Genomic DNA, 57,671 nt, shown 5'->3' with positions numbered 1-57,671 from the left:
GGAGTCGGCGCTGTTCAAGGCGATCATGGCCCGGTGACAAGCGGGACCTGTGGCAACAGTGAAATCTGTAGGAGCAACTGTCTTTGTGGGAGCTGGCGAAGCCTGCGATCGAGTGCGCAGCACTCGCCAGTCCTGAGTCGCCAGTGCTGACCTCATCGCAGGCTTCGCCAGCTCCCACAGTCATGCAGTCATGCAGTCATCACAAGTACATTTCACAGCGCCAGGATCGGCGACGAATAGAGAAACAGCAGTACCGCCACGAGACGCCAGACCATGCTTGATCCCCTGATCGAGAAGAGTCAAAAAATTAGCGTCAAATTCAATCACATGGCGATGTGCTATTACCAGCATTTTCAGCGTTTTCAGTGCTGCGACTTGTGGTCCAGCGCAGCATGGAAGTGGGCACTCTGTTGCAGGTATTTCTGGGTATAGCTCTGGGTGGAGGATTTACGTTCGCTGATTTCAACCTGAGCGTGAGCAGGCAGGGCAACCGAAGCAGAAATGGCAGAAGCGGCGATGACTGGAAAGAGATTGAAGTTCATGGCGCTGACCTCGAAGTCTGTGGTTTGGAGTGGCCGTTGCCGGCCGTGGTCCAAACTTACGCCGCCAGGGCGATGCACAGAAATTCATTGCAGCAGTAGCCATTATCACGGCCATCGATAGTCAGTCGATGAACTTCAGGTCCGATGGCGCCGCCTGGGGCAGCTTCTGCACCGTCTCGCCGAGCATGCCGCTACGCGGATCACGGCGGATCACCACGATTTCGTTGCTCTTCTGGTTGGCCACCAACAGGAACTTGCCAGACGGATCGAGGGTGAATTCCCGCGGGTGATCCCCCTCGACACTGCGCTGCTGCACCTTCATCAGCTTGCCGTTGTCATCGTCCACGGCGAACACCAGGATCTCGTTGGCGGTCCCCCGGTTGCTGACATACAGGAAGCGGCCATCGGCCGACAGGTGCAAGGCCCCGGCCGCCTTGGCCGCTGCATCGTTCTGCTCGGTCAGCGGCAGGCGCTGGCGTTCGGTCAACTTGCCGTCCTCGTGTCCGAAGACAACCACCTGCGCGCTCATTTCCAGGGTCAGGTAGGCCTGCTTGCCATCGCTGCTGAACAGCAAATGACGCGGCCCGCTGCCCGGTGGCAGGTCGATCGACGGGGGCTGCGCCGGGCTCAGCGGATGCTTGGGGCTGGCACCGTCGTAGCGGTAGATGAACACCTTGTCGGCGCCCAGGTCGCTGGCGAAAACATAGTGCCCGTCGGGCGATGACACCACCGAATGCACATGGGGCCCGGCCTGGCGCTGCGGGTTGGCGCCACTGGCCTTGTGCCGGTCCTGTTGCACCGATGCCTGCAACTTGCCGGTCTTGTCGACCGGCAACACGCTCAGGCTGCCGCCCGGGTCCGGCTGCACGCCGTAGTTGGCGACGAACAGGTAGCGCTGGTCGTGGCTGAGGCTGGCATGGGTCGGCTCGTCGCCAGAGGTGCCGACCTGGTTGAGCGGCTTGAGCGTACCGTCCTTGGCGCTGACGGCGAAGCTGCTGGCCTGGCCCTTGCCCGCACCGTTCTCGTTGACCGCGAACAACTGGCGCTGGTCCACCGACAGGGTCAGCCAGGACGGGTTGTCGCTCTTGAGCACCTGCAACGGCGTGGCCCCGATCTGCCCGCTGTCGCTGTTGAACGCGTAACGATAAAGCCCTTCGCTGGCGCCATCGGTGTAGCTGCCCACCAGCAGTTGCGCACCGTGGGCGGAGGCAAACACACTCATGGCACTAGCGATCAGCAGGCTCGTCAGTTGGCGTTTCATCGTCATCCTCGTCCGCGGCGCGAAAGGCACTCATACAGACTAGTCGATGCTCGGTGCTGTCGGCAGCGATCAGCCAGTCCTCGCCCTCGGCGCGGGCGGCGGCGATCTGCTCGGGAGTGAAGGACCACTTCTTCAGGGTCCGGCCGTCCATGGACTCGATGTGCAGGCCGGTTTCGTCGAAGGTGAAGTCGAAGGCGTGCAGGCCGTCGACCAGGAGCATGTCGCAGGACTGCAGGGCTTGGGAAAGGGTTGTCATTGCGCGGGTATCGTCAAGGTAAAGCAAACATGATACCTGAAAGCATCGCGGGGCAAGCCCGCTCCTACAGGTATCACCGGACCTGTAGGAGCGGGCTTGCCCCGCGATCCAAACGACTTGATCGATCAGTGAGCGAAGATAGACCCACCCTCCTTGCCCACCATTTTCTCCGGCTTGATCAGGAACCGCGCCAGGGCCGGCAGCAGCCACAAGGCACCGAACATGTTCCACAGCAGCATGAAGGTCAGCATCAGGCCCATGTCGGCCTGGAACTTGATCGCCGAGAAGATCCAGGTGCACACGCCGATCGCCAGGCACAGACCGGTGAACAGCACCGCCTTGCCGGTAGACTTGAGCGTCTGGTAGTAGGCCTCCTGCAACGGCAGGCCGGCACGCAGGAAGCTTTCCAGGCGGCTGTAGATGTAGATGCCGTAATCCACGCCGATACCCACGCCCAGCGCCACCACCGGCAGGGTCGCCACCTTGACGCCGATGCCCATGAAGGCCATCAGGGCGTTGCCCAGCACCGAGGTCAGCACCAGCGGCAGGACGATGCACAGGGTCGCGGCAAAGGAGCGGAAGGTGATCATGCACATCACCGCCACGCAGATATACACCAGGATCAGGATGGTCAGTTCGGCCGACTTGATCACTTCGTTGGTGGCCGCCTCGATACCGGCGTTACCCGCTGCCAGGAGGAACTCCAGGCCTTCCTTGTTATGAGTGTCGGCGAATTCCTGCACCGCCTTGACCGCACGGTCGAGGGTCTCGGCCTTGTGGTCGTTGAGGAAGATCAGCACCGGCGCCAGCGAGCAGTCGGCGTTGTACAGGCCATCGGCTCGGGCAATCGAGCTGTTGAGCACGTCCGGGTTGCGCGACAGACTTTCCCACTTCAGGTTGCCTTCGTTCATGCCCTTGATCATCTGCTTGGACACAGTGACCAGGGAAATCGCCGACTGCACGCCCGGGGTGTTCTCCATCTTCCACATCAGCTCGTCGATCGGCGCCATGGTCGAGTGGATCGAGCAGCCCTCGGTCGGGGTCTTGACCATCACCACCAGCACGTCGGAACTGGTCGAGTAGTTGTTGATGATGAAGCTGTTGTCCTGGTTGTAGCGCGAGTCCGGACGCAGCTCCGGCGCGCCCTGGTCGAGGTCGCCGATCTTCAGGTTCTGGCTGTACCAGAGGCCGCCACCGAAGGCCAGCAAGGCCAGGACGATGGACACCGGTGCCACCTTGGCGCTGGCGAAGTTGGACAGCAGGCGCCAGAACGGATGTTCGCGGGTCGCGTCTTTCTTGCTGCGCTCGATGGCCTTCTTGCTGATGCCGACATAGGAAATCGCCACCGGCAGCAGGATCAGGTTGGTGAACACGATCACCGCCACACCGATGGAGGCGCCAATGGCCAGTTCACGGATCACACCGATGTCGATGATCAGCAGGGTGATGAAGCCCACGGCATCGGCGAGGATGGCGATCATCCCCGGCAGGAACAGCTGGCGGAAGGTACGCCGTGCCGCGGTCAGGGCATTGTCGGCGTCGCTCGATTGCAGGGCGATACCGTTGATCTTCTGCACGCCGTGGGAAATACCGATGGCGAAAATCAGGAACGGCACCAGCATCGAGTACGGGTCGAGCCCGAAGCCCACCGCGTGCATCAGTCCCAGTTGCCAGACCACCGCCACCAGGGTGGTGATCAGCACGGCGATGGTGCTGCGGATGCACCAGGTGAACCAGTAGAGCAGGATCCAGGTGATCACCAGGGCGATACCGAAGAACATCGCCACCATGATCAGGCCGTCGATCAGGTCACCGACCTTCTTGGCGAAACCGACGATATGCACCTTCACATTGGGGTTCTGGGCCTGGAATTTTTCGCGGATCTTCTCTTCCAGCTGGTGCGAGAACTGCTGGTAGTCGAGCTTGATCAGCTTGCCCTGGTCCTGCGGGTCCGGGTAGGACTCCAGCAGCGGCACGTCGATGATGCTCGACTTGAAGTTGTTGGCCACCAGGCGCCCGACCTGCCCCGACTTGAGCACGTTGTTGCGCAGCTGGTCGAGGCTGTCGGCGGAACCGTCGTAGGTGTTGGGGATCACCTCGCCACCGGCGAAGCCTTCTTCGGTCACCTCGGTCCAGCGCACGCTGGGGCTCCACAGCGACTTCAGGCCCGAGCGGTCGACGCCGGGAATGTAGAACACCTCGTCGTGGACCTGACGCAGGGTCTCCATGTAGTCCTTGCTGAAGATGTCGCCATCGGTGGCTTCCACCGAGATGCGCACGGTGTTGCCGAGGTTGGCCAGGTCATTGCGGTGTTCGAGCATCTTCTCGATGAAGGGGTGCTCGAGCGGGATCATTTTCTCGAAGCTGGTCGAAGGACGGATCTGCGTGGCCTGCCAGAACAGGAACACACTGACCAGCAGGCAGATGAGGATCACCACCGGGCGGTTGTTGAAGATCAGGCGTTCGAGCAGCGTCGCCTTGTCCTGATGGTGGTGCTGCTGATTCATGTTGAACTGCTCCTGCTGGCTCATGGCTGCACTCCTTCGGCGCCCTGGGCCGTCGCCAGGTGGATGCCGCCCTGGCCGACCAGGACCAGCCCCCCTTTGTCCTGCCCGCTGACACCCGTCAGGGCGATACGGTCGGATCGGTTGAAGACACTGAACGTCTGGCCGTCGTCGCTGCTGCGCAGGACGCTGCCGCCATTGCCGACCAGGACCAGGCTGCCATCATCGAGAAGCGTAGCGCTTGCCAGGCCGAATTCGAGGGCACCGCGGGCGGCTTTCAATTCGATCTGTTGCCAGTTATCGCCAAAATCCGCGGAACGGTAGAGATTGCCGCGCAGCCCGTAGGCCAGCAGCGTGCGTGGCTGGGCGGTGCCGATCACGCCGAACAGCGAGCCCTGGTAAGGGCCTTCGAGTTTCTCCCAGGTCTGGCCGTCGTCGCTGGAGCGGAACATGCTGCCCTGCTCGCCGACGATGAACAGGCCGGCGTCCTTGATGGCGGCAATGCCGTTGAGGTGGAACTGGTCTTCGTTGTCCAGGCGCTCGCCGACGTCAGTCCAGTGCTTGCCACCGTCGGTGGTTTCCAGCAGCGCGCCATAGGCGCCCACGGCAAAGCCCTGCTGCGCGTCCTTGAACCAGACATCGAGCAGCGGCGCTTCGCGCTTGAGGTCTTCGAACTGCTTGCTCCAGGTCACGCCGCCGTCGCTGCTGGCGAGGATCTGCGCGTCGTGGCCGACGGCCCAGCCCTGCTTGTCATCGACGAAATACACCGCCGTGAGCAATTGCCGGGTCGGCACCTTGGCCTGGGTCCAGGTCTGGCCCTGGTCATCGGAGAAGAGGATATGGCCGCGATCGCCGACGGCGACCAGGCGTTTGCCGGCGTGGGTCACGTCCAGCAGCAGACTGTGCTCGGCCTTGGCCGATTCGGTGGAATAGACCGGGGTCTCGGCGCTGGCCGCCTCGATCGTGTTGGCCCACAGCCCCATTGACAGCACCAGCAACCCGCTGGCGGCCAATGCCCATGGGCGAGCGCGCGCGGCGCCGCCGGTACCTGCCATGTAAGGCACGGTCATAGATCTGTCCCCCGGTTTTTTGTTATTTGGGTCAATCTATTTGCAGGTACTGCGAAAAACCGTGTTCCAGAGCCCCGCAAAAGCTTAGAGCCATCCTATCGGGGTTGGTTGAGGGCTGACAACGAACGGGACGTTATCTTTTGTTAAGCGGGAACTGATCGCGGGGCAAGCCCGCTCCCACAGCACCTGTGGGAGCGGGCTTGCCCCGCGATGAGGCCGTCAGTCATGGCGCTCTTCGATGATCACCCGATAGAGCCCATCCGAGTAGGTGCGGGTCTGCTCACCCTTGGCATCGGTGGCAGTCTGTCCGGCCTGTTGCCCGCTTTCGCTGGCCAGCGGGTAGGTGTAGTGGCGACTGGTCTCATTGCTGGTGCCAGGGGCGACGGTTTCTTCGATGACCCGGCCCAGGGCATCGTAGCAGGTCATTATTTCGACGTCGTTGCTGTCACGTTCGGACAGCACGTCGCCGGTCAGTAGCGAGTGCTCCTGGGGGATGGCCCTGCCCATGCAGTTCAAGTCAGTGCTCAAGGTGCGCAAGACGCGGTCGCCTTGTACCGCACGCTCTTCTACGAGCAGGTGGAAGCGGTTGAAGGTGCGGGTAATGGTGCGCCCCTCGTTGCTGCCGATCATCTGGCATTCGGTGCTGGTGTAGGTGTAGGACGTGGGCACCTGGTCAAGGTTGTCCAGGGCATCGTCGCGCCAGTCCAGGCCGGATCCGTAGCCGAGAAAATTGTGATCGTCGCTGCCATAGCTGTAGCGGGTTTCCACATTGGTCTGGCCGTTGCCGGGTACCAGCCGGTGGCTGCTGACCCGTGGCAGCGGAGCACGGCCGGGAACGGGGTGCAACTGTCCCTGACTGTGGTAGTCGATGTATTCGGTGACACCGGTGGGGGTGCGCACTTCGGTCAGGCACAGTAGCCCGGAATCGTTGACGTTCTGGTAGCTGAAGCACCAGTTGGCATGGTTGTCGGGGGGCAGGCTGAGGCGTTCGACGCGGTTTTCCGCGCCCACGAGCTGCAGGCAGTAGAGTGCCTGGGACGGGCTGTCAGGGTAGACGATGACCTCCACCCGGGTGCTGCTGCGGCTGACCTTAAGCAGTACCGAGCCATCGGCCTGGCGGATCTCGCTCAGGTGCCGGGTGTTGCGAAAACTCACGTAATGCAAGCTGATGCCATGCCCCTGGGACGAGAACATCTGCACCGGCAGGGCCAAACGTTCGCTATCGCCGCCGAGCTGGAGGACTTCCACCAGGCCGCTGCGGTGGGTGATGCGGTAGCACTCGCTGCCCAGGTCGACGAAGCGAAAGCTCGATGGCTTGCGTTCCTCGACCTCCAGCTCGGAGCCGGCGCCGGAGACCTTGAAGCTTTCGCCGCTGTGCAAGGTGAGGATGCCACTGACCGGGTCGAACTGCGACAGTTGCAGGTTCCAGCCATGGCCGTAACCGCTGTCGGCGTTGTTGAGTGGATTGAAGGCCAGTTGCAGGGGCAGGACCGGGCCGCATCGGTCGTTGCAGTCAAGTTCGGGCAGACTCATGACCAGGGTATACAAGCCGGTACGCGGGTCGACGCCGCTCTGCAGGTGGCTGAGGAAGTTGAAAGCGTTGGAGTGCACGGAAGTGGAGGTGGTCATGATGGAACTCCATGTCGGAACCCCATCCAAGTTAGCAGCAATGAATTCTTTGAATAACTAGCAATTCTGATAGGGCTTCGCACAGGCAACTGCGATAAGCCCTTGGGCGTCGGCGGGGAAATGATCGCGGGGCAAGCCCGCTCCCACAGGTGCTGTGGGAGCGGGCTTGCCCCGCGATGAGGCCATCAGGCCAGGCTCTTGCTCACCACTTCATACACATCGCTGGACAGCGCGCCGGAGGCAAGGATGCGCTCCAGCTCGCCCTTCATCAGCGCCTGGCGGGCGCCATCGTACTTGCGCCAGCGGGTCAGTGGCGCCAGCTGGCGCGAGGCGATCTGCGGGTTGAGGGCGTTGAGCTCGATCACCAGGTCCGCCAGGAAGCGATAGCCGGAGCCATCGGCCGCATGGAAGTTGACCAGGTTCTGCCCGGCGAAGGCACCGATCAGGGCACGCACCTTGTTCGGGTTCTTCAGGGTGAACGCCGGGTGCTGCATCAATGCCTTGACCCGGGCCAGGCCGCCCGGCAGGGTGCTGGCCGCCTGCACGCTGAACCACTGGTCCATGACCAGCGGGTTGTCCTTGAAGTGCTCGGCGAAGGTCGCCAGCGCCTTGGCCCGCTCGGCCTCGAACGGCGAGTTGACCAGCACGGCCAGCGCAGTCAGGCGCTCGGTCATGTTGTCGCAGGCGTCGAACTGCTCCAGGGTCGCTTCCAGCACCTGCGGCTTGCCGCTCTGCATCAGGTACGACAGGGCGATGTTCTGCAGGCTGCGGCGGGCGAAGTGCTCGGCTTCGGCCACGTAGGCGGTCTTGCGCGAGACCTCGCGGTTGGCCGTGTAACGGGCCAGCAGCGCCTCGAACAGCTGATCGGCGATCTGCTGGCGGGCGAACTCGCGGGCGGCGTGGATGGCGTCCACGTCGGCCACTTCGCTGATCTCGGTGAGGTAGGCCTCACCCGGCAGCGACAGCATCTCGGCGACCATGGCCGGGTCCAGCGCGTCATTGCCCAGCACGGTACCCAGGGCGGTGATCAGGCGCTGGTCGAGCACCAGTGCCTCGCCGCGCTGATGCTGGCCGATCAGTTCCTGCAGCACCTGCACCGACAGTTGCTGCCCCGCTTCCCAGCGGTTGAAACCATCGCTGTCATGCTGCATGAGGAACATCAGCTGGTCGCGATCGTAAGGGAAGCTCAGCTTGACCGGTGCACTGAAACCACGCAGCAGCGACGGCAGCGGTTTGCCGGCGATGTCGACGAAGGTGAAGGTCTGCTCGGCCTCGGTCACCGACAGCACCCGCGAGGTGCCGGCCGCGGCCGCTTCGCCTTGCAGGCGCAGGGCGATGTCGTTGCCCTGAGCGTCGAGCAGGCCCAGCTCCACCGGGATCACGAATGGCTTTTTCTCGACCTTGTCGGGGGTCGCCGGGTAGCTCTGGCGGAAGGTCAGGCTGTAGGTCTGCGCGGCGGCATCATAGTGCTCGCTGACCGCCAGGCGTGGGGTGCCGGCCTGGCTGTACCAGCGCTTGAACTGGCTCAGGTCGACGCCATTGGCATCTTCCATGGCCTTGATGAAGTCGTCGCAGGTCACCGCCTGGCCGTCGTGGCGCTCGAAGTACAGGTCGCTGCCCTTGCGGAAACCCTCGGCCCCCAGCAGGGTGCGAACCATGCGCACCACTTCCGAGCCCTTCTCGTAGACGGTCAGGGTGTAGAAGTTGGAAATCTCGATGAAGCTGTCCGGGCGCACGGCGTGGGCCATGGGGCCGGCATCTTCGGCGAACTGGTGGGTACGCAGGTAGGCCACGTCCTCGATGCGCTTGACCGTGCGCGAGTTCATGTCGGCGCTGAACTCCGAGTCGCGGAACACCGTGAAGCCTTCCTTGAGCGACAGCTGGAACCAGTCGCGGCAGGTCACGCGGTTGCCCGACCAGTTGTGGAAGTATTCGTGGGCGACCACCGCCTCGACCCGCTGGTGCGCGGCATCGGTGGCAGTTTCGGCGCGGGCCAGCACGCAACTGGAGTTGAAGATGTTCAGGCCCTTGTTTTCCATGGCGCCCATGTTGAAGTCGTTGACCGCGACGATCATGAAGATGTCCAGGTCGTACTCGCGACCGTAGACCTCTTCGTCCCAGCGCATGGACTTCTTCAGGCTGGTCATGGCGTGCTGGCACTTGTCGATGTTTTCCGGCTCGACATAGATGCGCAGGGTCACGTCACGGCCCGACTGGCGGGTGAAGGTGTCTTCGACGCACCACAGGTCACCGGCTACCAGGGCGAACAGGTAGGCCGGCTTCATGAACGGATCTTCCCAGGTCGCCCAGTGCCGACCGTCGTCCTGCGGACCGCTGCCGACCGGATTGCCGTTGGACAGCAGCACCGGGTAGCGATGCTGCTCGGCGATCACCGTGGTGGTGAACTTGCTCATCACATCCGGGCGATCGAGGTAATAGGTGATCTTGCGAAAACCCTCGGCCTCGCACTGGGTGCAGAACATGCTACCGGACTTGTACAGGCCTTCCAGGGCGGTATTGCTCTCCGGGTGGATGCGCACGCTGCTGTCGAGGGTGAAACGCTCGGCCTTGGGCTGCAGGGTCAGGTGGCTGTCGCTCAGCTGATAGTCGCCTGGCGCCAGGGCCTGGTCGTCGAGGGCGACGCTCAGAAGCTCGAGCTGCTGGCCGTCGAGCACCAGCGGCGGCAGGCCCGGGCCACGTGCAGGGTTGCGGCGCATGACCAGCTGGGCGTGGACCAGGCTGTGGTCCTCGAACAGTTCGAAGGTCAGGTGCGTCTCGTCGATCAGGTACTCGGGGGCCTGATAGTCCTTGAGGTAGATCACTTGCGGCTGTTCGGTACGCATGTGGCGGTCCTTTTACTGATGCACGGCGAGCTGGTACGCCGTGTACTTGCGAATATTGATCACGCCGGTGTCGAAGATCAGGTACTGGCCCTTGATCCCCAGCAGCGTGCCTTCGGCCACCGGGTTCTTGTCCAGGTTGAAGCTGACGATCTTGCTCGGGTAGGCCTGGACCGGGTAACGGATCTCCAGCACCTGGGCATCGCTCACCGGCTGCACGGCCTGCAGGCCGAAACGCGCCTGCAAGGCGGCGAGGCCCTCGGCGCAGCTGTCGAACAGTTGCTCGCGCACCGCGACCAGGTCGACCGCCTCGGCATCGCCCTTGAGCAGCGCGCGCCAGTTGGTGCGATCGGCCACCTGGCTGCGGAACAGGTCTTCGACCAGCCCGGATTGCTGGCGGGTGGCGACCCGCACGATCGGCAGGGCCTGGCTGGCCCCCTGGTCGAGCCAGCGGGTGGGCAACTGGCTGGCGCGGGTGATGCCGACCTTGATACCCGAGGAATTGGCCAGGTAGACCACATGGTCGGTCATGCAGAACTGCTCGCCCCAGGCAGGCTCACGGCAGGTGCCCTGGTCGTAGTGGCATTTTTCCGGAGCCATGATGCAGGCATCGCACTGGGCCAGCTTGGTCATGCACGGGTAGCAGTAACCCTGGCTGAAGCTGGTCTTGGTCTTGCGTCCGCAGTGGATGCAGTGGATGGCGCCGAGGTATTCCAAGCGCAGGGTCTTGCCGATCAGCGGATTGACCGGCACCTCCTGCTCGCCCAGGCGAAAAGCGTACTGCACCACCGGCGCGTCGAGGCGCGCCGACATTTTACTGATGGAGCCGCGGCCGAGTTCGATCAATGGATCGCATCCGACTTGAACAGGATGTTCGCGACCGGTGCCGACTTCGAGGCGCACTCCTGCGGCCCCATGTAGCCGGTGCGCTGGTCTTCTGGCAGGTTCTGCATTTCCCAGGCGATCACCGCCTGCAGCGACAGTTCCTTCTGCTCGGTGGTGAGCTTGCGCCCGTCCGCCCATTTACCCAGCTCCACCGCCAGTTTCAGGCTCTGGTAGATCTCCGGGGTGATGTTTTCGATCATTTGCGCAAAAGTGGACATAGCGTCTCCCAAAATCAAGCCGTCAGTTTACGCCGGGCCAGCGCCCCGCCCAAGAGCCCGCTGAGGCAACCGACCAACAACCCGCCGACGTGGGCGGCGTTGGCGATCTGGCCAAAGCCCAGCAAGCTGACCAGTCCGGACAGGCACAGCAGCAGCCAGACCAGCATCATCACCAGCACCCCGCGCGGCATGCGATACACCGGGTTCGGCGCCAGCCACTGGTACAGCCAGACATGCCCGAGCAGGCCGTAGAGCACGCCCGACAAGCCGCCGAACAGGCTCGGCCCGCCGAACAGGTACTGCGCGGCGTTGGACACCAGGCTGAACAGCAGGGTCAGGCCCAGCAGCGACCAGGCGCCCTGGCGCAGCTCGATGCGCCGGCCCAGTTCCCAGTACCACAGGGCGTTCATGGCCAGGTGGAGGATGCCGAAATGCACCAGCATCGGCGTGAACAGCCGCCACCATTGGCCATCGGCCAGGCTCGCGGCCAGCGGGGTGAAGTACAGGTACTCGCCCTGTACGCGAAAATCGAGGAAGGTCAGCCAGCTCAGGGTGGCAAAGTTGTCGCCAAGGCCGGTCAGCCCGGCGACGATCAGGCACAACAGCAAGACCGCCGCAGTGGCCTTGCTGGCGCGCACTTGCTCACCCAGGCCCGGACGGGCCGGGACCGCGGGGGCCGCTTCGGCCGGCAACTGGAAGTCGGCATCGCCTTCGGGAAAGCGCTGGTACAGCTGGCGGACATCCTCGGCGAGGTTTTCCGCCACCCACAGTACCTGGTCACCGCCCTCCTCGCTGACCCGGTGCGGCACCTGCAGGCGCCGCAGCAGGCCGACAAAGCCGCTCAGGTCAGTGTTCAAGGGCATGCGCAAGACAACGACAGCGCTCATTGGCTGGCCTCCGGCCGTTCCACGTCGACCCAGACGAACTTGCGCGGGTCGATACGGGTTTCATCATCGAGTCGGTAAGCGACCAGCTTGCCGTACAGCACCGCGCTGTAGTCCAGGCAGGCCAGGTTGGAGCGGATCGGCGCCGGCTTGCCGCTGCGCCAGTAATGGCCGACGAACAGCATCGGTTCGTCCTCGCCGTAGCGCAGCAAGGCATTCTTCTGGCTGTGGCTGAGCGGCGTGCTGGCGACCTTTTCCGGCAAGGCGTCGGGCTGGAAGACGATGTCGCCGTAGGTCTGCGGGTCTTCTTCCCAGAACTTGGTGCGGAAGAAGGCCCGGGTCAGGCCGTCGCCACCGGTCAGGGTCAGGCCGTCGGGCAGGCGCATGTCGGTACCACGCAGCAGGCGGTTGCAGACGGTGGCGGCGAAACTGTCGGCAATCGCCGACGCCTGGACGAAATGCTCATCGATGCGGCCGTCGGGGTGCTGCAGGCGCAGCGGCTCGATCAGGCGCGGATCCCAGCAGGCATGCACCACGCGGAAACGCCCGGCGTCGATGAACAGCGGCAGTTCATAGAACCATTCGAGAAAGTCATGCCAGTCGTGGGGGTGCTGCTCGAACTGGGTCAGGGTTTCATAGATCAGCCGCCCGTGGCGCGGTGTGTGCTCGCGCACGAAATGCTTGCCGCTCTCGGGCAAGGCCGGGGTGTTCCAGCCCAGGGCGTTGTACTCGTGGTTGCCCATGATGCAGTGGGCCTGCCCGGCGTCGACCATGTCGTGGACGATATGCAGGGCCTCGCGGATCCGCGGGCCGCGGTCGATGATGTCGCCAAGGAACAGCGCCTGGCGCTGGGCATGGCGCCAGACACCGCCCTGGCGCTTGTAACCGAGGGCATCGAGCAGGCGTTCGAGGGTCAGTGCACAGCCATGCACGTCACCGATCAGGTCGTAACTGCGGGCCGGATCGAGCATCAGTCGCCTCCACCACCCAGACGGCTGCCCCAGCCGAGTTTGGTCCGGCAGACCTCATAGTAATTGTGGTCCAGCGGATGGATCAGGCGCAGCTTCTGCGGCTTTTTGTTCACCGTGATGGTGTCGCCGGGGGCGCAGGTGAAGTGGTTCTGGCCGTCACAGGAAATCTGCGGGTAGATCTGCAGGTCCTTGGACACCACGATCTTCAGCTCGCTGTTGCCGTCGACCACGATCGGCCGCCCGGACAGGGTATGCGGGTACATGGGCACGATGACGATGGCATCGAGCTTGGGGTGCATGATCGGCCCGCCCGCCGACAGCGCATAGGCGGTCGAGCCGGTCGGGGTGGCGACGATCAGGCCGTCGGCCTTCTGGCTGCAGACGAACTGGCCATCGATGTAGATCTCGAATTCGATCATCCGCGTCGACTTGCCCGGGTGCAGCACCACGTCGTTGAGCGCATCGCCCTGGCCGATGGCTTCGGCGTGGCGGCGCACTTCGGCCTGGAGCAGGAAGCGGTTTTCCACCAGGTAATGGCCATCGAGCACCTCGGCGACCTTCACCTCAAGTTCGTCCGGGCGGATGTCGGTGAGAAAGCCCAGGCTGCCACGGTTGATGCCCAGCACCGGAATGTTGTGCCGGGCCAGGGCGCGGGCGGCGCCCAGCAGGCTGCCGTCGCCACCGACGACGATGACCAGGTCGCAGACCTCGCCCAGCAGCTTGCGCGACGAAGTCTGCAGGCCGTGGCCGGGCAGCACTTCGGCGATGGTGTCCTCGAGGATCACGTGCAGATGCCGTTCCAGCAGGAATTTTTTCAGTCGGCGTATGGTATCGAGCACCTGGGAACTGCCGAGGCGGCCGATAATACCGATATTGCGAAATTGCTCCATGGGGCTCCTGCTAGGCGCTGCGGCGGGTAAAGAGGCGAGGCTCGCCAAAGAGTTCGATTATGGGCGAAAGCGCCGTGCAGCGGCAAACGCCGGAGAAAATCGCCAGGGCGCCGGTCTTAAGCGCTATGCTCGCTGGATGAACCCTTTTCCCGGCCTGACCGACCTGCCCCGCCAGTTGCGCCAGCCTCCGGTGCGCGACCTGGCCTGGGTCATCCTCGCCCCGCCGATGCTGCACCAGACGCCCTGGCCCCAGCGTCACCCGCTGGCGGCCAGCGACTGGGTGGCCGACCCCGGGCGCCTGCGCCAGTGGTTGCTGGCCCTGGACCGGGACAGCAGCCCGCTGCTGGACTGGCTGGCCCAGGCCACCACCCGGCGCCTGGGCCTGTACTACGAACGCCTATGGCAGTTCACCCTGCAGCATGCCCCCGGCGTGACTTTGCTGGCAGCCAACCTGCCAATCCGCAGCGCCGGGCACACCCTGGGCGAGCTGGATATCCTCCTGCGCGACGCGGACGGCGTGCACCACCAGGAACTGGCGATCAAGCTGTACCTGGGGCCGCCGGGGGGCGATGGCCAGGACCCGGCACACTGGCTGGGCCCGGGCTGCCATGACCGCCTGGACCGCAAGCTGGCGCACCTGCGCGATCACCAGTTGCCGATCTCGGCGCGGGCCGAAAGCCGCGAGGCGCTGGCGGCGCTGGAGATCGAGCAGTTCAGCGCCCAGTTGTGGCTGGCCGGCTACCTGTTCTACCCCTGGCCGGGGCATGCCGATTCGCCGCACGGTGCGCATCCGCAACATTTGCGTGGGCAGTGGCTGCATCGGTGCCACTGGCCGGCGTTTGTCGAGCAGAGCCTGGCGGGCGACTGGCAGCCGCTGCCGCGCCAGGCCTGGCTGGCGCCGGCGCGCTGTAGCGAAGAAGAGTGCTGGACGTCGGAGCGCTTGAATCAGTGGCTGGAACTGCTCGACCCGTTGGCGCCGGCGCAATTGCTGGTGCGCCTGGTGGAAGGCGACGACGGCGACTGGGAGGAAGTGCAGCGGGTGTTCCTGGTCTCCGATGCCTGGCCGAATTTGCCGGGGTGACGGGTTTTACGCCTGCTGCGCAGGCGATCGCAGGCTGCGCCAGCTCCCACAGATCTGGAAGCAACTGTTTTTGTGGGAACTGGCGAAGCCTGCGATGGGCCCTCCATCAAACCTGGGTCAGGCGCAGGGCCAGGGCAGCCAGGGTCAACAGCAACACCGGCACGGTCAATACGATCCCGACCTTGAAGTAATACCCCCAGCCGATCTTCACCCCCTTGCGCTCCAGCACATGCAGCCACAACAAGGTGGCCAGGCTGCCGATCGGGGTGATTTTCGGCCCCAGGTCGCTGCCGATCACGTTGGCATAGATCATCGCCTCCTTGACCACGCCACTGGCCGCGCTGGCATCGATCGACAAGGCGCCAATCAGCACCGTCGGCAGGTTGTTCATGATCGACGACAGCAGCGCCGCCAGCAGCCCCGTGCCCATGGCCGCGCCCCAGACGCCACCGGCGGCGAAGTCGTCGAGCCAGCCGGCCAGGTAGTCGGTCAACCCGGCATTGCGCAGGCCATAGACCACCAGGTACATCCCCAGGGAGAACACCACGATGTGCCAGGGCGCTTCCTTGAGCACCTTGCGCGTGGAGATCCGGTGCCCGCGCGCCGCCACCGCCAGCAGCACCGCCGCGCACACCGCCGAGATCGCGCTGATGGGGATGCCCAGCGGCTCCAGGGCGAAGCAGCCGATCAACAGCACCACCAGCACCAGCCAGCCGGCGACAAAAGTGGCCGGGTCCTGCACCACGCTACGCGGGCGGTCCAGCTGCAACGGGTCGTAGTCGGCCGGAATGTCGCGGCGGAAATACCACAGCAACACCGCCAGGGTCGCCGCCACACTGACCAGGTTCACCGGCATCATCACGCTGGCATAGCGGTTGAAGCCGATGCCGAAGAAGTCCGCCGAGACGATGTTGACCAGGTTCGACACCACCAGCGGCAGGCTCGCGGTGTCGGCGATAAAGCCTGCGGCCATGACGAAGGCCAGGGTCGCCGCCGGACTGAAACGCAGGGCCAGAAGCATGGCCACCACGATCGGCGTCAGGATCAATGCCGCACCATCGTTGGCGAACAGCGCCGAAACCAGCGCCCCGAGCAGCACGATATAGCAGAACAACCGGCGCCCGCTGCCGCGCCCCCAGCGCGCCACATGCAGCGCCGCCCAAGCGAAAAAGCCGGCGGCATCGAGCAGCAGGCTGATGATGATCAGGGCGATGAAAGTGCCGGTGGCATTCCAGATGATCTGCCAGACCACCGGGATATCGCCCCACTGCACCACGCCGGTGAGCAGCGCCAGCAGCGCCCCGCCGGTAGCACTCCAGCCCACCCCCAGGCCACGCGGCTGCCAGATCACCAGGGTAATGGTCAGGAGGAAAATCAATGACGCCATCAGCATGAGTCGCAGCCTTGCACGTACGGGTGGAAAACGGCGGATTCTAGCGACAGATCAATACCGGGGTAATGAAATTTTGTTTCAATGGCCGAGTAATCGGCGGTCCAGCGATTACAGTGAAATCACAGCGCCGCCAAGAGCGTGGACTTCGACCTGATGACGAGGATTGACCATGACCCTGAACACCCCACAGGCCCGCTACAACGGCCTGTCGATCGCCCTGCACTGGCTGATGCTGGTGCTGCTGGTGGCGGTCTACGCCCTGATCGAACTGCGCGGCCTGTTCCCCAAGGACAGCGCCGAACGCAACCTGATGAAAGACCTGCACTTCATGCTCGGCCTGACCGTGTTCGTGCTGGTGTGGCTACGCCTGGCCGTGCGCCTGGTCCGCCCCGCACCGCCGATCGTCCCGGCCCCGCCGGCCTGGCAGACTGGCCTGGCGCACCTGATGCACCTGGCCCTGTACCTGCTGATGATCGGCCTGCCGCTGGCTGGCTGGATGATCCTCAGCGCGGCGAACAAGCCGATCCCCTTCTATGGCTTCGAGCTACCGGCGCTGCTGGCACCGGACCCGGACCTGGCCAAGTCGATCAAGGGCTGGCACGAGCGCATCGGCAGCTGGGGTTACTGGCTGATCGGCCTGCATGCCGTGGCCGGCCTGTACCACCACTATGTGCAGCGTGATAACACCCTGCTGCGCATGCTGCCACGCGGCAACTAGGCAAAACCGCGGCGGCCCTGCAGGCCGCCGCTGTGCAGGAAGATCAGCCGTGTACCGGGGGCGAAGGCGCCCGCCTCGACCTGCTCGCGCAGGGCCAGCAGGGCCTTGCCGGCGTACAGCGGCTCCAGCGGCAGGCCCGATTCGCGCTCGCACGTGTCCATGAAGGCCAGCAAGGCTTCATCGACTTTGGCAAAACCTCCACGGCTGGCATCGTACAAGCGGTAGCCAGCGGGCCCGACCAGCGCCCGGACTGCTTCGGCCACGCCATGATCCGCTGGCACCGCCAGCGCGCCATGGACCGCATGGCCACCCTCCTCCGCCAGCACCAGCCCCGCCAGCGTGGTCCCCGTACCGGCAGCCAGCCACCAGGCGTCGTAGTCCGCCCAGCCCAGGTTCGCCAGCTGGGCCCGGGCCTGTGCGACGATCAAGGCACAACCCTTGGCGCCCAAGGGGCCGCCGCCCCCTTCAGGCACGCAGTGCCAGCCCGGATAAAGTGCCTGCCAGGGTTGCCAGAAGCCGGGTTGATGACGCTCCCGGTAGCCGCCGTAACCCAGCCAGTGCACCTGCATGCCGAATGCCTGCAGGTCGCGCACCGTCGGCGTGTCCTGGCAATGGCCACGCAGCAACCCTGCCGTGGCGAAGCCGAAGCGCTTGCCGGCGGCCGCCAGGGCGTGCAGGTGATTGGAATGGGCGCCGCCCAGGCTGATGATGCCGGGCGCTCCGGCGTCCTGGGCCAGGCGCAGGTGCTCCAGCAGCTTGAACCATTTATTGCCGCTGATCAGCGGGTCGATCAGGTCCAGGCGCAGCACCGCCAGCTCGACGTCAAACGGGCGCAGCCAGCTCAACGCCAGCGCTTGCAGGGGTGCCACGGGAAGGGAATCGAAGCCGGTCATTGACGCATCACTGCTGCAGGGAAGCAGCAGTCTACCAGCGCGGCGGGATCGGCACCCCGCCGCGCCTGTGCATCAGAGTTCGGCCGCCAGGCGCGAGCCCTGGTTGATCGCGCGCTTGGCATCCAGCTCGGCGGCCACATCGGCGCCGCCGATCAGGTGCACCGACTGCCCGGCGGCCTGCAGGCCATCGTGCAGTTCGCGCAACGGATCCTGGCCGGCGCAGATCACCACGTTATCCACAGCCAGCAACTGCGGCTCGCCCTCGCCAACGCGGATATGCAGGCCGTCGTTATCGATGCCCAGGTACTCGACGCTGTTGAGCATCTGCACCTGCTTGTTCTTCAGGCCCGTGCGGTGAATCCAGCCGGTGGTCTTGCCCAGGCCGTCGCCGACCTTGGACTTCTTGCGCTGCAACAAGAACACCTGGCGGGCCGGTGCATGAGGTTCGGCCTTGATCCCGGCCACCCCGCCACGGGCCTCCAGGGCGGTGTCGATGCCCCACTCCTTCCAGAACGCCTCGCGGTCCTGGCTGGTGGCCTTGCCCTGGTGCACCAGGTACTCGGAGACGTCGAAACCGATGCCGCCGGCACCGATCACCGCCACCTTCTGGCCCACCGGCTTACGCTCGAGCAGCACGTCCAGATAGCTCAGCACCTTGTCGTGTTCGACCCCCGGGATCGCCGGCAGGCGCGGCACGATACCGGTGGCCAGGATGATCTCGTCATAGCCGCCGGCCGCCAGTCGCTCGACGTCGACACGGGTGTTCAGGCACAGCTCGACTCCAGTGGTCTGCAGTTTGCGCTTGAAGTAGCGCAAGGTCTCATAGAACTCTTCCTTGCCCGGTACGCGCTTGGCGACGTTGAACTGGCCGCCGATCTCGCTGGCCGCGTCGAACAGCGTCACCTGGTGGCCGCGCTCGGCCGCCACGGTGGCCGCGGCAAGCCCGGCCGGGCCGGCGCCGACCACGGCAATATTCTTGACCTGGGTGACCGGCAGGTAGTTGAGCTCGGTTTCATGGCAGGCACGGGGGTTGACCAGGCAACTGGTCAGCTTGCCGCCGAAGGTGTGGTCCAGGCAGGCCTGGTTGCAGCCGATGCAGGTGTTGATCTCGTCGCCACGCCCGGCAGCGGCCTTGTTGACGAAGTCCGGGTCGGCGAGGAATGGCCGCGCCATGGAAACCATGTCGGCATCGCCCTCGACAAGGATCTGCTCGGCCACTTCCGGGGTGTTGATGCGGTTGGTGGTGATCAGCGGGATCTGCACCGCGCCGCGCAGCTTGGCCGTGACCTTGGCGAATGCCGCCCGTGGCACCTTGGTGGCGATGGTCGGGATCCGCGCTTCGTGCCAGCCGATGCCGGTGTTGATCAGGGTCGCGCCGGCCTGCTCGATGGCCTTGGCCAGCTGCACGATCTCTTCCCAGTTGCTGCCACCTTCGACCAGGTCGAGCATCGACAGGCGGAAGATGATGATGAAGTTCGGGCCCACGGCCTCGCGCACCCGGCGCACGATCTCCACCGCCAGGCGCATGCGGTTTTCGTAGCTGCCACCCCAGCGGTCGGTGCGCTGGTTGGTGTGGGCGGCGAGGAACTGGTTGATGAAGTAGCCTTCCGACCCCATGATCTCGACGCCGTCGTAGCCGGCGCTTTGCGCAAGCTGCGAGCAGGTGACGAAGTCCTGGATCTGTTTCTCGATGCCCGCCTCGTCCAGTTCGCGTGGCTTGAACGGGTTGATCGGCGCCTGGATGGCGCTCGGCGCGACCTGGCGCGGGCTGTAGGCGTAACGACCGGCATGCAGGATCTGCATGCATATCTTGCCGCCGGCCTCATGCACGGCACGGGTGACGATGCGGTGCTTGTCGGCCTCTTCGGCGGTGCACAGCTTGGCCGCACCGGAATACACCCCACCCTCGTCGTTCGGCGCAATGCCGCCGGTGACCATCAGGCCGACACCGCCACGGGCACGCTCGGCGAAATAGGCGGCCATGCGCTCGAAACCACCGGGCTTCTCTTCAAGGCCGGTGTGCATCGAGCCCATCAGGCTGCGGTTGCGCAGGGTGGTGAAGCCCAGGTCCAGCGGGGCGAGCAGGTGCGGGTAGTGAGCGGCGGCCATAGTGAACTCCACAACAGGCGTAATCACGGGATGCGGGTGCCTCGCAGAGGGAAGCGGGCCCCGTCGGTTATCTGTGACCGACATTAAAGAGCCCACCCCGAACGCTCAATGACCGAAACTTACAAGTTAATGACCCTACTGCTCAGCACCGACCTCAACGCGCCTCCGCATACGGCTTCAACGGGTTGACCGGCAGCGGCAGATTGCCCTGCCACGGATCGAAGCTGTAGCGCAGGTACAGCAAAGCGCGATTGGGCGAGTAGTCTTCGCTGCGTTGCAGGGTGAAGCCGCCGCCCAGCACCCAGTGATCGTCCAGGCGCCGCTCGACCAGGGCCTGGGCCAGGTAGCCCAGGCCCTTGTTGTCGTCGCTGCCACGCAGTTCGTCGATGTTGCTGCTCAGCAACGGCCCGTACTGATCGAGTATGTCGTCGTTGACCGATGACACCGGGAAGGCGCGTTCGGCATCGCTGTGCGCCCAGGAATAACCCACCGAGCCCTCCAGGTACACCGACCAGTCGGCGTTGCGCCAGGCATAGTTGACCGGCACGCCGAACGACAGGTAACGCTGCGGGCTGTAATAGCCGCCCTGGCCCAGGGTGTAGCCGCCCAGGTTGCGCTCGTAATGCCAGGTCATGGCCGTGGCGCCGATGCGCAGCTCTTCATCCGCCCGGTTGATCAGCCGGTAGTAATAGCCGCCCATGGCCCGCCAGCGCGTGTTGTCCTCGACGTTCTTGCCTTGCAGCCAGTGGTAGCCCAGGCTGGCCCAGACACCATCGTCCAGCCCGCGGTCATGGCTCAGGCCAAGGGTCACGCCGGTGGCCGTCACCCCGCCCCAGCTGATACCGGTGCGCGGGTCCTTGGCGCCGGCGTAGGACAGCAACGAGTTGTTCATCGGCCGGCGCGAACCGGTCAGGGTCCAGCCGATGCCGTGGCTCTTGCCATTGAAGGTGACGCCGCCCAGCAGGTTCTGCACCTCGAAGCCCATGGGCGAGGTGCCGATGTCGGCGCTCACCCCATCGCCCTGCCAACCGGCGGCCAGGGTGATGCCATCGGCGGTTTCCTTGCCGCCGGGGCAGCCGCTGGGAATGGCACCGGCGGCGTTGCGGCCACGGAACGAGCAACTGCCGAAGGCTTCGCGGTGCAGGCCATCGGCGTCGGTATCGAAGCTGGCCGCGCGCAACGACACTTGCTCGACCCGGGCAAAACCCAGGCCCTCGCCCACCGGCAACTGTGCATAGACCATGGTGGTCGAGGTGGTGAGGTCGGAAATGCCTTCGGCGCCGTCGTTGTCGCGCCAGCCGTAGTCCTGCTGGACCGTGACCGTGGGGCTCTGCCACTGGTAGAGCTGGTCGACGTCACGGCGCAGGCTCTGGCGCAGCCAGTCATCCTCGTCACTGGCGCGGCTGGCACGGGTCAGGGCGATGTCGTCGCGGGGGCTGGCCTGTTCGGCAGCGAGCAAGCCGGCATCGCGCATCGCCAGCGCGTAGTAGTCCAGCGCATGGTCGGCCTGCTGGCGCGGCACCATGCGTGCCAGGTCGCGGTACAACAAGGCATCCGGGGCGGTCTTGCGCCGGGCCACATCGGCCAGCAGCCGCCGCGCCCTGTCACGCTCGCCGACGGCGGCCCAGGCATTGCCCAGGCGCCGGCGGCCGTCGAGTTGGTCTTCAGGTACCAGGGGTTCATGTTGCTGCAGCGCCTGGCGCGCAGCCGTAGTGTCGCCCCGCTCGATCATCACCTCGATCTGCCCCAGGCGCGCCAGCGCGTCACCCGGCTGCAAGGCGAGGATGCGTGAGTAATAGCCGTCGGCAGCGTCAAGGTCACCGGTCTTGCGTGCCCAGCCGGCCAGTTGCTGCAGGTCGCCAAGCTGTTGCGCCAGCGGCTGGTCGGCTCCCAGCTGCCCTTGCAACACGGCCATGGCCCCGGCGGTGTCGCCGCGGTCGTCCAGGGCGCGGGCGCGCTCCACCACCACCTGACGCTGCAGGCGCTTGTGCAGGGCCTGCATGCCATCGTTCCATTGACCGGCCGGCACCTGTTCGAGGGTGTCGAGTCCGGCCTGGTTGCGTCCGCTTGCCTCCAGGTACAGGCCGTGGGCGAATCGCGCGGTCGGCTCCCGGCCCAGGCGCGCCAGCAGGTCGGCGAACACGGCGTCGGCCTGGGCGTCCTTGCCCTGCATGCGCAAGGCCCGGGCCAGGTCGCTGGCCAGCCAGGGGTCGTTGGGCGCCAACTGACGGGCCTGGCTCAACTGACGCTCGGCGCCCGCCCAGTCTTCGCGCTCCAGCGACTGCCGGGCCTGCCCGCGCAGCAGCTCCACTTGCGAGCCGGTGCCCGCCTGCCCACTGCCACTGCCACTGGCGGGCAGCGCCGCCCACTGCCGCTGTTTGGCCGGCAGGCTGGCGACGTAGCGTGAATGGCGCGCCGGGGACTGCGCCTGGTACAGGCGCGACAGGGCCCGCACGGTGTTCTCGTTACCCGGTTGCAGCTGCGCGGCCTGCAGGTAGTACTGCTCGGCTCGCGGCAGTTGCTTGCGGGCCATCGCCACATTGCCCAGCCCGAGCAGCGCCAGGGGCTCCTTGGGGTCGCGCCGGGCCGCTTCTTCATAGGCTTGCTGGGCGGCGTTGTAGTTGCCGGCGTTCAAGGCCTGGCGGCCGCGCTGCATCACCAGCCAGTACTCGGTGGACGCCAGTAGTTCATGCCATTTGCTGAGGATGTAGGTGTCCTGCTCCTCGGCCACGGCCTGCTTGAGCCAGTCCACCGCTTCCTGACGCCGCCCCTGGCGCGCCAGGGCCAGGCCCAGGTAACCCTTGAGGGTGGCGTCCTTGGGATAGGCCGCCAGCGCCTTGCGCAGGTTGCGCTCGGCCACGGCCGGTGTGCGTCGCTCCACCAGCATGCGGATGCCCAGCTGGCCGGCGCGCCAGGCCGGATCGCCGGTGAGCTTTTGTTGCCCGGCAAGCAACGTCTGGACCTGCTCCTGGTGGCTGTCACCCGGGTAGCGCTGCAAGAACGCCTGCCAGGCCCGCACGCTGGCATCGCTGGTCGGCTGCTTGCTCAGGTAAGCGAACTCAAGGCTGGCAGCCTGTTTGCGCGACTGGGTTTCGCCGGCCATGCGCTGCACCACCAGCAGTGCCTCGTCATTGCGCTTGGCACGGAACAACTGCTCGGCAAGGAATTGCTGCAACTCGGGGCTGCCCGGGTACTGCTTGTCCAGGGCGTAGAGGTGGTCGATGGTGGTCGGCAATTGATCGGGCAAGCGACTGCGGATGTGCCAGTACTCCAGGGCCAGCTCCAGGCTCGGCGGCTCGCCCTTGCCAAACGCGGCCTCATAACGCGACAGCGCCTCGTCGAATCGACCGGCAGTGGCCAGCAGGCGGATCTGCTGCAGGGTTTGCGCGCCTTCCCCGCTACTCATTTCCAGCAGGCGAGCCATCTGCCGATCCTGGGGACCGTCCGGGGCCAGGCGATGCAGATCGCCATACAACTGCCGGGCACGGTCAAGTTCGCCGGTGCGCACCGCCTGGCGGATGGAGGCACTGAGGGCGTCCAGGTTGTCCGGCTCCAGCAGGCGCAGGCGCGCCAGGGAGTCCTCGACCAGGCTCTCACGGTGGGTCGCCTCACCCAGGCGAATCTGCTGCATCAGCCATTCGCGCTGCTCGCCGCGATCGGCCGGCTGGGCCAGCAGGGTCAGGGGCACTGCGCCGAGGCACAGCAAGGTGGTCAATCTTCGCATTGCGCATCTTCCCAGCCGGGTATCAGTCTTCCCTTGGCGTCGAATCGGTAACGACGCTCATCCCATCCCTGGCCGAACAGGCTCAGGACCCGGTTGTAGTAGCCACTGGCGGGCGCTGCCGCCAAGCGCTGGCGCTGCTGCTGCAGGCCGTCCTTCTGGTTCAGTGCCGCCAGCATCGGCAACAGGGCCGCAGAAAAGCCCACGGGACCCTGGCCACTGCCTTCACCGCTGTCGACATTCACCGTTTCCGGTGGCACGCCCTGCCTGAGGGTCAGCTCGACCATCGGCCGGTAGCGCTCCAGCAGCGCCTTGCGCCCGCTGGCCGCGGGGTCGAGCATGCCCAGCCACAGGTAGACGCGGATGGCGTCGTAGCTGCCCTTGGCGCCGTTGACCGGGTCGCTGATCAAGCGGCCGTCCTCGCGCACCGCCAACCAGTCGGGCGCCAGGCCCTTGGGCGCACTGTTGAGCAACAGCGTGCGGCTGTTGTCGGCCAGCTCTTGCCAGAGCGGCGCCAGTTCGGCAAAGCGCTCCAGCACCTGGGGCGGCAGATAGCTGGTGTTCAGGCGAGTGCCCTTGGCCGTGACAAAGCCGCGGTCGCCCGGCAGCAGCATCACCCCCACGCCCGGCAGCGGGCGCAGGGTCTGCGCGGCCACCCGCCAGAGCACTTCGATGGCCAGTTCGCGGTACTCGGCCACCGCCCACAGACGCCCCGCCTCAAGCAGGCTGTAGGCCAGCCACAGGTCGGCATCGCTGGCATTGTTGCTGTCCAGTACGCGCCATTTGCCCTTCTCGTCCTGGCCCCACTTCCAGGCCGGCAACTGCTTGCTCAAATTGCCGCCAGCCAGGTTGTTCTCGGTCCAGCTGAGCAACTGGCGAAAGCGCTCGTGATCATTGGCCACCAGGGCGAAGAACAAGCCATAGGTCTGCCCTTCGGAGGTGCTGATGCGGCCTTGGGCCGGGTCGATCACCCGGCCGTCGGCTGTGACCAGCTCGGTCCTGAACTGCTCCCACGCCGGCCAGCAACTGGCGGCTGCCACGGACGCACACAGCCACAGCGCGCCGCCCAGCAGCCATCTGGCGCCCATCATTCCTTGCCCTCGGCCAGGCGCCGACGCGCCACCCAGGCCAGCAGGCGCCAGGCCACTATGCCCAGCAGCACGATGCTCAGTACCGCGCCCAGGGCCAGCAGCACCGGATGATAGGAGAGCTGCACCCAGAGCAGCATCCACCAAGGCAGGCGACCGACGAAGTAGGTGTCGCCCACGTAATGGCTGCTGACGCCGCTACTGCGGATCAGGCTGATCGAGCCGCGAATATGGTCGTTGAGCTTGCCGGGGTCGGTCAGGGCCTGGCGCAGCAGCGTGTAGTCGCCACTGTCGCTGGCCAGCAGGGCGACGATGCTGCGCTGTGCATGGTACGGCGACTGCATGCCGGTGATCGCCGCGATCGGCGCCCGCGCCACCACGTCGACCTGGCTGGCCGCGGCGTTGCCCGCACCTTCGCGCAGGCGCTGGGCACTGTTCACTTCAAGCGGCCAGGGCGAGCGCGCCTGGCGCAGCCAGTCGCGGGAACGGTCGAGCAACAGGTTCAGGGCGCGCCCCTCGGCGCCGCGCAGGTCATCGGGCAGCGGTCCCAGCACCAGCAGGTCGGCGTCTACCTTGGCCGCTGCCGCCCAGTCATCGGACAGTTGCAGGCCCAGGGCCGGATAGCCGATGCGCGAGGCCATGCCGCCGACCAGGTCGAGCATGGTGCCCAGTTGCAGTTCATCAGGCTTGGCCGGCATCAGCAGCAGAGTCTGCGACAAGTCGGCCATGCGGCTGAACGGGAACGCGCTACGGGCGAATGCACGCAGGTCGGGCATGGCGATGTAGTGGTAGAAGCCCGACAGGTCGATGGTCGAGTTCTCGTCGATGGCCGCCTGCACGTCCGCCGGCAGGTAGGTCTGGCACTGGCCGTTCTGGGCATTGCCGACCTTGCTGGCGAAGCTGAAGTCGTAGCGCAGCTTGTTGCGGTCATCGACCTTCAGCGCCGGCACCAGGGTCTTGTCGGACAGCGTCGAAGTATCGGCCGAGAACACCCGGGTGCGCAGTTCCTGCAGGGCCGCGCCCATGCCGTCGGAGCCTGGCAGGGGAATGCTGCCGACGAAGTGGTCGTTGAGGCGAATGGTCAGGCGCGATTCATCGGTCACCACCGGCGGCGTATAGCGATACAGGGTTTGCAGGGCCACGCCCTGGTTGCGCCAGACGAACAGGTCAGGCGGCAGGTTCAGCGACAGCTCGATCGGTTGCGGGCGCAGGCCGTTGACCTGCAACTGCCCCGGGTAGTCGAGCAGCTCGGCGAAGCGCACCGGACGGTCGGTGCGCACCCAGTTCGGCGCATCGTAAGGTACCCGCGGCTTGAGTTCCTGCACCTCTTGCACCGCCACTCGCGAGCCACGGAACAGGTCGGTGCCCACGGCCAGGGCCGAGGCCGCCTTGACCAGGTCATCCTCGTTGCGCCCCAGCACCAGCAGCACTTTGCTGTAGCGGTTGTCCGGGTGGGTGATCTGCTGGATCACTGGCCCATCTACCGGTGGAAAACGCTCGGGGTCGGCCATAAAGGCCGGACGGCGGTCGTTGGTGGCAAAGACAATGCTCGGCAGCGGTTGCAGGCTGGTCTGCGCCGGCAACTGGTTGTACAGCACCGGGAAAGTCGCCAGACGCCATTTCGCCTTGCTGCCGAAATAGGAGGCGAGGATGGCCGCGGCCTTCTGCGCGCCGAGCCCCGGGCTGCCGGCGAAGACCATGGGGATGCTCAGTTGGTCGGTGTCGCGCGCATCGAAATACGGCAGCGGGAAATACGCCAGGTCGTTGTCGGTGACCAGCGCCTGCTCATCGACGCGGATCACGCTTTTACGGCTGACGTTCAGCCACAGCGAACTGTGCGCAGGGTCCTCGCAGATATCGGTGTAGTGACCGACGAACTCCACACGCACGCGGTTGAAGTCCTGCACCAGCTTCGGGTCGAGGGCCATGCGCTGCTGGCGCGGCTGGCCGATATCGTCGGCGCTGATCGGCACCACGCCCATCAACTCGTCGTTCAGGTACACCCGCAGGTGCGACAGGCGCGGCACCAGGGCCGGCGAGGGGGTGAAGTTCAGCTCCAGCTCGACGTTGCTGGCCAGGCGGTCGCGGCGCAGGCTGAATTCGATCTGATCGCTGTTGCGCACGCCCATCAGCAGGCTGTCGCTGCCACGGCCCAGGCTTTCGAAGGTGTGCGCACGCAACCAGTGGGGCACCTGTGGCGCGGCGTCAGGGGGCACCGGCTGCTCCTGGGCAGCCAGCGAGAACGGCAGGCCCATGGCGGCCATCAGCAGGGTCAGGGTCCAGGAAGACAGGAACGAACGCTTCATGTCGTGCTCTTCATTGAGTCAGGGGGAATGGGACGCGGCATCCGCGGGAAGAAGCTGAGCAACCACCGCGTTGCGACAATGAGCGGCTGTGCCGGCAGGCGCACCCAGGCCGGGGCATACTCGATGACCCGGTAGTAGCCCGTGGCGCCCAGCGCCAGCACATCGAAGAAACTGCGCAGGGGTTTGTCAGGCACGTGGCTGTCGGTCCAGCCCAGCCAGTTGTCGGCCCGGGCGAAGGTGCACTGCACGTAATCGATGCGTTGTTGCAGGGTCAGGTCCGCCAGGCTGATGCCCACCTGGCGGTCGACCGTGCGCATGACCCGGCCGGGAAAGACGAACTCGCGCCCTGCCCGCTCCAGCAGCAATAGCACCTGGCTGCCCGGTTCGAGCGCGCGGGCGGTTTGCAGCTCGATCCCGGCACCGCCGTCGGAGTAGTCATAGAGCAGCCCCGGGTACAGGTGCCCGTCCGCCAGGCGCAAGGCCGCCGGCAACTTCACCGGCACGCGATGGAAGCGCCGCACCTGGCGCACCTCGGCCGCCACCGCCAGGGCCGCGCCGATCAACAGCAGGTTATAGATCACCCACAGTGAGCTGACGATCACCGTGCCGTATTCATTGCTTGGCCCGTAGCTGAAGCGCCACACCGCGAAGGCCAGCCCCACCACGTTGAGCGCGGCAAGCACCAGGTAAGGTCGGGCGATGCGCCAGTCGAGCCGGTCGCTGTCGGTCATGCCGCCCTTGACCGTCACATCGAAGGCGCCGCGCTTGGGCGAGAACAGCGCCACCAGGGTCGGGCGCATGATGTACCAGGCCAGCACCGACTCGTAGACCTCGCCCCAGAACGTCTGCCGATACGGCCCCTGGACCCGCGAGTTGACCAGGCTGGCATGCAGCATGTGCGGCAGCACATAGAGCAACAGCAGCACTGCCGGCGCATAGATCACATAGGCATGCAGGAACAGGAAGGCCAGTGGCGCGGTGAGGAAGATCAGTCGCGGCAGGCCGGAGAGGAAGTGCAGCATGGCGTTGGCGTAGCACAGCCGCTGGAACAGGCTCAGGCCCTTGCCCAGCAACGGGTTGTCCAGACGAAAGATCTGCACCATGCCCCGCGCCCAGCGGATGCGCTGGCGCACGTGGGCGGCCAGGCTGTCGGTGGCCAGGCCCGCCGCTAGGGGAATGCGCATGTACGCCGAGTTCCAGCCGGCGCGGTGCAGGCGCAAGGCGGTGTGGGCATCCTCGGTGACGGTCTGGGTGGCGAAGCCGTTGATGTCATCCAGGGCCGCACGGCGCAGGACCGCGCACGAGCCGCAGAAGAAGGTGGCGTTCCACAGGTCGTTGCCGTCCTGGATCAGGCCGTAGAACAACTCGCCTTCGTTGGGCTTGCGGCGGAACGAACCCAGGTTGTGTTCGAACGGGTCGGCCGAGAAGAAGTGGTGTGGGGTCTGCACCAGGGCCATTTTCGGGTCCTGGAGGAACCAGCCGACAGTCAGCTGCAAGAAAGCCCGCACCGGGATATGGTCGCAGTCGAACACCGCAACCAGCTCGCCGGTCAGACGCTGCAGCGCGTGGTTGAGGTTGCCGGCCTTGGCGCCGCGGTTGTCGTGGCGGTCGATATAACCGACCCCGACCTCCCTGGCGAAGGCACGGAACGCCGGGCGGGCGCCGTCATCGAGGATGTACACCTTGAGCTTGTCCTGCGGCCAGTCCAGGCCCAGGGCGGCCATGACCGTGGTGCGTACCACCGACAGGTCTTCGTTGTAGGTCGGGATCACCAGGTCGACCGTCGGCCACAGGCGCCGGTCCTCGGGCAGCGCCAGCACCGGCCGGCGCAGGGGCCAGACGCTCTGCACGAAGCTCAGGATCAGCACCAGCCAGGAATAGGTCTCGGCCAGCAGCAGGATCATGCCCAGCACCAGGTCCAGGTCATTGGCCCAGTGCAGCGTCGAGGTGTAGCGCCACCACAGGTAGCGGCAGGAGATGGTGATCGACAGGATGATCATCATCAGCGTCGGGAAGCGCCCGGGCATGTAGCGCATCAGCATCGCCATGGCGCCCAGGGTCAACACGAACACCAGTTGCGCGTAGAGGTTGAATGGCGAGGTGATGCAGGCCAGCGCGATCAGCAGCCCCACCACCGCCAGGACCCAGTAGAACAGCCGTTCGCCACGTGTGCCGCTGGCCTTGATCCGTTGCTGGGTCTGCGCCAGGGCGTCGCTGTGACCGATTCGCCGGGGCAATCCGCGCATCAGGCGAATCAGCGGCTGGCGTACCCCTTGCACCAGGGCGTAAGTTGCGCGCCCCAGGCGCCGTAGCCAGGTAACCCCGCGTCCACGTTTGAGATCGGCACCCCGGGCCGGGCGCGCAGGCTTGAGCAGCAACAGCCAGAGCGTCTGCACCAGGCCACGCAACGGATCGCCCAGGCTCGGCCGCTTGTTGGCCAGTTGCGGGTAGTACTGGCGCCAGTTGCGCAGCAGGCGTTGCCACTGCGGCGAGTCCAGGCGCAGGAACACCCAGGCCAAGGCAGCGCCGAGGCTCAGCACCACTGCTGTGAACGGCCGGGCGCCGCGCTGGCGATAGGCGCGATAGTGGTTCATCAGCCCTGCGCCCCCTGTGCCAGCAGCCAGGTGGCCAGGCTGCGTACGTCATGGCTGGCGAGCGAGTCGGGGGCGTAGTAGCCCACCGGGCTCTTCCAGGCCAGGGCGCAGGCCATGGCCTCGTCGCGGTGGATCACCTGGGGAATCAGTTTCCCTTGGCGCTCGCCCCAGAGCAGCAGCAGGTCGCGTTGCAGCTGGCTGATCGGGTCGAAGCGGTTGACCAGCAGGAAGTCGTCGCCCGCCCCTTCGGTGCTCAGTAATGCATGACAGGCGGCGTCGGCCTCCAGCACCCGGATGCGCGTCACCGGCTCAGGCAACGCTGGCCCGCCCGGTTGCCCGCCCGGCAAGATGGCCGGCATGTCCAGCAATATCCAGTCGAAGTGCGCCTGCAACTGTTGCAGGCGTTGCGTCCATTCTTGCGCCTGCTCGTTCAGTGCACCCACCTCCAGCCGCCCGAACGGTAGCAGGTACAAGCCCTCCACCACCTCAAACAAGGCCTCGCTCCAGCGCCCCTCGGCGTCCTGCTCGGCAGTGGCCCAGCCCCGGGTCGCGTCCAGGGCCAGGTTGCAGTGCAGGCGCAGCAGGTTGCGCGGGTGCAGGTCGATCATCAGGACGCGTTGCTGCAGCCCGTGCAGGGCAAAGCCCAGTGCCGCGACCATCGACGTGGTGCCCACACCACCGCGCAGGCCGCTCAGTGCCACTACCGTCATGCCTGGGGCGCCTTGTGGTTGGCCTGTGCCCGGACCGGGGCACCGTCGCCGGACCAGCCCTCGCTTTCGGCCAGCAGCGGCCAGCGCCGGCACGCGGCCAGCAGCTCGCCCTCGCGGCTGATGTCCTGGTACGGCATGGCCTCTTCGCCCAGGCGCTGCTTGAGCCGGGCAATGTCATCGTTGCGTTGTTTACGGTCGTCCTGAGCCATATCGCCTCCTCATCACTGTCACTCGGGATACAGCATCCATTGCGTCTGCCCCTTGATCCGCACATAGGGTCTGCCCTGGTACTCGACTACCGCCGAATCGGAGTTCTCCGACACGGCTGCCGTAGTCGGCAGGTCATGGGTCAGGGCCGCCAGGTCCAGCGGACCGCCCTGCTGGGCATACAACCGGGCAATCAGCTCGGAGACCGCCAGGTAGCTGGAAGGTGCAGCAACGTGCTGTGGCCCTTGCTGGTCGTTCTCGCCCATGTTGATCAGCTTGATCGCCGCCGGCACATGGGTGATGGAACGCGACGGGATCTCGCGCATGCCGGAAATCTGCATGCGGTCGCCGTGCACCGCCGCGCCATGCTCGGGCACCAGCACCAGCACTACGCGCCGGCCGCTTTGCTGGACCATGTCGATGAACTGGTCGATGTCGCCGAGGAAGGTCTTCGCCCGCTCCTGGAAGGAGGCACGCCGGGTGCTGCCATCGGCATTGGTGATGCGGTTGCCGTCATGCAGGGTGATGGTGTTGTAGAACAGCGATACCGCCGGTTTCTGCTCCTTGAGCCGGCGACTCCACCAGGCGTTCAGCACATCGTGGTCGCGGGCGATGTTGGCGCCGTCGTACGACTTCAGCGCGGTGGGGAAGTCATCGCTGCTCATCAGTGGCGCAGGCAGGTGCTGGCCGGCCAGGAAGGTCATGTACTTGCGGGTGATGGGGCCGTTGTGGTTGAGCATCAGCTCCGGGCTGTAGCCCAGCTTGGCGAGGTTGTCGAACAGCATGCACTGCGCGTTCGCCGGCTCGTACAGCTGAACGTGATGGGGCTGGCCACAACTGGCGCGCAGCATGCGGATGGCCGCCGGGCCGCTGTAGGAGGTGGCCGAGTTGAAGCGATCGAACACCACGTTCATGCGCCGGAACAGGGCGTTGTCACGCATCCCGGCGTCTTCCAGGTCGTCCCAGGCCAGCGAGCAGACGTTGAGCACCAACAGGTCGAAGGGCTCGGCCGTGGTGTTACGTTCAGGGAAACGGGTGCTCTTGCCGGCCTGCTCACGGTAGAACTGCTCCAGCCAGGCGTCGATCGCCTTGCTTTCGGCCACCGGGCTGCTGGCGCCCTGGGTTGTACCGGCTTCACCGGCAACCGACTGCACCGGCGCGCTGATCGCCGGCAAGGCCCCGGCCAGGTACACCCACAGCAGCAAGGCAACGCTGACCAGGGTCAGGCGCACCCAGGGGGCAATGAACAAGTACAAGAGGCCCACGGCAAACAGCACACCCAGCACATCCCAGTTGACGAAACGCCCGAGCAGGTCGATGACGTAGTCGACGGAGAACGCCAGCACCTCGGACTGCTCGAACAACCGGCGGATCGGCGGATACCAGGTGTCCTTGTAGAGCAGCGCGGCACCCAGCATCACCGTCACGGCCTGGCGTATGCGTGGCAGCCATACCCCGGGCAGGGGCAGCAGGATGCCGGCGGCAAGCAGCAGGTTGAGCAAGGCATTGAAGTCCAGCAGGCCCATCCACAACAAGACGAACTTGGCCAGGAAATACAGGTTCCACAGCCCGAGCTCCGGCCAGCGTATTACCGGCGCAGTGGCCACCGCATCAGTCATGGACGCCCTCCTTCTCGGCATCACGATTGATCCGTACCCCCCGGGCGATGAGGTGACGCGGCGGCAGGCGACGATCGAGCCAGGTGGCCAGGCGTCGCCCCCACAGGAACAGGACAATGGCCAGCGGTGCCGTCAGCAAGGCGGTCAGGCCGATGACCCACAGCAGTTCGTCATAGGTCATGGGTGTGACTCCAGCGATTGCAGGGAAACAGGTTTGGGTTGCAGCGGCCGGAAGGCCTCGGTGTCCGGCGGCGTGTCCACCGGCTCCAGTACCCGGGTATCCACCAGGGCAACGTCATCGGACTGGAACGCTAGCGTGGGCAGGACCCGCGACGGCAATACACTTTCGTATCCGGCGATCACATCTTCCCAGGGCAGGCGCAACACATTGCGCAGCGCGGCCTCGACCAGCGAGGGGCTGCAGGCGAACAGGAACAGGTACGGCACACCATCGGCCAGGCAGGCGACATCACCGTAACGACGCAGCTGCAACTGCTGCATCACGGCAACAGGGCTCAAGGTCGACAGCGGTTGCAGGCGCAGCAACTGGTGGCGCACCTCGGTGCCGACCGTGTTGTCGACCATCTTCTTCACCGCCGCGGCGAAGGCCCGTGGCGACAGGCTGCCACGCACCTCGAGGGGACGCAGGCGGGCCAGCAGGGTCGAGGGTTCGGCAGCCAGCGGACGTTGCCAGCGTTGCCCCTGGATACCGCGCATCAAGGTCAGAAAACGCAGGAAGGGCGTACCGTGGGGGACGATCAGGTTGGCGCCGCTGGCCAGCAGCAGTTGTTCCTCATGCTGACGCAGCCCCGGCAACATTTCGCGCACCACCAGCTTGAGCGCGCGGCCGCAATGGCTGCGCAACTGGTACAGGCGCGTGGCGAGTGCGTTGACCTCGTCCGTACCGCTCAAGGCGAAGATCAGGGTCGCCGCCTGGGTGTCCATTCCCCGCTCCAGCAGTGCGTCCGGATCATCGAACAGTTGCCACTGGGCGGTAGGGGGCGCTTCGCCGCCCAGCACCTGCGCCTGCGCCAGCACCTGACGTTGATCGTTTGCGGCGGGCGCCGAACGCTCATCATCAGGCAATGGCGAAACCCGAAAGCCCCTGCCCTCGTCGAGCAGCAGCAAGTCATGCGGCCCGTTCACGCCCGCCTCATTGCTCCAGAAGTGCACCAGCAAATGCCGAGCGCCCTGGGCAATGTAGACCTGGGCCAGGCCGGAGATATTGTCGTTGTGACGTATCAGGATATCGAGCAACGCCGGTGGCGGTGAGTCGCCCACCACCAGCAGGGTACTGCCCACCGAACGCAGCCAGTCCTGGGCGCGGGCACACCACAGCGCCAGGGAGTCCGCCACCAGTTCGTCCCAGCCCTTGTGCGGCACCCGCACCAGCCACAGCGCCCCTTCCCCGCCGCGCACCCGCGGCACGTCATGGCGCAGGGCCTGGATCAAGCGATTGGTAGACATCGAAGGCAGGTCGAACAGGGTCAGATGCCCCGGGCCGTGATCATCGGCAATGCCCTTGACCAGGTCGCGCGAGGCACCGGTGGCATTGACCAGCAACGCTCGCGCCGTCGCCGGCAAGCCCGCCAGCAGTTGCGTGCACAACCTGTCCGCGGTATCCGGCGACTCACAGGCCAACCAGTACAGGCCGCCTATGCGCATTTCAACTTGTCTGTCGGGTAGGCCGGGCAATACCGGCGTCGACACATGCAATGGCCACCTCCATGAGGGCACGGGTAATTCTGTCCATCAGTCCAGCGTGCGGGCAATTGCATTGCGCGCAGCGCTCGGCAGGGGGCTGTCCCGGGGGTCGGGATCTATTGATTTGAACGAGCCTTCAGCAAAGAACTCTAGACCCGTTTACTCAGGTCGTAGGACGTTTGCTTGGCAGAAGGAAAAAATCCGATACGGCTGCACACCCTGTCGCACAGGGTGTGCAGTCCGAGACTAGCGAAGCTTGCTTGCTTTCCAACGACGCACCACCAGTTTCTCGAGTTCAACCGCAAAGAAAACCAGTACGCCAATGCCTAAAGCCACCATCCAGCTGCTGAATGGCAAGGGCACGGTGTGGAACGCCGTTTGCATGAAGGGCGCGTAAGATATCAGGCATTGCAGCAAAATCAAGCCAAGTGTGACCGTCAGCAACGCGCCGTTACGTAACAACGCCATGTTCAGCGAGAACTGGTCCTGCAGCCGGCAGTTGAACAGGTAGGCCCACTGCGCGGTGACCAGGGTGTGCAGGATCATGGTGCGGATATGGTCGGTGTCCTGGCCATCGGCGACCATCCAGGCCTCCAGCGCAAAGGCCGCCGCCGTCAACAGTGCCCCCACGAACAGGACGCGCCACACCGCATAGCCATTGAGGATCGACTCCCCCGCTTTCCTCGGCGAGCGGCGCATCATCCCCGATTCGCCCGGTTCGAACGCCAGGGCGAAGGACAAGGTGGTGGAGGTGGCCATGTTCATCCACAGGATCTGCAGCGGCGACAGCGGCACCACGGCACCGACCAGCAGGGCCATGACGATCAGCAACCCCTGGGCCATGTTGGTCGGCAGGATGAACAGCACGGTCTTCTTCAGGTTGTCGTAGACCCGGCGCCCCTCGCGCACGGCATTGGCGATGGTGGAGAAGTTGTCGTCGGTCAGCACCATGTCGGCGGCTTCCTTGGTCACCTCGGTGCCCTTGATGCCCATGGCGATACCGACGTCGGCCTGCTTCAGCGCCGGGGCATCGTTGACCCCGTCGCCGGTCATGCCCACCACCTGCCCATTGGCCTGCAGCGCACGCACCAGGCGTAACTTGTGCTCGGGGCTGGTGCGGGCAAACACCGAGTAACGCATGGCCAGTGACTTGAGTGCGGTGTCGTCGACCTGCTCCAGCGCCTGCCCGGTCATGGCCCGCAGGTCGTTGCCCATACCCAGCATGCGGGCGATGGCGACGGCGGTGTCCGGGTGGTCACCGGTGATCATCTTGACCTCGATACCCGCCTGCTTGCAGAGGGCGATCGCCTCGATGGCCTCGGGGCGCGGCGGATCCATCAAGCCGGCCACGCCAAGGAAAATCATGCCCTGACGCACGTCCGGATGATCGATCTGCTCGCCTGCGCCGGTTGCCGGGCGGTAGGCAGCCGCCAGCATGCGCAGGCCCTGCTCGGCGATATGACCCATCTCGCGCTCCCACCAGGCACGATCCAGCGGCTCGGGACCGTCCGCCCCCAACTGCTGCTCACACAGGTCCAGCAACACGTCCGGGGCGCCCTTGAGATAGATCAGGCTTTCTCCGTCGACCTCGCAACGGCGGGCCATGTACTTGTAGGCCGAGTCGAAGGGAATCTTGCCCAGGCGCTGGACGTCCACCGGCGCCAGCTCGGCCTTGCGCGCCAGCACCTTGAGCGCACCTTCGGTAGGGCCGCCGATCACGCTCCAGCGCCCCTGCTCGTCGCGCTGCAGGCTGCTGTCGTTGCAGATGTCCACGGCACGGATAAAGGCCGCCAGACTACCGTGCGCCGTCCAGTCCAGCGCCTCGGTCGCCCCGGCCAGGGTGATACGCCCGCGCGGCTCGTAGCTCTGCCCGCCGACAGCGTAGAACCGGTTGGCGGTCAGCACCTGCTTCACCGTCATCTCGTTCATGGTCAGGGTGCCGGTCTTGTCCGAGCAGATCACATTCATGGCGCCCAGGGTTTCCACGGTGGGCAGCTTGCGGATGATCGCCTGGTTGCGCGCCATGCGCTGCACACCCAGGGAGAGAATGATCGACACGATCGCCGGCAGCCCCTCGGGCACCGCCGCCACGGCCAGGCTGATCAGCGACAGCGACAGCTCGCCCAGCGCGTAGTCGTGCCAGAAGAAGCCAATGATGAACAGCAGCACCATCATGCCGATGATCAGCTGGAAAATACGCGTGCCCAGCTGGGCGATCTGCCGAAGCAGCGGCGTCTCGGTCTCGTCCACCGTGGCGATCATGCGGTTGATCTTGCCCAGCTCGGTGGCGGCGCCGGTCTCGACCACCACGCCCTTGGCGTTGCCGGCACTGACACTGGTGCCGGAGAAGGCCAGGTTGGTACGGTCGGCCAGTTGCACGTCATGGTCCAGGGCTTCGGTCTGCTTGGCGACGGTCAGCGACTCGCCAGTGAGCATGGACTCTTCCACCTGCAGCTGATGTACCTGGAACAGGCGCACATCAGCCGGCACCTTGTCGCCGGGACGCAACACCACGATATCGCCCGGCACCAGCTCCCGCGCATCGATTTCCAGTTTCTGGCCGTCACGCACCACATGGGCCGTGCTGCTGAGCATGCCGCGCAGCGCTGCCAGGGACTTCTCGGCCTTGTTCTCCTGGAAGAAACCGATGGCCGCGTTGATCAGCGCCACCGTGAGGATGACCAGGGTATCGGTCCAGTGGCCCATCATCGCCGTGGCCAGGGCAGCGGCCAGCAGGATGTAGATGAGCACGTCGTTGAAGTGGCGGGCGAAGCGCAACCAGATCGGCTCCACGGCCTTGGCGGGCAAGGCGTTGGGCCCCCGGCGCAGCAGGCGCGTCCTGGCCTCCTGGGGCGCAAGGCCGGCCTCGCTGGTCTGCAGGTCGGTCATGGCTTGTTGCGGGCTTTTTCGATACCAGGGTGTTGTGCTGCGTGTTTGCGGTTGCATGGATCCCATATCGTCCTCCCGGCATTCGTCCTGAGGTGGAGGCGGCAAGCAGCGATCTACGCTGGGCTGAACAGCACACACCCGCTTTTTTGCGCCGAACTTCGCGCGCCAACCCGGTCCAATAGCGATGATGGGCTATTTTTGCTTCCGTGTAGGTGCCGGTGTTTGACTCAGATCAGCAGTGCGGGTGTAAAAAATATCTGCCGGGCATCAATGCCGCTTACTATTAGGGCAGTAGAACGGCGCTAACCCCTTGATTTGCTAAATGGCCGCTTCAGAACTCGATGAAAAGTAAAGCTTGATGCGAAAACTCCTGTTATGCGCCCTGGCGCTGGTGGTCATTGCTGCGCTGTGCGGCTACGGGTTCTGGACCGAACAACGGCCGGCCGGGCATTACCTGTCGGACCTGCGGATCGAACTGGCCTTGAGCGAAGGCGTCCCTGGCGAGCAGGGCAACCTGCTGGGGGTCGAGCCGCTGCTGTTTCCCGGTGACTACCAGAACCTGGACCGCCTGCACCGCAAGCTGGCCGCCTACCTGGAGCAGGCCCGCGCCCAGGGCCTGGTCAATGCCCGCACCATCGTCATCCTGCCCGAGCACATCGGCACCTGGCTCTGGGCCCGGGGCGAAAAGAACGAGCTATACCAGGTCACCCAGCGCCGTGACGCCTGGCAATGGCTGGAGTTGAGCAACCCGATCAGCTATGGCCTGGCCATGCTCGGCGCCGAGGGCGACGACTGGCGCGCCGATGCCCACCTGCGCATGAAGGCGCAGCAGATGGCCAGCGACTACCAGCAGGTGTTCGGCGGCCTGGCCAGAGAGTTCGGCGTCACCCTGGTGGCGGGCTCCATTGTCCTGCCCTCCCCTTATGTCGAGCGCGGCACCCTGCGGGTCGGCTCCGGGGCCCTGTACAACAGCAGCCTGGTGTTTGCCGGCGACGGCTCGGTGCTCGGCCAGCCGCTGCGCCAGCAGCACCCGGACAGCGAGGTACGGCGCTACATCGATAGCGGCATCGACCAGCCCCTGCACGTGCTGCAGACGCCAGCCGGGCGCCTGGGCGTGCTGATCGGCAGCGACAGTTGGTACCCCAGCAACCAGCAGCAACTGGTCAACCAGCGCGCGCAGTTCATTGCCAACCCCGCGTTCCTGGGCGGCAAGGACAGCTGGAACGGGCCCTGGCGCGGCAACCGCCACCAACCCCTGGCGGCCGGACTGGCCTTCAAGCCCGGAGAAGTCAGCGAGGCCCGGGCCTGGCAGCAACTGACCCTGAACGCCAACCCCACTGGCATCAGCAGCATGAGTGTGTTCCTGCGCGGCCGCTTCTGGGACGTAGCCGCCGAAGGCCAGGGCTTTGCCAACCGCGCCGGCCTAAACCTCAGCGGCAACAGCGCCCATGGCGCGCGCCTGCTCAACCTGTGGCTGTAGGTTCGCCCATGCCCCGTCCGAGGATGCGCCTGGGTGACCTGTCCGTCGGTTTCATCCAGAACATGGAAGAAGCCCTGCAGCAACGCGGCATCGATCCCGCCCCGCTGCTGGAGCGCTACGGCCTGCACGAAGCGCGCCTGGCCGAAGCCGGTGCACGCTTGTCGATCCCGCGCTACATGCACCTGGGCCATGCCGCCATCGAACTGGCCGGCGACCCGGCCCTGGGCCTGCACATGGGCCGCATCAGCCGCCTGAGCCAGGCCGGGCTGGCCGGTGTCACCGCCGCCCAGGCGCCGACCGTGGGCGAAGCGGCGCGCACCCTGCTGCGCTTCGAGCCGCTGTACGCGGCCAACTACCGCGGCCATTCAAGCTTTCATGAGGACGCCAGCGGCGCCTGGCTGCGCTTCTATTCCATCAGCCCGTACAATGCCTACAACCGCTTCGTGGTGGATTCGCTGCTGTCCGGCTGGCTGGCCCAGCTCTCGCGGCTGGCGGGCGTGGTGCTGATGGCCGAGCGGGTGGAGATCGAATTCGAGGCACCTGCCTACGCCGCGCACTACCAGGCGCTATGCAGCAACCCGGTGCACTTCGGCGCCCAGGCCAATCAGCTGCGCCTGAGCCGCGCCAACCTGATGCTGCGCAACCCGGATCACTGCCCGAGCACCTGGCAGCACCTGCTGAAGTTATGTGAGGCGGAACTGGAGCAGCGCACACGGATCCGCAGCCTGGGCGAACGCATCGCCCACCTGCTGGGGCCGTTGCTCAATGGCGGGCGGGAACCGGATCTGGAGGAAGTGGCGCGGCACCTGCAATTGCCGACCTGGACCTTGCGGCGCAAGCTGGCCGAAGAAGGCACACAGTTTCGCGCCATCCTCAACGATACCCGCCGCGACCTGGCCATGACCTACATCCGCGATACGGAACTGGCCTTCGGCGAGATCGCCTACCTGCTGGGCTTTGCTTCGGCCGAAGCTTTCCAGCGCGCCTTCAAGCGCTGGAACAGCATGACCCCGGGGGAGTTTCGCCGCAGTCAGCGGCTGGGTGGCTGAACTACAGCTCGGTGGCGTCGTCGGCAGGCTCGGGAGTATCGAGCTCGAAAGCCAGTAGTTCGAGTAGTTCTTCTTGATAGTCGTCCATCGTCTGCTCCGTCGTTTTCGTTCATGTCTTGGATTCATCAACGAGCCTAAAGTGCCGTGATGAAAGAAAAATGACAATGACGCGTATCAACTCAACGTAGCAGCGAATGGAGAATTCTTCCGCCCTTACAACGGCGCCTGCTCAGCATTGCCGGCAGGTGCCGCCGGGGCGACGGTCGGTTGTGGCTCTGCCGGCGCTGGAGCGGGCTGCTCGGCATTGATCGGTGCGGCCTCGGCAGGTGGCGGCACCGGCTGGGAACCCTTGCTGTCGTCGACCACAGGGGCTGGTGCAGCCTCGGCGGCTGGCGCCGGCTCGCTCACTTGCGGCGCTGGTGCGGGTGCTGGCGCGGCTTCAGCAGGCGCCGGCGCCAAGGCGGTAGGCGCAGGTTCAGGCATGCCCAGTTCCGGCGCCGGCTTTTCCACAGGCTTTTGCGCCGCGCTCTTTGGCTTCTGCTCCTTGGGCAGGAAGCTCTCGACCAGGGCGAAGTAGCGCTCGTAGAACTTGGCCGAGGTCACGGTCTCGCTGGCCACCTTGACCATGGAGTCGTCCGTGGAGCCTATCGGCATCGACAGCGAGCCCAGCACCCCTACACCGACACTGGCCGAGGTATTGGATTTTTTCAGCGCATAGCGGTCCTGCAGGGCGTTGGCGAACATGGTCGAGCGCAGTTCGTCGCCACTGTCACGGGCACAGACCACGCTGAAGCTGATCTGCAGGTGCGACTCGCCGGTCTGCTGGAAACTCTTGTTGCCACTGACCTGGCCGGCGCCGCTGCTGGTGATGATGTAACCCTGACTGAGCAAGGCGCGGCGGGCCGCTTCACAGGTGCCCGCTTCACTCACCGCAAAGCTGCGCGAGTAGGTGCCCGAGTCGTCGAAATTCTCGTGTTCGTAGATCGCTGCTTTTTTCGAAGAACAGCCGGAAACACCCGCCAGCACAAGGGCCAGCCCGAGCGCGCTGAAGACGGTCGACTTTGACATTGCAAATCCTGAGTAAAACGTTCTGTGCCTATTGTGCAACACATCGGCGGATCTCTGGAACCGTAGCCGGGCAATCACCACAGAAAATTCACTTACAACCCCTTAAACCCCCTTGTTTAACGGGACGACGCCGCTGGTCGAAAAGTACTCAACTGCCAGAAAAAACCCTGACGCCCGGATAGGACGGGTCCGACTTTTGCGCTCCTTCACCAACGTCTAAGCTGGCACGTAGCCATCACTCATTCCACAGGACGACAGGAGTCAACGCGGTGAAGAACCTTTCCGTCAAATTCAAGCTGCTGCTGGGCTTTACGCCCATTCTGGTGCTCATGGCGCTGCTCGCCCTCACCGCCATCAACAGCCTGGACACCCTGACCCGGCGCGCCGAACGCCTGGTGTCGGTCAATTACATTCTCGACAACCTCAATGAAATGCGCGCCGCGCAGTTGAGCTACGAGCAAACTCGCGAGGCCACCTTCGCCAGCCAGTTGAACCAGGCGCACCGCCAGGCCAGCCAGCTGCTGGAGGAAAACCTCGGGCAACTACCCGATAGCGATGCCCAGCGGCTACTCAAGGCCACCCGGGATGACCTGGGCAATTACCTGGAGCAGTTTCGCCAACTGCAGGGCGCAACGGCCGGTAGCCCGGAGCAGGCCCGGCTGCATGACCAGTTGCTGGCGACCGTGCACAACGGCCTGGAGGCGATCAACCAGCTGATCACCCTGCAGAACCGGCAGAGCACCGAGGAATCCCGGCACAGCCGCCTGCTTATGCTCGGCCTGCTGGCGTGCGCCCTGGTCCTGGGTGGGCTGATCAGCGCCTTGATCATCCGCCAGGTCACCCTGCCCTTGCGCCGCGCCGTGGAGATCGCCCGGCGCATCGGTGAAGGCGACCTGACCGATACTGCCAGCGAGCCGCGCCGCGACGAGTTCGGCCAGTTGCTCCAGGCCCTGGCGCAAAGCGGTCACAACCTGCGCGAGATGCTGGGCCAGGCCGGGCATGTCACCCGCCAGCTGTCCAGCGCCGCCCAGGCGCTGTCGACCATCACCGAACAGACCAGCGCCGGTATCAGCTGCCAGAAGGTCGAAACCGACCAGGTCGCCACGGCGATGAGCGAGATGGTCGCCACCGTGCAGGATGTGGCGCGCAACGCCGAAGAGGCCAGCGAGGCCACCCGCCAGGCCAACAGCCAGGCGAACCAGGGCAACCAGGTGGTGCAGCGGGCCCTGACCCAGATCGGGCAATTGGCCGACGACATCGGCAACTCCGCCAGCGCGGTCACGCGGTTGTCTGAAGAAAGTGAACGGATCAGCAGCGTCATGACCGTGATCAACGCCATTGCCGAGCAAACCAACCTGCTGGCGCTCAACGCCGCCATCGAAGCCGCCCGGGCCGGCGAGGCCGGACGCGGCTTTGCGGTCGTGGCCGACGAGGTGCGCGGGCTGGCCCAGCGCACCCAGCAGTCCACGGCGCAGATCGAGGCGCTGATCGTCTCCTTGCAGCAAGGCGCCCAGAAGGCGGCGGACATGATGCACAGCAGCCATCAGATGGTCGGCACCACGGTCACGCTTGCCAATGAGGCAGGCGTCGAACTGCAGGCCATCACCCAGACCGTCACGGCCATCCAGGGCATGAACCTGCAGATCGCCACCGCCGCCGAACAACAGAGCGCGGTGGCCGAAGCGATCAACCGCAGCGTGCTCAGTGTTCGTGATGTGGCCGAGCAGTCGTCGACCGCCTCGCAGCAGACGGCGGCCGCCTCGGTGGAGCTGGCGCGCCTGGGCAGCGAACTGCAACAGCTGGTGGCACGCTTCAGGGTCTGAAGCCGTGTGGGAGCGGGCACAAAAAAAGCGACCCTAGGGTCGCTTCTCTTGTTACATCAATATGGCGCAGCGGACGGGACTCGAACCCGCGACCCCCGGCGTGACAGGCCGGTATTCTAACCGACTGAACTACCGCTGCGTGTCGTACTGGCTTGCACCTGCTGGCAGGCACAAAAAAAGCGACCTTTAGATCGCTTGATCTGTTGCATCGAGGTGTTCATGGGGCCTCGAAGCGAAGATGGCGCAGCGGACGGGACTCGAACCCGCGACCCCCGGCGTGACAGGCCGGTATTCTAACCGACTGAACTACCGCTGCGTATCGCACAGGCTTTCGCCTGCTTGAAACTGGGATCTGGCCTGAAGGCTTTGCTGCCTTCGGACCTCAAACCGGTCATTGACCGATCTGGAGAAAAATGGCGCGGCGGACGGGACTCGAACCCGCGACCCCCGGCGTGACAGGCCGGTATTCTAACCGACTGAACTACCGCCGCGCAGTGTGGACTCTCGTCCGGTTCCTCTCAGGTGACACCTTCTTGCGAACATGTCGAACCAGGAACATCTCAGGAAGTGGTGGGTGATGACGGGATCGAACCGCCGACCCTCTGCTTGTAAGGCAGATGCTCTCCCGGCTGAGCTAATCACCCGTGTGCTTCGCTGAGGTGGCGAAATTTACGCAGGTATCGAACCTAAGTCAATACCCCCGTTGAAGTTTTTTTCAAAAAGGGCAAAAAAAGCAGTGTTACTTGTAGATCATCTTCTTGGTCATGCCGCCGTCGACCACGAACTCTTGCCCGGTGACGAAGCCGGCATTGCGCGACAACAGCCAGGCGACCATGGCCGCGACATCTTCCACCGCCCCTACCCTGCCCGCCGGATGCTGGGCATGATCAGACTCGGTCAACGGCTCGGCGCGACGCTGGGACGGGTCCCTCGCATCGATCCAGCCAGGGCTGACGGCGTTGACGCGGATCTCCGGCCCCAGGCTCATGGCCAGGGCGTGGGTGAGCGCCAGCAGCCCCCCTTTGCTCGCCGCATAGGCCTCGGTATCGGGCTCCGACTGCGCGGCGCGGGTCGAGGCCAGGTTGACGATGGCCCCGCCATGGGCGCGCAGGTAAGGCGCACAGTGCTTGGCCAGCAGCATCGGCCCCGTGAGGTTGACCGCCAGCACACGGTTCCAGTACGCCAGGCTCAGGGTTTCCAGGGTGGTGTTGTGCGGATCGGCAATGGCCGCGTTGCACACCAACGCGTCCAGCCGCCCGAACTGGCCGAGTACCTCGGCCACCCCGGTCTTGACCTGGGCCTCATCGGCCACGTCCATGGCGATGAACCAGGCGTTGTCACCCAGTACCTTGGCGGCCTTGGCACCACGCACGCGGTCAAGGTCGGTGAGCACCACCTGCCAGCCCTCGGCGATCAGCCAGGCAGCGATGCCCAGGCCGATTCCCCGGGCGGCACCGGTGACCAGGGCGACGCGGCCATTATGGCTGCTGTCGTCCACCGACCAGTCGATCACAGCGCCGCCAGACCGCGGGCCAGGTCGGCCTTGAGGTCGTTGACGTCTTCCAGGCCCACGGCCACGCGGATCAGGCTGTCGCGAATGCCGGCGGCTTCACGCTCCTGCGGCGACAGACGACCATGGGAGGTGGTGCCCGGATGGGTGATGGTGGTCTTGCTGTCACCCAGGTTGGCGGTGATCGAGATCAACCGGGTGGCGTCGATGAAGCGCCAGGCGCCCTCTTTGCCGCCCTTGACCTCGAAGCTCACCACCGCGCCGAAGCCGCTCATCTGGCGCTTGGCCAGTTCATGCTGCGGATGGCTCGGCAGGCCCGCGTAGTGAACCTTCTCGATGCCGTCCTGCTGCTCCAGCCACTCGGCCAGCGCCTGGGCGTTGGCACAGTGGGCGCGCATGCGCAGGTTGAGGGTTTCCAGGCCCTTGAGGAAGATCCAGGCGTTGAACGGGCTCAGGGACGGCCCGGCGGTGCGCAGGAAACCCACCACTTCCTTCATCTGCTCGCTGCGCCCGGCCACCACGCCGCCCATGCAACGGCCCTGGCCGTCGATGAACTTGGTTGCCGAATGCACGACGATGTCGGCGCCCAGTTTCAGCGGTTGCTGCAGGGCCGGGGTGCTGAAGCAGTTGTCGACCACCAGCTGTGCGCCTTTGCCGTGGGCGATCTCGGCCAGGGCAGAGATATCCACAAGCTCGGCCAGCGGGTTGGACGGCGACTCGACGAACAGCAACTTGGTGTTGACCTTGATCGCCTTCTCCCAGCCGGAGAGATCCGCCAGGGGCACGTAGTCGACCTGCACGCCGAAGCGCTTGAAGTACTTCTCGAACAGGCTGATGGTCGAGCCGAACACGCTCTGGGAGACCAGCACGTGGTCACCGGCGCTGCACAGGGCCATTACCGTGGAGAGGATCGCCGACATGCCGGTGGAGGTGGCCACCGCCTGCTCGGCGCCTTCCAGGGCGGCGATGCGCTCTTCGAAGCCGCGCACGGTCGGGTTGGTGTAGCGTGAATAGACGTTGCCTGGAACTTCGCCGGCGAACCGGGCAGCGGCATCGGCCGCTGTCCGGAACACGTAGCTGGAGGTGAAGAACAGCGGGTCGCTGTGCTCACCTTCCGGCGTGCGATGTTGGCCGGCGCGTACCGCCAGCGTATCGAAAGCGACCCCTTCGAGGTCGCTGTCCAGGCGCCCGGCATCCCATTCCTGTGTCATGCCGCTGCTCCTAACGTTAGTTGTTGTAGAGGTCGATGATCGCGCTGACGGCCTGGTTCTTGACCTTGGAGGCGTCGTTGCGGGCCTGCTCGATCTTGTTCAGGTAGGCCTCGTCGATGTCGCCGGTGACGTACTTGCCGTCGAACACCGCGCAATCGAACTGCTCGATCTTGATCTTGCCACCGCCGACCGCCTCGATCAGGTCCGGCAGGTCCTGGTAGACCAGCCAGTCGGCGCCGATCAGCTCGGCGACGTCTTCGGTACTGCGGTTGTGGGCGATCAGCTCATGGGCGCTCGGCATGTCGATGCCGTAGACGTTGGGGAAGCGTACCGCCGGGGCCGCCGAGCAGAAGTAGACGTTCTTGGCGCCGGCTTCGCGGGCCATCTGGATGATCTGCTTGCAGGTGGTGCCGCGCACGATGGAGTCGTCCACCAGCATCACGTTCTTGCCGCGGAATTCCAGTTCGATGGCGTTGAGCTTCTGGCGTACCGACTTCTTGCGCGCGGCCTGGCCGGGCATGATGAAGGTACGGCCGATGTAGCGGTTCTTGACGAAACCTTCGCGGAACTTGACGCCCAGATGGTTGGCCAGCTCCAGCGCGGCGGTACGGCTGGTGTCGGGAATCGGGATGACCACGTCGATGTCGTGGTCCGGACGCTCGCGCTGGATCTTCTCGGCCAGCTTCTCGCCCATGCGCAGGCGCGCCTTGTACACCGAGACGCCGTCGATGATCGAGTCGGGACGGGCCAGGTAGACGTGTTCGAAGATGCACGGGGTCAGTTGCGGGTTGGTCGCGCACTGACGGGTGTGCAGCTTGCCTTCCTCGGTGATGTACACCGCTTCGCCCGGGGCCAGGTCGCGGATCAGGGTGAAGCCGAGCACGTCCAGGGACACGCTCTCGGAGGCGATCATGTACTCCACGCCTTCGTCGGTGTGACGCTGGCCGAAGACGATCGGACGGATACCGTGGGGGTCGCGGAAACCGACGATGCCGTAACCGGTGATCATCGCCACCACGGCATAGCCGCCGACGCAGCGGTTGTGCACTTCGGACACCGCGGCGAACACGTCTTCCTCGGTCGGCTGCAGCTTGCCGCGCACCGCCAGCTCATGGGCGAAGACGTTGAGCAGGACTTCGGAGTCGGAACTGGTGTTGACGTGGCGCAGGTCGGACTCGTAGATCTCCTTGGCCAACTGTTCGACGTTGGTCAGGTTGCCGTTGTGCGCCAGGGTGATGCCGTACGGCGAGTTGACGTAGAACGGCTGGGCCTCGGCCGAGGTCGAGCTGCCCGCAGTCGGGTAGCGCACATGGCCGATGCCCATGTGGCCGACCAGGCGCTGCATATGGCGCTGCTGGAACACATCACGGACCAGGCCGTTGTCCTTGCGCAGGAATAACCGGCCATCATGGCTGGTCACAATACCGGCAGCGTCCTGGCCGCGGTGCTGGAGGACGGTTAGCGCGTCATACAGCGCCTGATTGACGTTCGACTTACCGACGATACCGACGATGCCACACATGCGACGCAACCCCTACTTAATGAAACTGGACTGAACAGCGCTCAAGGCGTTTTGGGCCCCAGCAACTGTTCCTTGAACGGGAGATCAACCGGTGCGCTGATCCCGCTGGCTAGCCACTGACTGGAGAACCCCAGAATGAGGTTTTTCGACCAGTCAGCCACCAATAGAAATTGTGGCAGCAGGCGAGACTCCTGCCACCACGGGTCCTGTTGTACCGGCCCCAGGCTCAACAGCCCGACGGCCACGGTCACCAGCAAGCCACCACGGGCGGCGCCGAAGGCCATGCCCAGGAAGCGATCGGTCCCGGAAAGCCCGGTAACGCGAATCAGCTCGCCGATAAGAAAGTTGATCATGGCCCCCACCAGCAGGGTGGCGACGAAAAGAATGGCGCAACCGCCGATGACCCGGGCCGAAGGCGTCTGGATGTAAGGTTCCAGGTACTGCGACAGCGAGCCACCGAACATCCAGGCAACGGCACCGGCAATGATCCAGGTAAGCAGCGACAAGGCCTCTTTGACGAAGCCGCGCTTGAGACTGATCAGCGAAGAAATGGCGATGATCGCGAGAATCGCCCAGTCGACCCAGGTAAAAGCCACAGTGTTGCCTGCAAACGGATAAGGCGGCGCATTTTACCAGAGCGGCGGGCTGTCGGTAAGCCGTGATTTGCCGCCCGGCACAGGCCGGGCGACGAGCAATCATCCGCGTTCGGGCTGGAAGCGCACGATAATGCCGTTCAGCTTCTGCTGGCGGCTGATCACATCACGCAGGCGCTCGGCCTCGGCGCGCTCGATCACCGGCCCCACATACACCCGGTTCATGCCGCCGGCAGAGCGGATGTAGGCGTTGTAGCCCTGGCTGCGCAGGGTTTTCTGCAGGTTGTCGGCGCCGGCCCGGTTGGACAGGCTGGCGAGCTGGATCGACCAGCTGACCGGCAGGCCATTGGCGTCGATCTTGCCAGCCGCGGGCTTGGCCGCAGTGGCCACTGTGGCGGCCGGCTTGGCTTCGACCTTGGCCTCAGGCTTGGGCGCAGGCGGTGGTGACACCGGCTTGGCGGCCACGGCCGGCGCTGGCGCAGGGGCTGGAGCGGGCACGGCAGCGGGCGCCGGTGCAATCGGGGCAATTGGCGCGCTCGGCGCCTGGGCCGGTGCCGTCGACTGCTCGACGATCACCGGTTGCTCCTCAGGCAGCACCTGGGGCTCAGGCACCGCCACCGGCTCGACCTGAACCTGAGGCATATCCGGTGCAGCCGGCGCCTCGGGCGCCTCGACACGCACCTGGCGCATCTCGTCTTCGCGGGAAAACAGCATCGGCAGGAAGATCACCGCCAGCGCCACCAGCACCAGCGCACCGACCATGCGTTGCTTGACTACCTTATCCAGCAAAGCCATTTGCGCCCTCCTCCGTGGCCTGCCGGTGAAGCCACTGCAGGGCTTCGCCGACACAGAAAAACGATCCGAACAGCAGGATTTCATCATCCGCCGTCGCCAGCGCGCATTGAGCCTCCAGTGCCTGTGCCACGCTGGAGCAGGATTTCACATCCGCGCCCAGGTGCGCCAGCGCCGTTTCAAGCTCGGCCGCCGGACGGCTGCGGGACGTATCCAGCGGTGCCACCGCCCAGTGCTCGACCAGCCCCTGCAAGGGTTGCAGCACACCGTCCAGGTCCTTGTCGGCCAGCAGGCCGAACACCGCCAGGCGCTTGCCCTTCGGCGGCCGTGCGGCCAGGCGCTGAGCCAGGTACTCGGCGGCATGGGGGTTGTGGCCGACATCCATGAGGATAGTCAAGGCCTTGCCCTGCCAGTGGAAGGCGCGACGATCCAGGCGCCCGACCATCCGCGTGCCTTGCAGCGCCGCGGCGATCTGCCCGGCCTCCCAGGGCAGGTCCATCAGCAGGTAGGCCTGCAGCGCCAGGGCAGCGTTTTCCATGGGCAGGTCGAGCAGCGGCAGGTCGCGCAGCTCGACCACCTGTCCACGGCTGTCGACACCCCGCCACTGCCAGAAGCGGTCGGTGCTGGCCAGGTCGAAATCACGCCCACGCAGGAAGAACGGGCAACCCAGCTCGCGAGCCTTGTCCAGCAACGGCTGCGGCGGATTGAGGTCGCCACACAGCGCCGGCTTGCCCTGGCGGAAGATCCCGGCCTTTTCGAAGGCCACCGACTCACGGGTATTGCCCAGGTAGTCGGCATGATCGACACCGATGCTGGTCACCAGGGCCAGGTCGGCATCGACGATATTGACCGTGTCCAGGCGTCCACCGAGGCCGACTTCGAGCACCACGGCATCCAGCGCCGACTGTTTGAACAGCCAGAACGCCGCCAGGGTACCGGCTTCGAAATAGGTCAGGGAGATTTCACCACGGGCCGCCTCGACAGCGGCGAAGGCCTCGCACAGCTGCTGGTCGGCCGCTTCTTCGCCGTCGATCTGCACCCGCTCGTTGTAACGCAGCAGGTGCGGCGAGCTGTAGACCCCGACCTTGAGGCCCTGGGCACGCAGCAACGCGGCCACGAAGGCACAGGTGGAGCCCTTGCCGTTGGTGCCGGTCACGGTGACTACCCGTGGCGCCGGCTTGTCCAGCCCGAGCCTGGCCGCAACCTGTTGCGAACGCGCCAGGCCCATGTCGATGGCCGAGGGATGCAACTGCTCGAGATAGGCGAGCCAGTCGCCAAGGGTACGTTCGGTCATACGGTGGCAGGCGCCGGCGGAACGACGATCGGCTCGACCACAGGGGCGACGAACTTAGGCGTCGGCAGGCCCATCATCTGTGCCAGCAGGCTACCCAGGCGCTGACGCATTTCCTGGCGCGGGATGATCATGTCGATGGCGCCGTGCTCCAGGAGGAACTCGCTGCGCTGGAAGCCTTCTGGCAGTTTTTCCCGTACGGTCTGCTCGATCACGCGCGGGCCGGCAAAGCCGATCAGGGCCTTTGGCTCACCGACGATGACGTCGCCGAGCATCGCCAGGCTGGCGGAAACACCGCCGTAGACCGGATCGGTCAGCACCGAGATGAACGGAATGCCTTCTTCGCGCAGGCGCGCCAGTACCGCCGAGGTCTTGGCCATCTGCATCAGCGAGATCAGCGCTTCCTGCATGCGCGCACCGCCGGAGGCCGAGAAGCAGACCATCGGGCAGCGGTTTTCCAGGGCGTAGTTGGCGGCACGTACGAAGCGCTCGCCGACGATGGCACCCATCGAACCACCCATGAAGGAGAATTCGAAGGCGCTGACCACGACCGGCATGCCCAGCAGGGTACCGCTCATGGAGATCAGGGCGTCTTTTTCGCCGGTCTGCTTTTGCGCACCGACCAGGCGGTCCTTGTACTTCTTGCCATCGCGGAACTTCAGGCGGTCGACCGGCTCCAGGTCGGCACCCAGCTCGGCACGGCCCTCGGCGTCAAGGAAGATGTCGATGCGCGCACGTGCGCCGATGCGCATGTGGTGGTTGCACTTGGGGCAGACGTCGAGGGTCTTTTCCAGCTCCGGACGATACAGCACGGCCTCGCAGGACGGGCACTTGTGCCACAGCCCTTCGGGTACCGAACTCTTCTTCACCTCGGAACGCATGATCGAAGGGATCAGTTTGTCTACTAACCAGTTGCTCATGCTTTCTTTCTCCAGTAACGGTGACCGGCAGGCTTGGCCGCCAGCTCACGCGTATGCCCTTGAGCTCAATACGTGTATGTCGCGATGATGGACCGGCTCCGGCGCCTGGCCTGTAGCGAGTCGCGCCGCTACCGTTCCATCGTCATCCTGTATGGGCGACGCCTGCGGCATCGCCCGGTAATTTCGACCGGCCCATGGGCGCGATCCGGCAGCAACGGGCTGCGAAAGCTATGGACGATGGCGCGCGGCCAGCCGTCACATCGACAACAGCAGACGTCATCACGCCTGCTTCACCGCCTTGATGAAGGCTTCGATCCGGGCAGCGTCCTTGATGCCCTTGGCCTGCTCCACCCCGCCGCTGACGTCCACGGCATAGGGGCGAACCTGGGCGATGGCAGCGGCGACGTTGTCCGCCGACAGGCCACCGGCGAGGATGATCGGCTTGCACAGTTTCTCCGGCACCAGCGACCAGTCGAAGGCCTCGCCGGTGCCGCCCGGCACGCCGGCCACATAGGTGTCGAGCAGGATGCCGCGGGCACCGCTGTACAGCTTGCAGGCAGCCTCCAGGTCATCCCCGGGGCGCACCCGCAGGGCCTTGATCCAGGGCCGGTGGTAGCCTTCGCAATCGGCCGGGGTTTCATCACCGTGGAACTGCAAGAGGTCCAGCGGTACGACCTCGAGGATTTCATTGAGTTCGCAGCGGCTGGCGTTGACGAACAGGCCGACGGTGGTCACGAACGGCGGCAGCGCCCTGACGATTTCCCGCGCCTGGCGGACATCGACGGCGCGCGGGCTCTTGGCATAGAACACCAGGCCAATGGCATCGGCGCCCGCCTCGGCTGCGGCCAGCGCATCTTCGATGCGGGTAATACCGCAGATTTTGCTGCGAACGGCGCTCATGACCTGTGAACCTCAGCTGATCTGGAAAGCACCGGATGTTAGCAAATGGCTTGCGGGTCGTCAGCCGCCAATGACTCGTAACCGGTAAGGAAGTGTGGGCCGATGTAACGCTGGGGCAGCACGAACTCATCCTGGTACTCGACCTGCACCAGGTACAGGCCGAACGGGTGGGCGGTAGGCGCCGCCGTGCGCCGATCGCGGCTCTCCAGCACTTCCCTGGCCCACTCCACCGGGCGCTCGCCGGCACCGATGGTCATCAGCACTCCGGCGATGTTGCGCACCATGTGGTGCAGGAAGGCACTGGCACGGATGTCGATGACAATCATCTTGCCGTGCCGGGTCACCCGCAGGTGATGGATGTTCTTGACCGGTGACTTGGCCTGGCACTGGCCGGCGCGAAACGCGCTGAAATCATGGACGCCGAGCAGGTATTCGGCGGCCAGGGACATGCGCTCGACATCCAGCGGGCGGTGATTCCAGGTGACTTCCTGCCCCAGGTGCGCCGGGCGGATCTGGTCGTTGTAGATCACATAGCGGTAGCGCCGGGCGACCGCCTTGAAGCGGGCATGAAAATGCGCCGGCATCTCCTGGGCCCAGGCCACGCTGATGTCGTGGGGCAGGTTGATGTTGGCGCCCATGGTCCAGCCCTTCATGCTGCGCACGGCCCGGGTGTCGAAATGCACCACCTGGCCGCAGGCATGCACTCCGGCATCGGTGCGTCCGGCGCAGTGCAGCACGACGGGTGAGTCGGCGACCGTGGACAGGGCGTCTTCCAGGGTTTGCTGGACACTCGGCACGCTGGTGGCCTGACGCTGCCAGCCACGGTAGCGGGAACCTTTGTATTCAACGCCCAGGGCGATGCGGAAGAAGCCTTCGGGTGCCGATTCGGCCGCCGTGTTATCAATGTTTTCCAAGAAGATGCAGCCTGTCGATTTAGCAGATGGCGGGAATTATAACGACAACGGCAGCCACTGGGGCTGCCGTCGGACACACAAGAGCAGGACTCAGACCAGACGCGAGAGCATCTCTTCGGCTTCCTGGCGCTGGGCATCGCTGCCCTCCTTGCGCACCTCGTCGAGGATGTCGCGGGCGCCTTCATGGTCACCCATGTCGATGTAGGCGCGGGCCAGGTCGAGCTTGGTCGCGGCCTCGTCGGCGCCGCCCAGGTAGTCGAACTCCAGGTCATCACCCAGGTCGTCGCTCATGGCGGCGTCCTCGGCGGTGAAGTGGTGCTCGATCGAGGGCTGCTCCAGGCTCTGGGACAGCTTGTCGAGTTCGGCGTTGACGTCTTCGAGCTCGGAGGCAAAGTGCTTGGCGGCGTCCGAGTCATCCTCCAGCGACAACGACAGGTCGAAGTCTTCCGGCAGGTCCAGCTCGCTCAGCGGGTCGAACTCCGGCATGGTTTCGTCGAAGGCGGCCAGTTCGGCGGCGATATCCACAGGTTCGCCAGCCGGCACGGGAGCCGGTTGCTCAGCCGCGACGTCGAGGTCGAAGTCGGCCAGGTCATCGAGCACCACCGGCGCTGGCTCCACCGGTGTTTCAACCAGCACCTGCGGCTCGGGCTCGACCGGTTGGGCCTCGACCAGTGGCGCGGCCTCCAGCGAAGCGTCCAGCTCGGCCTCAAGCGCCGCGTCGTCGAGCAACGGCGGCTCTTCAAGCTCCAGGCCCTGCAGATCGTCATCCAGGCTCAGGTCGAATGCGCTGTCGAGGTCTTCCTCGACCACTGGTTGCGCCTCAACCACTGGCTCCGGTTCGACCACTGGTTGCGCCTCAACCACAAGCTCCGGCTCGGCGACAGGTTCCGGCTCCGGCTGCACCTGAGGCTCGTCCTGCAACAGCTCCTTGACGTACTGGGCATCCATTTCCGCCGCCAGCGCCGCAGCGCCGAGACCACCCGCCGCCACAGCCAGCATGGCCGGGAAGCGCCCCTTGAGGGCCTCGACATCGGCATGGTTCTTACCGGTTGCGATCAACTGACGCTCATGGCCGACGAAGGCATCCCGATCGCCCTGACGGGCATAGACTTCCATCAGTTTCAGGCGCAGTTCGCTGCGTCCGGGTTCGGCGGCCACGGCCGGTTCGAGCAGGTCGGCGGCATGGTTGAGACGACCACGGACAATACTCAGGTCCGCCTCGTCGAGCAACGCATCACCGCTTGGCACGGATGCTGGCTCGGCGGCCGGCGCCACCAGCGGTGCAGCCATCGGCTGCGGCCGGACGGGTGCGGGCTGCGCCGCTTTTTCAGGCGCAGCTGCGCTGGCCGGCGCCTCTGCGGCACGGGCAGCGGCAGCAGAAGCGGCGACTACCGCCGGCGCCAGGGTCACGCTCGGCAGCGACACGTCCAGCCCCTCGAAGCTGCCAGGTGGCAGATCCAGGTCCGGACCCCGCTCGCTTTCTTCTGCCAGGGCACGGGCCATGCGCAGGTGTTTTTCCGCTTCCTGGTCGGCCTTGCGCTTGCGTGCCAGCAGCAACAGCAGCAGGAGCAGCACCAGCAAGGCGGAACCGGCGATCAGCGCCAGCAACAGCGGGTTGCCGAGCAGGTCGTCGAGCACCTTGCCGGAACTGCCGGGCGTGGCCTCCTGCGCCGCGGGCGCGGTGCTGTCGACCGGAGCGGTGTCGACAGCCGCCGGTGCTGGCGTAACTGCAGGTTCGGCCGGTGCCGGCTGCAGTTCGGCGGAAATGGCCGGCGCTTGCGGCGTACCTTCGGCTGCCGGCGCCTCGCCCGCAGCCCCTTGGGCTTCAAGCCTGGCCAGTTGATCGTTCTTCAGGGCGATCAGGCGCTCCAGCTTGTCCAGTTGGCTTTGCAGGTCGGTCATGCGGCTTTTCAGCTCGGCATTGTCGCGCCGGCTGGTGTCGAGGCTTTCCTGGGCAACGGCGAGCTTGTCGCTGACCGCCTTGCCATTGGCCGCCTTGCCACTCGGGGTGACCAGGCGCAGGTTGTCCTGGTTGGCGATTTGCGCTGGAGCGGCCTCGGTGCCGGTGCGATGGGTGGCGTCCAGCTGCCGCGCACGCGGGCCCAGGCGCCGGCCTTCGCGCCAGGCAGCATAATGCTCGGCGACCTCGGCCACGGCCTGGCCCTGGGGAGTGCTCATGATCTGTTGCTGGTCAGGCAGGCGCAGGACCTGGCCGGTTTTCAGCTGGTTGATGTTGCCGTTGACGAAGGCATCGGGGTTCAGGGCCAGGATGGCCATCATGGTTTGCTGCACCGAACCACCCTGGCGGGCCTTCGAGGCGATCTCCCATAAGGTATCGCGACGCACGGTAGTGTAGTTGGCCGCGGTAACTGCCGGCGACACACCCGCCGTCGCCGGCTGCCTGGCCTGGGTATTGAACTTGGCCGGGTCGATCAGCACGCTGTAGTCGCGCAGCAGGCGCCCGCTCGGCCACATCACCTGGACCACGAACTTGACCATGGCTGCCGGCAACGGCTGGCTCGAGGTCACCCGCAACACACTCTTGCCGTTGGGGTTGATCACCGGCGTGAAGGTCAGGTCATTGAGGTAGTCCGGGCGCTGGATCCCGGCCTTGACGAACTCTTCCTGCGGCGCAAGGCTCGGGGCCATTTCCGCGGCTGTGAGATCGCGCACATCGAGCAGCTCGATCTCGGCATCCAGTGGCTGGTCCAGCGTTGACCTGAGGGTGAGCTCGCCAAGGCCCAGGGCATGCGCCATACCGGACGACAGCGCCGACGCCGCGGCTATTGCTAAGACCAGTTTGCGAATTCGAAGCATGACCTCTTCCTTTGAAAGAACCGTCCCCGGCAACCGAGAATCATCCGGCAAAAATTATCGGCAAGTATCTTTTACGCAATCTGTTTTATCAACAATTGCGCCAGTTGCACGGCGTTCAGGGCCGCGCCCTTGCGTACGTTGTCGGTGGTCAACCAGAGGTTGAGCTGCTCGGCATCGTCGATTCCACCGCGCACCCGTCCAACATAGACCACGTCCTGGCCCACCGCGTCACCGACCGGCGTCGGATAATCACCCTCCTCCACCAGCTCAATGCTCTCGGCGGCCTCCAGCGCTGCATTGACTGCAGCGAGGTCGATCGGTTCACGACTTTGCAGCGACACACTGTAGCTATCGCCAAAAAACACCGGCACTTGAACGCAGCTCACGGAAATCTTCAGGGCCGGCAAGCCCAGTACCTCACGCAGTTCACTGACCAGGCGACGCTCCAGCAGCCCATGCCCCTGGGCATCGCTGGCGCCGACCTGGGCCAGCAGGTTGAAGGCCATCTGCCGATCGAAGAAGCGTGGCTCCAGCGGACGGGCATTGAGCAGCTCGGCGGTCTGCCGGGCCAGTTCGTTGACGCCTTCGCGGCCCTGGGCCGAGACCGCCAGGCAAGCGGTGACGTTGACCCGCTCGATGTCGAGCAGGCCCTTGAGCGGCGCCAGGGCGACGGCCAGCGCCACCGCGGCGGTACTTGGGCTGCTCAGCTGGTAAGGTTGCGACAGGCTTTGCAGGCGCTCTGCGCTGGCCTCGGGAACCAGCGTCGGCGCCTGCTCGGCCGACAAGCCGCCCGACAGGTCGATCACCGCACAACCGGCTGCCTGGGCCCGGGGCGCAAAACTGCGGGTCACGGCCGGACCTGCGGCGAAGAAGGCCAGTTTGACCTTGGCGAAGTCGAAGCTGTCGACCTCGCGCACGCGCAGGCTCTTGTTGCGAAACATCACGCCACTGCCGGCCGACTCGTTGCTGGCCAGCAGGTGCAAGGTGCCCAGCGGAAAATCCTGCTCTTCGAGTATCTGCACCAGGGTTTCACCGACGACTCCGGTGGCACCGATCACGGCGATATCAATAGGCTGGCTCATGGAAAATCCTCTGCTGGAACGGCGGGAGCGGCACTTTACTTGGATTCGTGGCGGTGGAACAGCTATCGCGGGGCAAGCCCGCTCCTACAGGTCCCGTGGGAGCGGGCTTGCCCCGCGATGCGGCTGCAATGACCAACAAAAAAGCCCGCACTGTCACCAGCACGGGCCTTGGTTCATCACGCTGGTGCGATCAACGCTCCAGCAGGATCCGCAGCATGCGACGCAGCGGCTCGGCCGCGCCCCACAGCAGCTGGTCACCGACGGTGAAGGCGCCCAGGTACTGCGAACCCATGTTCAGCTTGCGCAGACGACCCACCGGGATGTTCAGGGTACCGGTGACGTTGGTCGGGCTCAGCTCCTGCATGCTGATCTCGCGCTGGTTCGGCACCAGTTTCACCCAAGGGTTGTGCTGGCTGATCATGCCTTCGATATCGGCGATCGGCACGTCCTTGTTCAGCTTGATGGTCAGCGCCTGGCTGTGGCAACGCATGGCGCCGATGCGCACGCAGATGCCGTCGACCGGGATCGGGCTCTTGAAGCGGCCGAGGATCTTGTTGGTCTCGGCCTGGGCCTTCCACTCTTCGCGGCTCTGGCCGTTCGGCAGTTCCTTGTCGATCCACGGGATCAGGCTGCCGGCCAGCGGCACGCCGAAGTTCTCGGTCGGGTAGGCTTCGCTGCGCATGGCCTCGGCAACCTTGCGGTCGATGTCGAGGATGGCGCTGGCCGGGTTGGCCAGGTCATCGGCCACGGCGGCGTGGGTCGCGCCCATCTGGCGGATCAGCTCGCGCATGTTCTGCGCACCGGCGCCCGAGGCCGCCTGGTAGGTCATGGCGCTCATCCACTCGACCAGGCCGGCTTCGAACAGACCGCCCAGGCCCATCAGCATCAGGCTGACGGTGCAGTTGCCGCCGATGTAGTTCTTGGTACCGGCGTCGAGCTGCTGGTCGATGACCTTGCGGTTGACCGGATCCAGGACGATGACCGCGTCATCCTGCATGCGCAGGCTGGAAGCGGCGTCGATCCAGTAGCCCTGCCAGCCGGCTTCGCGCAGCTTGGGGAAGACTTCGTTGGTGTAGTCGCCGCCCTGGCAGGTCAGGATTACATCGAGGGTCTTGAGCTCTTCAATGCTGTACGCGTCCTTGAGCGGAGCAATATCCTTGCCCACTGCCGGACCCTGGCCACCGACGTTGGAGGTGGTGAAGAACACCGGCTCGATAAGATCAAAATCCTGCTCTTCCAGCATCCGCTGCATGAGCACGGAACCGACCATACCGCGCCAACCGATCAGACCTACACGTTTCATCGCAACTACACCTTTGCTAAAAAGTGGGCCGCTGCTTCACATGGAAAAACAGCAGCGGGCCCGAGAGATTACAGATTCCGCAGCGCTGCGACTACTGCGTCGCCCATTTCCTGCGTACCTACCTTGCTGCAACCGGCCGACCAGATGTCGCCCGTGCGCAGCCCCTGATCCAACACCAGGCTGACGGCCTTTTCAATGGCTTCGGCTGCCGCCTGCTGGTTGAAGCTGTAACGCAACATCATCGACACCGACAAAATGGTTGCCAGCGGGTTGGCGATGCCCTGCCCGGCGATGTCCGGCGCGGAGCCGTGGCAAGGCTCGTACATGCCCTTGTTGTTGGCATCCAGGGACGCCGAAGGCAGCATGCCAATGGAGCCGGTCAGCATGGAAGCTTCATCCGACAGGATGTCGCCG

Annotated in this window: 43 protein-coding genes, 4 tRNA genes and 2 pseudogenes (1 of these 49 only partly in view); 6 read left to right on the top strand and 43 right to left on the bottom strand. The window is 65.2% G+C overall.

The window, feature by feature from the left end; translation table 11 throughout:
* Positions 1 to 362 precede the first annotated feature (362 nt).
* The 12 genes from M2D63_RS05650 to M2D63_RS05595 form a co-directional block, all read right to left on the bottom strand.
* Positions 363 to 542 carry a hypothetical protein gene (locus tag M2D63_RS05650; RefSeq protein WP_285861826.1) on the bottom strand — a complete coding sequence of 60 codons (180 nt, stop codon included), beginning with the start codon at positions 540 to 542 and terminating at the stop codon, positions 363 to 365.
* A gap of 121 nt (positions 543 to 663) precedes the next feature.
* Positions 664 to 1,803 carry a lactonase family protein gene (locus M2D63_RS05645; protein WP_285861824.1) on the bottom strand — a complete coding sequence of 380 codons (1,140 nt, stop codon included), beginning with the start codon at positions 1,801 to 1,803 and terminating at the stop codon, positions 664 to 666.
* Complete coding sequence (locus M2D63_RS05640; RefSeq protein ID WP_285861823.1) at positions 1,769 to 2,059, bottom strand: DUF5629 family protein; 291 nt, start codon at positions 2,057 to 2,059, stop codon at positions 1,769 to 1,771. The genes M2D63_RS05645 and M2D63_RS05640 overlap by 35 nt, the downstream gene beginning before the upstream one ends.
* Before the next feature lie 125 nt (positions 2,060 to 2,184).
* A complete protein-coding gene (locus M2D63_RS05635) occupies positions 2,185 to 4,566 on the bottom strand; it encodes an RND family transporter (RefSeq protein WP_285861834.1) in 2,382 nt (793 codons plus the stop codon).
* A gap of 20 nt (positions 4,567 to 4,586) precedes the next feature.
* On the bottom strand, positions 4,587 to 5,633 hold the full coding sequence (locus tag M2D63_RS05630) for a YCF48-related protein (RefSeq protein WP_285861822.1): 1,047 nt from the start codon (positions 5,631 to 5,633) through the stop codon (positions 4,587 to 4,589).
* A 219-nt stretch (positions 5,634 to 5,852) separates the two neighbouring features.
* Entirely contained in the window at positions 5,853 to 7,262 is a 1,410-nt protein-coding gene (locus M2D63_RS05625; RefSeq protein ID WP_285861821.1) for a hypothetical protein, read from the bottom strand.
* Positions 7,263 to 7,447: 185 nt separating this feature from the next.
* Positions 7,448 to 10,105 (bottom strand): aminopeptidase N, encoded by a 2,658-nt coding sequence (gene pepN, locus M2D63_RS05620; protein ID WP_285861820.1) that lies wholly within the window; start codon positions 10,103 to 10,105, stop codon positions 7,448 to 7,450.
* A 12-nt stretch (positions 10,106 to 10,117) separates the two neighbouring features.
* Positions 10,118 to 10,948 carry a DUF2797 domain-containing protein gene (locus M2D63_RS05615; RefSeq protein ID WP_285861819.1) on the bottom strand — a complete coding sequence of 277 codons (831 nt, stop codon included), beginning with the start codon at positions 10,946 to 10,948 and terminating at the stop codon, positions 10,118 to 10,120.
* Positions 10,945 to 11,205 (bottom strand): YeaC family protein, encoded by a 261-nt coding sequence (locus M2D63_RS05610; protein WP_285861818.1) that lies wholly within the window; start codon positions 11,203 to 11,205, stop codon positions 10,945 to 10,947. The genes M2D63_RS05615 and M2D63_RS05610 overlap by 4 nt, the downstream gene beginning before the upstream one ends.
* A 14-nt stretch (positions 11,206 to 11,219) precedes the next feature.
* Complete coding sequence (locus tag M2D63_RS05605) at positions 11,220 to 12,092, bottom strand: rhomboid family intramembrane serine protease (RefSeq protein ID WP_285861817.1); 873 nt, start codon at positions 12,090 to 12,092, stop codon at positions 11,220 to 11,222.
* Positions 12,089 to 13,060, bottom strand: coding sequence for a metallophosphoesterase (locus tag M2D63_RS05600; protein WP_285861816.1), 972 nt, complete (start codon positions 13,058 to 13,060; stop codon positions 12,089 to 12,091). The genes M2D63_RS05605 and M2D63_RS05600 overlap by 4 nt, the downstream gene beginning before the upstream one ends.
* Positions 13,060 to 13,950, bottom strand: a complete 891-nt coding sequence (locus M2D63_RS05595; RefSeq protein WP_285861815.1) for an NAD(+) kinase — start codon at positions 13,948 to 13,950, stop codon at positions 13,060 to 13,062. Before M2D63_RS05595 ends, M2D63_RS05600 begins: the two co-directional genes overlap by 1 nt.
* 136 nt (positions 13,951 to 14,086) lie before the next feature.
* Here M2D63_RS05595 and M2D63_RS05590 point away from each other — a divergent pair, with 136 nt between their 5' ends.
* Positions 14,087 to 15,031, top strand: coding sequence for a DUF1853 family protein (locus tag M2D63_RS05590; protein WP_285861814.1), 945 nt, complete (start codon positions 14,087 to 14,089; stop codon positions 15,029 to 15,031).
* Positions 15,032 to 15,137: 106 nt separating this feature from the next.
* Here the strand turns inward: M2D63_RS05590 and M2D63_RS05585 are convergent, their stop codons facing one another.
* On the bottom strand, positions 15,138 to 16,424 hold the full coding sequence (locus tag M2D63_RS05585; protein ID WP_285861813.1) for an arsenic transporter: 1,287 nt from the start codon (positions 16,422 to 16,424) through the stop codon (positions 15,138 to 15,140).
* A gap of 169 nt (positions 16,425 to 16,593) precedes the next feature.
* Between M2D63_RS05585 and M2D63_RS05580 the strand changes: the two genes are divergently transcribed.
* Positions 16,594 to 17,142 (top strand): cytochrome b, encoded by a 549-nt coding sequence (locus M2D63_RS05580; RefSeq protein WP_285861812.1) that lies wholly within the window; start codon positions 16,594 to 16,596, stop codon positions 17,140 to 17,142.
* Here the strand turns inward: M2D63_RS05580 and M2D63_RS05575 are convergent.
* From M2D63_RS05575 to M2D63_RS05520, 12 genes are all read right to left on the bottom strand, one after another.
* Complete coding sequence (locus M2D63_RS05575; RefSeq protein WP_285861811.1) at positions 17,139 to 18,035, bottom strand: 1-aminocyclopropane-1-carboxylate deaminase/D-cysteine desulfhydrase; 897 nt, start codon at positions 18,033 to 18,035, stop codon at positions 17,139 to 17,141. The two genes, M2D63_RS05580 and M2D63_RS05575, sit on opposite strands and share 4 nt — an antisense overlap.
* Positions 18,036 to 18,107: 72 nt before the next feature.
* Entirely contained in the window at positions 18,108 to 20,144 is a 2,037-nt protein-coding gene (locus M2D63_RS05570; protein ID WP_285861810.1) for an NADPH-dependent 2,4-dienoyl-CoA reductase, read from the bottom strand.
* Between the two features lie 154 nt (positions 20,145 to 20,298).
* Positions 20,299 to 23,868 (bottom strand): cellulose synthase complex outer membrane protein BcsC, encoded by a 3,570-nt coding sequence (gene bcsC, locus M2D63_RS05565; RefSeq protein WP_285861809.1) that lies wholly within the window; start codon positions 23,866 to 23,868, stop codon positions 20,299 to 20,301.
* Positions 23,856 to 24,953, bottom strand: a complete 1,098-nt coding sequence (gene bcsZ / locus M2D63_RS05560; protein ID WP_405309158.1) for a cellulose synthase complex periplasmic endoglucanase BcsZ — start codon at positions 24,951 to 24,953, stop codon at positions 23,856 to 23,858. Before bcsZ ends, bcsC begins: the two co-directional genes overlap by 13 nt.
* A complete protein-coding gene (bcsB, locus tag M2D63_RS05555) occupies positions 24,953 to 27,259 on the bottom strand; it encodes a cellulose biosynthesis cyclic di-GMP-binding regulatory protein BcsB (protein WP_405309156.1) in 2,307 nt (768 codons plus the stop codon). Before bcsB ends, bcsZ begins: the two co-directional genes overlap by 1 nt.
* Positions 27,256 to 29,853, bottom strand: coding sequence for a UDP-forming cellulose synthase catalytic subunit (bcsA, locus tag M2D63_RS05550; protein WP_285861807.1), 2,598 nt, complete (start codon positions 29,851 to 29,853; stop codon positions 27,256 to 27,258). Before bcsA ends, bcsB begins: the two co-directional genes overlap by 4 nt.
* Positions 29,853 to 30,563: a cellulose biosynthesis protein BcsQ gene (gene bcsQ, locus M2D63_RS05545; RefSeq protein ID WP_285861806.1), complete on the bottom strand. Its 711-nt coding sequence runs from the start codon at positions 30,561 to 30,563 to the stop codon at positions 29,853 to 29,855. Before bcsQ ends, bcsA begins: the two co-directional genes overlap by 1 nt.
* Positions 30,560 to 30,772: a cellulose biosynthesis protein BcsR gene (gene bcsR, locus M2D63_RS05540; RefSeq protein WP_285861804.1), complete on the bottom strand. Its 213-nt coding sequence runs from the start codon at positions 30,770 to 30,772 to the stop codon at positions 30,560 to 30,562. The genes bcsQ and bcsR overlap by 4 nt, the downstream gene beginning before the upstream one ends.
* 18 nt (positions 30,773 to 30,790) lie before the next feature.
* Positions 30,791 to 32,389, bottom strand: coding sequence for a cellulose biosynthesis protein BcsG (bcsG, locus tag M2D63_RS05535; RefSeq protein WP_285861803.1), 1,599 nt, complete (start codon positions 32,387 to 32,389; stop codon positions 30,791 to 30,793).
* Positions 32,382 to 32,570, bottom strand: coding sequence for a cellulose biosynthesis protein BcsF (locus tag M2D63_RS05530; protein ID WP_285861802.1), 189 nt, complete (start codon positions 32,568 to 32,570; stop codon positions 32,382 to 32,384). Before M2D63_RS05530 ends, bcsG begins: the two co-directional genes overlap by 8 nt.
* Positions 32,567 to 34,099, bottom strand: coding sequence for a cellulose biosynthesis protein BcsE (bcsE, locus tag M2D63_RS05525; protein ID WP_285861830.1), 1,533 nt, complete (start codon positions 34,097 to 34,099; stop codon positions 32,567 to 32,569). Before bcsE ends, M2D63_RS05530 begins: the two co-directional genes overlap by 4 nt.
* Before the next feature lie 240 nt (positions 34,100 to 34,339).
* Positions 34,340 to 37,039 (bottom strand): cation-transporting P-type ATPase, encoded by a 2,700-nt coding sequence (locus M2D63_RS05520; protein WP_285861801.1) that lies wholly within the window; start codon positions 37,037 to 37,039, stop codon positions 34,340 to 34,342.
* A 301-nt stretch (positions 37,040 to 37,340) separates the two neighbouring features.
* Here M2D63_RS05520 and M2D63_RS05515 point away from each other — a divergent pair, with 301 nt between their 5' ends.
* Entirely contained in the window at positions 37,341 to 38,462 is a 1,122-nt protein-coding gene (locus tag M2D63_RS05515; RefSeq protein WP_285861800.1) for a nitrilase-related carbon-nitrogen hydrolase, read from the top strand.
* A gap of 8 nt (positions 38,463 to 38,470) precedes the next feature.
* Positions 38,471 to 39,511 carry an AraC family transcriptional regulator gene (locus M2D63_RS05510; RefSeq protein ID WP_285861799.1) on the top strand — a complete coding sequence of 347 codons (1,041 nt, stop codon included), beginning with the start codon at positions 38,471 to 38,473 and terminating at the stop codon, positions 39,509 to 39,511.
* 213 nt (positions 39,512 to 39,724) lie between these two features.
* Here M2D63_RS05510 and M2D63_RS05505 read toward each other — a convergent pair whose 3' ends face one another.
* Complete coding sequence (locus M2D63_RS05505) at positions 39,725 to 40,579, bottom strand: DUF2242 domain-containing protein (RefSeq protein WP_285861798.1); 855 nt, start codon at positions 40,577 to 40,579, stop codon at positions 39,725 to 39,727.
* Between the two features lie 329 nt (positions 40,580 to 40,908).
* Between M2D63_RS05505 and M2D63_RS05500 the strand changes: the two are divergent.
* Positions 40,909 to 41,547: pseudogene (locus tag M2D63_RS05500) on the top strand (HAMP domain-containing protein); the annotation flags it as partial.
* Between the two features lie 180 nt (positions 41,548 to 41,727).
* Positions 41,728 to 42,402 (top strand): annotated as a pseudogene (locus M2D63_RS05495) (methyl-accepting chemotaxis protein); the annotation flags it as partial.
* Positions 42,403 to 42,464: 62 nt separating this feature from the next.
* Here the strand turns inward: M2D63_RS05495 and M2D63_RS05490 are convergent.
* The 17 genes from M2D63_RS05490 to leuB all read right to left on the bottom strand — a co-directional run.
* Positions 42,465 to 42,541, bottom strand: a tRNA-Asp gene (locus M2D63_RS05490).
* A 100-nt stretch (positions 42,542 to 42,641) separates the two neighbouring features.
* Positions 42,642 to 42,718, bottom strand: a tRNA-Asp gene (locus tag M2D63_RS05485).
* 98 nt (positions 42,719 to 42,816) lie between these two features.
* A tRNA-Asp gene (locus M2D63_RS05480) sits at positions 42,817 to 42,893 on the bottom strand.
* A gap of 77 nt (positions 42,894 to 42,970) precedes the next feature.
* Positions 42,971 to 43,046 (bottom strand) — tRNA-Val (locus M2D63_RS05475).
* Between the two features lie 95 nt (positions 43,047 to 43,141).
* Positions 43,142 to 43,900, bottom strand: a complete 759-nt coding sequence (locus M2D63_RS05470) for an SDR family oxidoreductase (RefSeq protein ID WP_285861828.1) — start codon at positions 43,898 to 43,900, stop codon at positions 43,142 to 43,144.
* A gap of 11 nt (positions 43,901 to 43,911) precedes the next feature.
* A complete protein-coding gene (locus tag M2D63_RS05465; RefSeq protein WP_285861796.1) occupies positions 43,912 to 45,123 on the bottom strand; it encodes an O-succinylhomoserine sulfhydrylase in 1,212 nt (403 codons plus the stop codon).
* Between the two features lie 16 nt (positions 45,124 to 45,139).
* A complete protein-coding gene (purF, locus tag M2D63_RS05460; RefSeq protein ID WP_285861795.1) occupies positions 45,140 to 46,645 on the bottom strand; it encodes an amidophosphoribosyltransferase in 1,506 nt (501 codons plus the stop codon).
* 41 nt (positions 46,646 to 46,686) lie between these two features.
* Complete coding sequence (locus M2D63_RS05455; protein WP_285861794.1) at positions 46,687 to 47,241, bottom strand: CvpA family protein; 555 nt, start codon at positions 47,239 to 47,241, stop codon at positions 46,687 to 46,689.
* 99 nt (positions 47,242 to 47,340) lie between these two features.
* Complete coding sequence (locus tag M2D63_RS05450; RefSeq protein WP_285861793.1) at positions 47,341 to 48,033, bottom strand: SPOR domain-containing protein; 693 nt, start codon at positions 48,031 to 48,033, stop codon at positions 47,341 to 47,343.
* Entirely contained in the window at positions 48,017 to 49,324 is a 1,308-nt protein-coding gene (gene folC, locus M2D63_RS05445) for a bifunctional tetrahydrofolate synthase/dihydrofolate synthase (RefSeq protein ID WP_285861792.1), read from the bottom strand. The genes M2D63_RS05450 and folC overlap by 17 nt, the downstream gene beginning before the upstream one ends.
* Positions 49,321 to 50,241 (bottom strand): acetyl-CoA carboxylase, carboxyltransferase subunit beta, encoded by a 921-nt coding sequence (gene accD, locus M2D63_RS05440; protein ID WP_285861791.1) that lies wholly within the window; start codon positions 50,239 to 50,241, stop codon positions 49,321 to 49,323. Before accD ends, folC begins: the two co-directional genes overlap by 4 nt.
* Positions 50,242 to 50,520: 279 nt before the next feature.
* Positions 50,521 to 51,141 (bottom strand): phosphoribosylanthranilate isomerase, encoded by a 621-nt coding sequence (locus M2D63_RS05435; RefSeq protein WP_285861790.1) that lies wholly within the window; start codon positions 51,139 to 51,141, stop codon positions 50,521 to 50,523.
* Positions 51,142 to 51,179: 38 nt separating this feature from the next.
* Positions 51,180 to 52,055 carry a tRNA pseudouridine(38-40) synthase TruA gene (gene truA / locus M2D63_RS05430; protein ID WP_285861789.1) on the bottom strand — a complete coding sequence of 292 codons (876 nt, stop codon included), beginning with the start codon at positions 52,053 to 52,055 and terminating at the stop codon, positions 51,180 to 51,182.
* A gap of 90 nt (positions 52,056 to 52,145) precedes the next feature.
* Complete coding sequence (locus M2D63_RS05425; protein WP_285861788.1) at positions 52,146 to 54,872, bottom strand: FimV/HubP family polar landmark protein; 2,727 nt, start codon at positions 54,870 to 54,872, stop codon at positions 52,146 to 52,148.
* 71 nt (positions 54,873 to 54,943) lie between these two features.
* Positions 54,944 to 55,954 (bottom strand): aspartate-semialdehyde dehydrogenase, encoded by a 1,011-nt coding sequence (locus M2D63_RS05420; protein WP_285861787.1) that lies wholly within the window; start codon positions 55,952 to 55,954, stop codon positions 54,944 to 54,946.
* 190 nt (positions 55,955 to 56,144) lie between these two features.
* The gene (gene asd / locus M2D63_RS05415) at positions 56,145 to 57,257 is read right to left on the bottom strand and encodes an aspartate-semialdehyde dehydrogenase (protein ID WP_010223256.1); all 1,113 of its coding nucleotides are present in this window, start codon (positions 57,255 to 57,257) and stop codon (positions 56,145 to 56,147) included.
* Between the two features lie 68 nt (positions 57,258 to 57,325).
* Positions 57,326 to 57,671, bottom strand: the final stretch of a protein-coding gene (gene leuB / locus M2D63_RS05410; RefSeq protein WP_285861786.1) for a 3-isopropylmalate dehydrogenase. The gene runs 737 nt beyond the window's last position; 346 of the gene's 1,083 nt are visible here — the last part of the coding sequence; its start codon lies beyond the right edge, outside the window — the gene reads right to left on this strand; the stop codon is at positions 57,326 to 57,328.

It is taken from the genome of Pseudomonas sp. BJa5 (assembly GCF_030272875.2).
Classification (GTDB): Bacteria; Pseudomonadota; Gammaproteobacteria; order Pseudomonadales; family Pseudomonadaceae; genus Aquipseudomonas.
This window is presented reverse-complemented; position numbering and strand designations above follow the sequence as displayed.

Bases quoted from the DNA above. Each gene is read 5' to 3' on its own strand.
- bcsQ (WP_285861806.1), bottom strand. From the start codon at position 30,563: ATGACGGTAGTGGCACTGAGCGGCCTGCGCGGTGGTGTGGGCACCACG.
- purF (WP_285861795.1), bottom strand. From the start codon at position 46,645: ATGTGTGGCATCGTCGGTATCGTCGGTAAGTCGAACGTCAATCAGGCG.
- M2D63_RS05645 (WP_285861824.1), bottom strand. From the start codon at position 1,803: ATGAAACGCCAACTGACGAGCCTGCTGATCGCTAGTGCCATGAGTGTG.
- M2D63_RS05640 (WP_285861823.1), bottom strand. From the start codon at position 2,059: ATGACAACCCTTTCCCAAGCCCTGCAGTCCTGCGACATGCTCCTGGTC.
- bcsC (WP_285861809.1), bottom strand. From the start codon at position 23,868: ATGCGAAGATTGACCACCTTGCTGTGCCTCGGCGCAGTGCCCCTGACC.
- M2D63_RS05605 (WP_285861817.1), bottom strand. From the start codon at position 12,092: ATGAGCGCTGTCGTTGTCTTGCGCATGCCCTTGAACACTGACCTGAGC.
- M2D63_RS05590 (WP_285861814.1), top strand. From the start codon at position 14,087: ATGAACCCTTTTCCCGGCCTGACCGACCTGCCCCGCCAGTTGCGCCAG.
- M2D63_RS05570 (WP_285861810.1), bottom strand. From the start codon at position 20,144: ATGGCCGCCGCTCACTACCCGCACCTGCTCGCCCCGCTGGACCTGGGC.
- M2D63_RS05635 (WP_285861834.1), bottom strand. From the start codon at position 4,566: ATGAATCAGCAGCACCACCATCAGGACAAGGCGACGCTGCTCGAACGC.
- M2D63_RS05420 (WP_285861787.1), bottom strand. From the start codon at position 55,954: ATGAGCCAGCCTATTGATATCGCCGTGATCGGTGCCACCGGAGTCGTC.
- M2D63_RS05625 (WP_285861821.1), bottom strand. From the start codon at position 7,262: ATGACCACCTCCACTTCCGTGCACTCCAACGCTTTCAACTTCCTCAGC.
- M2D63_RS05650 (WP_285861826.1), bottom strand. From the start codon at position 542: ATGAACTTCAATCTCTTTCCAGTCATCGCCGCTTCTGCCATTTCTGCT.
- M2D63_RS05575 (WP_285861811.1), bottom strand. From the start codon at position 18,035: ATGACCGGCTTCGATTCCCTTCCCGTGGCACCCCTGCAAGCGCTGGCG.
- M2D63_RS05510 (WP_285861799.1), top strand. From the start codon at position 38,471: ATGCCCCGTCCGAGGATGCGCCTGGGTGACCTGTCCGTCGGTTTCATC.
- folC (WP_285861792.1), bottom strand. From the start codon at position 49,324: ATGACCGAACGTACCCTTGGCGACTGGCTCGCCTATCTCGAGCAGTTG.
- M2D63_RS05450 (WP_285861793.1), bottom strand. From the start codon at position 48,033: ATGGCTTTGCTGGATAAGGTAGTCAAGCAACGCATGGTCGGTGCGCTG.
- M2D63_RS05505 (WP_285861798.1), bottom strand. From the start codon at position 40,579: ATGTCAAAGTCGACCGTCTTCAGCGCGCTCGGGCTGGCCCTTGTGCTG.
- M2D63_RS05515 (WP_285861800.1), top strand. From the start codon at position 37,341: ATGCGAAAACTCCTGTTATGCGCCCTGGCGCTGGTGGTCATTGCTGCG.
- M2D63_RS05630 (WP_285861822.1), bottom strand. From the start codon at position 5,633: ATGACCGTGCCTTACATGGCAGGTACCGGCGGCGCCGCGCGCGCTCGC.
- M2D63_RS05465 (WP_285861796.1), bottom strand. From the start codon at position 45,123: ATGACACAGGAATGGGATGCCGGGCGCCTGGACAGCGACCTCGAAGGG.
- M2D63_RS05425 (WP_285861788.1), bottom strand. From the start codon at position 54,872: ATGCTTCGAATTCGCAAACTGGTCTTAGCAATAGCCGCGGCGTCGGCG.
- M2D63_RS05520 (WP_285861801.1), bottom strand. From the start codon at position 37,039: ATGCAACCGCAAACACGCAGCACAACACCCTGGTATCGAAAAAGCCCG.
- accD (WP_285861791.1), bottom strand. From the start codon at position 50,241: ATGAGCAACTGGTTAGTAGACAAACTGATCCCTTCGATCATGCGTTCC.
- M2D63_RS05610 (WP_285861818.1), bottom strand. From the start codon at position 11,205: ATGTCCACTTTTGCGCAAATGATCGAAAACATCACCCCGGAGATCTAC.
- bcsB (WP_405309156.1), bottom strand. From the start codon at position 27,259: ATGAAGCGTTCGTTCCTGTCTTCCTGGACCCTGACCCTGCTGATGGCC.
- M2D63_RS05530 (WP_285861802.1), bottom strand. From the start codon at position 32,570: ATGACCTATGACGAACTGCTGTGGGTCATCGGCCTGACCGCCTTGCTG.
- M2D63_RS05585 (WP_285861813.1), bottom strand. From the start codon at position 16,424: ATGCTGATGGCGTCATTGATTTTCCTCCTGACCATTACCCTGGTGATC.
- M2D63_RS05595 (WP_285861815.1), bottom strand. From the start codon at position 13,950: ATGGAGCAATTTCGCAATATCGGTATTATCGGCCGCCTCGGCAGTTCC.
- bcsR (WP_285861804.1), bottom strand. From the start codon at position 30,772: ATGGCTCAGGACGACCGTAAACAACGCAACGATGACATTGCCCGGCTC.
- bcsZ (WP_405309158.1), bottom strand. From the start codon at position 24,953: ATGGGCGCCAGATGGCTGCTGGGCGGCGCGCTGTGGCTGTGTGCGTCC.
- bcsA (WP_285861807.1), bottom strand. From the start codon at position 29,853: ATGAACCACTATCGCGCCTATCGCCAGCGCGGCGCCCGGCCGTTCACA.
- asd (WP_010223256.1), bottom strand. From the start codon at position 57,257: ATGAAACGTGTAGGTCTGATCGGTTGGCGCGGTATGGTCGGTTCCGTG.
- bcsG (WP_285861803.1), bottom strand. From the start codon at position 32,389: ATGACTGATGCGGTGGCCACTGCGCCGGTAATACGCTGGCCGGAGCTC.
- M2D63_RS05435 (WP_285861790.1), bottom strand. From the start codon at position 51,141: ATGAGCGCCGTTCGCAGCAAAATCTGCGGTATTACCCGCATCGAAGAT.
- M2D63_RS05600 (WP_285861816.1), bottom strand. From the start codon at position 13,060: ATGCTCGATCCGGCCCGCAGTTACGACCTGATCGGTGACGTGCATGGC.
- pepN (WP_285861820.1), bottom strand. From the start codon at position 10,105: ATGCGTACCGAACAGCCGCAAGTGATCTACCTCAAGGACTATCAGGCC.
- M2D63_RS05580 (WP_285861812.1), top strand. From the start codon at position 16,594: ATGACCCTGAACACCCCACAGGCCCGCTACAACGGCCTGTCGATCGCC.